Source organism: Mycolicibacterium elephantis DSM 44368 (assembly GCF_004014805.1).
In the GTDB taxonomy this organism is placed as follows: Bacteria; Actinomycetota; Actinomycetes; order Mycobacteriales; family Mycobacteriaceae; genus Mycobacterium; species Mycobacterium elephantis.
Window position 1 is genome coordinate 57672 of record NZ_ATDN01000015.1, and the last position, 55324, is coordinate 112995.

54 protein-coding genes and 2 riboswitches (2 of these 56 only partly in view) are annotated in these 55324 nt (G+C 69.0%); of the genes, 26 read left to right on the plus strand and 28 right to left on the minus strand.

From position 1 onward, the window contains the following. Both MELE44368_RS12250 and MELE44368_RS12255 read right to left on the minus strand, forming a co-directional pair. A protein-coding gene (locus tag MELE44368_RS12250; protein WP_128108738.1) for an FHA domain-containing protein crosses the window boundary here: on the minus strand, positions 1 to 1203 show its 5' portion. It extends 1464 nt beyond the left edge of the window; the window shows 1203 of its 2667 coding nt (coding positions 1-1203); it begins with the start codon at positions 1201 to 1203; its stop codon lies off the left edge, out of view. Between the two features lie 21 nt (positions 1204 to 1224). Then, the gene (locus tag MELE44368_RS12255; RefSeq protein WP_128108739.1) at positions 1225 to 1620 is read right to left on the minus strand and encodes a nuclear transport factor 2 family protein; all 396 of its coding nucleotides are present in this window, start codon (positions 1618 to 1620) and stop codon (positions 1225 to 1227) included. Positions 1621 to 1667: 47 nt separating this feature from the next. On the opposite strand from MELE44368_RS12255, the gene MELE44368_RS12260 reads away from it, so the two are divergent. Together MELE44368_RS12260 and MELE44368_RS12265 are read left to right on the plus strand one after the other, a co-directional pair. After that, positions 1668 to 2231, plus strand: coding sequence for a TetR/AcrR family transcriptional regulator (locus tag MELE44368_RS12260; protein WP_128108740.1), 564 nt, complete (start codon positions 1668 to 1670; stop codon positions 2229 to 2231). Positions 2232 to 2286: 55 nt separating this feature from the next. Beyond that, positions 2287 to 2724 carry a hypothetical protein gene (locus tag MELE44368_RS12265; protein WP_128108741.1) on the plus strand — a complete coding sequence of 146 codons (438 nt, stop codon included), beginning with the start codon at positions 2287 to 2289 and terminating at the stop codon, positions 2722 to 2724. A gap of 4 nt (positions 2725 to 2728) precedes the next feature. Here the strand turns inward: MELE44368_RS12265 and MELE44368_RS12270 are convergent, their stop codons facing one another. Further along, positions 2729 to 3949 (minus strand): NADH:flavin oxidoreductase, encoded by a 1221-nt coding sequence (locus MELE44368_RS12270; protein ID WP_128108742.1) that lies wholly within the window; start codon positions 3947 to 3949, stop codon positions 2729 to 2731. Between the two features lie 27 nt (positions 3950 to 3976). On the opposite strand from MELE44368_RS12270, the gene MELE44368_RS12275 reads away from it, so the two are divergent. Together MELE44368_RS12275 and MELE44368_RS12280 are read left to right on the plus strand one after the other, a co-directional pair. Continuing rightward, positions 3977 to 4834 (plus strand): bifunctional methylenetetrahydrofolate dehydrogenase/methenyltetrahydrofolate cyclohydrolase, encoded by an 858-nt coding sequence (locus MELE44368_RS12275; RefSeq protein WP_206613758.1) that lies wholly within the window; start codon positions 3977 to 3979, stop codon positions 4832 to 4834. Beyond that, a complete protein-coding gene (locus MELE44368_RS12280; RefSeq protein WP_046752852.1) occupies positions 4831 to 5124 on the plus strand; it encodes a DUF3017 domain-containing protein in 294 nt (97 codons plus the stop codon). The genes MELE44368_RS12275 and MELE44368_RS12280 overlap by 4 nt, the downstream gene beginning before the upstream one ends. A gap of 73 nt (positions 5125 to 5197) precedes the next feature. On the opposite strand, the gene MELE44368_RS12285 is transcribed toward MELE44368_RS12280, so the two are convergent. The 3 genes from MELE44368_RS12285 to MELE44368_RS12295 are packed head-to-tail and all read right to left on the minus strand — an operon-like array spanning position 5198 to position 8420. Then, complete coding sequence (locus MELE44368_RS12285) at positions 5198 to 5935, minus strand: class I SAM-dependent methyltransferase (RefSeq protein ID WP_128108744.1); 738 nt, start codon at positions 5933 to 5935, stop codon at positions 5198 to 5200. Then, complete coding sequence (metX, locus tag MELE44368_RS12290; RefSeq protein WP_128108745.1) at positions 5932 to 7065, minus strand: homoserine O-acetyltransferase MetX; 1134 nt, start codon at positions 7063 to 7065, stop codon at positions 5932 to 5934. The genes MELE44368_RS12285 and metX overlap by 4 nt, the downstream gene beginning before the upstream one ends. Next, positions 7065 to 8420: a bifunctional o-acetylhomoserine/o-acetylserine sulfhydrylase gene (locus MELE44368_RS12295; protein WP_128108746.1), complete on the minus strand. Its 1356-nt coding sequence runs from the start codon at positions 8418 to 8420 to the stop codon at positions 7065 to 7067. The genes metX and MELE44368_RS12295 overlap by 1 nt, the downstream gene beginning before the upstream one ends. 93 nt (positions 8421 to 8513) lie before the next feature. Continuing rightward, positions 8514 to 8635, minus strand: a riboswitch (SAM riboswitch). A gap of 148 nt (positions 8636 to 8783) precedes the next feature. Between MELE44368_RS12295 and MELE44368_RS12300 the strand changes: the two genes are divergently transcribed. Further along, positions 8784 to 11024 carry an NADP-dependent isocitrate dehydrogenase gene (locus MELE44368_RS12300; RefSeq protein ID WP_128108747.1) on the plus strand — a complete coding sequence of 747 codons (2241 nt, stop codon included), beginning with the start codon at positions 8784 to 8786 and terminating at the stop codon, positions 11022 to 11024. A gap of 48 nt (positions 11025 to 11072) precedes the next feature. Next, a complete protein-coding gene (locus MELE44368_RS12305; RefSeq protein ID WP_128108748.1) occupies positions 11073 to 12290 on the plus strand; it encodes an NADP-dependent isocitrate dehydrogenase in 1218 nt (405 codons plus the stop codon). Between the two features lie 6 nt (positions 12291 to 12296). On the opposite strand, the gene MELE44368_RS12310 is transcribed toward MELE44368_RS12305, so the two are convergent. Next, complete coding sequence (locus MELE44368_RS12310; RefSeq protein WP_128108749.1) at positions 12297 to 13130, minus strand: epoxide hydrolase EphH; 834 nt, start codon at positions 13128 to 13130, stop codon at positions 12297 to 12299. Between the two features lie 60 nt (positions 13131 to 13190). Here MELE44368_RS12310 and MELE44368_RS12315 point away from each other — a divergent pair, with 60 nt between their 5' ends. The 3 genes from MELE44368_RS12315 to yhjD all read left to right on the plus strand — a co-directional run bounded on the left by MELE44368_RS12315 (position 13191) and on the right by yhjD (position 16157). Beyond that, positions 13191 to 13985 (plus strand): exodeoxyribonuclease III, encoded by a 795-nt coding sequence (locus MELE44368_RS12315; protein ID WP_128108750.1) that lies wholly within the window; start codon positions 13191 to 13193, stop codon positions 13983 to 13985. An 89-nt stretch (positions 13986 to 14074) separates the two neighbouring features. Beyond that, a complete protein-coding gene (gene trpS / locus MELE44368_RS12320) occupies positions 14075 to 15103 on the plus strand; it encodes a tryptophan--tRNA ligase (protein ID WP_128108751.1) in 1029 nt (342 codons plus the stop codon). A gap of 13 nt (positions 15104 to 15116) precedes the next feature. Further along, positions 15117 to 16157: an inner membrane protein YhjD gene (gene yhjD / locus MELE44368_RS12325; protein ID WP_128108752.1), complete on the plus strand. Its 1041-nt coding sequence runs from the start codon at positions 15117 to 15119 to the stop codon at positions 16155 to 16157. Here the strand turns inward: yhjD and MELE44368_RS12330 are convergent. The 5 genes from MELE44368_RS12330 to MELE44368_RS12350 all read right to left on the minus strand — a co-directional run bounded on the left by MELE44368_RS12330 (position 16154) and on the right by MELE44368_RS12350 (position 21151). Then, complete coding sequence (locus tag MELE44368_RS12330; protein WP_128108753.1) at positions 16154 to 16471, minus strand: DMT family transporter; 318 nt, start codon at positions 16469 to 16471, stop codon at positions 16154 to 16156. The two genes, yhjD and MELE44368_RS12330, sit on opposite strands and share 4 nt — an antisense overlap. Before the next feature lie 11 nt (positions 16472 to 16482). Next, a riboswitch (guanidine-III (ykkC-III) riboswitch) is annotated at positions 16483 to 16546 on the minus strand. Between the two features lie 5 nt (positions 16547 to 16551). Next, complete coding sequence (locus MELE44368_RS12335; protein WP_128108754.1) at positions 16552 to 17775, minus strand: D-alanyl-D-alanine carboxypeptidase family protein; 1224 nt, start codon at positions 17773 to 17775, stop codon at positions 16552 to 16554. A 92-nt stretch (positions 17776 to 17867) separates the two neighbouring features. Then, positions 17868 to 19160 (minus strand): hemolysin family protein, encoded by a 1293-nt coding sequence (locus MELE44368_RS12340; RefSeq protein WP_128108755.1) that lies wholly within the window; start codon positions 19158 to 19160, stop codon positions 17868 to 17870. Positions 19161 to 19271: 111 nt separating this feature from the next. Continuing rightward, positions 19272 to 20633, minus strand: a complete 1362-nt coding sequence (locus tag MELE44368_RS12345; RefSeq protein ID WP_128108756.1) for an aspartate aminotransferase family protein — start codon at positions 20631 to 20633, stop codon at positions 19272 to 19274. Further along, complete coding sequence (locus MELE44368_RS12350; RefSeq protein ID WP_046752864.1) at positions 20630 to 21151, minus strand: Lrp/AsnC family transcriptional regulator; 522 nt, start codon at positions 21149 to 21151, stop codon at positions 20630 to 20632. The genes MELE44368_RS12345 and MELE44368_RS12350 overlap by 4 nt, the downstream gene beginning before the upstream one ends. 121 nt (positions 21152 to 21272) lie before the next feature. Here MELE44368_RS12350 and MELE44368_RS12355 point away from each other — a divergent pair, with 121 nt between their 5' ends. Next, a complete protein-coding gene (locus MELE44368_RS12355) occupies positions 21273 to 22748 on the plus strand; it encodes a gamma-aminobutyraldehyde dehydrogenase (protein ID WP_128108757.1) in 1476 nt (491 codons plus the stop codon). Positions 22749 to 22765: 17 nt separating this feature from the next. Continuing rightward, the gene (locus tag MELE44368_RS12360; RefSeq protein WP_128108758.1) at positions 22766 to 23734 is read left to right on the plus strand and encodes a sigma-70 family RNA polymerase sigma factor; all 969 of its coding nucleotides are present in this window, start codon (positions 22766 to 22768) and stop codon (positions 23732 to 23734) included. On the opposite strand, the gene MELE44368_RS12365 is transcribed toward MELE44368_RS12360, so the two are convergent. The 5 genes from MELE44368_RS12365 to sdhC form a co-directional block, all read right to left on the minus strand. Further along, positions 23655 to 24281 (minus strand): carboxymuconolactone decarboxylase family protein, encoded by a 627-nt coding sequence (locus tag MELE44368_RS12365; protein ID WP_128108759.1) that lies wholly within the window; start codon positions 24279 to 24281, stop codon positions 23655 to 23657. The two genes, MELE44368_RS12360 and MELE44368_RS12365, sit on opposite strands and share 80 nt — an antisense overlap. 198 nt (positions 24282 to 24479) lie before the next feature. Then, positions 24480 to 25271 (minus strand): succinate dehydrogenase iron-sulfur subunit, encoded by a 792-nt coding sequence (locus MELE44368_RS12370; RefSeq protein WP_128108760.1) that lies wholly within the window; start codon positions 25269 to 25271, stop codon positions 24480 to 24482. Then, complete coding sequence (gene sdhA, locus MELE44368_RS12375; protein ID WP_128108761.1) at positions 25271 to 27025, minus strand: succinate dehydrogenase flavoprotein subunit; 1755 nt, start codon at positions 27023 to 27025, stop codon at positions 25271 to 25273. Before sdhA ends, MELE44368_RS12370 begins: the two co-directional genes overlap by 1 nt. A 3-nt stretch (positions 27026 to 27028) precedes the next feature. After that, positions 27029 to 27511, minus strand: coding sequence for a succinate dehydrogenase hydrophobic membrane anchor subunit (locus MELE44368_RS12380; RefSeq protein WP_128108762.1), 483 nt, complete (start codon positions 27509 to 27511; stop codon positions 27029 to 27031). After that, complete coding sequence (gene sdhC, locus MELE44368_RS12385) at positions 27508 to 27927, minus strand: succinate dehydrogenase, cytochrome b556 subunit (RefSeq protein ID WP_128108763.1); 420 nt, start codon at positions 27925 to 27927, stop codon at positions 27508 to 27510. The genes MELE44368_RS12380 and sdhC overlap by 4 nt, the downstream gene beginning before the upstream one ends. A 246-nt stretch (positions 27928 to 28173) precedes the next feature. Between sdhC and MELE44368_RS12390 the strand changes: the two genes are divergently transcribed. From MELE44368_RS12390 to MELE44368_RS12400, 3 genes are all read left to right on the plus strand, one after another. Continuing rightward, positions 28174 to 28584, plus strand: a complete 411-nt coding sequence (locus tag MELE44368_RS12390; protein WP_128108764.1) for a cytidine deaminase — start codon at positions 28174 to 28176, stop codon at positions 28582 to 28584. A 108-nt stretch (positions 28585 to 28692) separates the two neighbouring features. Continuing rightward, positions 28693 to 29991: a thymidine phosphorylase gene (locus MELE44368_RS12395; protein WP_128108765.1), complete on the plus strand. Its 1299-nt coding sequence runs from the start codon at positions 28693 to 28695 to the stop codon at positions 29989 to 29991. After that, complete coding sequence (locus MELE44368_RS12400) at positions 29988 to 31076, plus strand: adenosine deaminase (RefSeq protein WP_128108766.1); 1089 nt, start codon at positions 29988 to 29990, stop codon at positions 31074 to 31076. The genes MELE44368_RS12395 and MELE44368_RS12400 overlap by 4 nt, the downstream gene beginning before the upstream one ends. On the opposite strand, the gene MELE44368_RS12405 is transcribed toward MELE44368_RS12400, so the two are convergent. Genes MELE44368_RS12405 through MELE44368_RS12420 form a run of 4 tightly spaced genes read right to left on the minus strand, consistent with a single transcriptional unit; the run spans position 31073 to position 34749 of the window. After that, positions 31073 to 32029: an NAD(P)H-dependent flavin oxidoreductase gene (locus MELE44368_RS12405; RefSeq protein WP_206613756.1), complete on the minus strand. Its 957-nt coding sequence runs from the start codon at positions 32027 to 32029 to the stop codon at positions 31073 to 31075. The genes MELE44368_RS12400 and MELE44368_RS12405 overlap by 4 nt on opposite strands. Continuing rightward, the gene (gene satS, locus MELE44368_RS12410; RefSeq protein WP_128108767.1) at positions 32029 to 33312 is read right to left on the minus strand and encodes a protein export chaperone SatS; all 1284 of its coding nucleotides are present in this window, start codon (positions 33310 to 33312) and stop codon (positions 32029 to 32031) included. Before satS ends, MELE44368_RS12405 begins: the two co-directional genes overlap by 1 nt. A 34-nt stretch (positions 33313 to 33346) precedes the next feature. Continuing rightward, positions 33347 to 34414 (minus strand): C40 family peptidase, encoded by a 1068-nt coding sequence (locus tag MELE44368_RS12415; protein ID WP_128108768.1) that lies wholly within the window; start codon positions 34412 to 34414, stop codon positions 33347 to 33349. Between the two features lie 2 nt (positions 34415 to 34416). Next, complete coding sequence (locus tag MELE44368_RS12420) at positions 34417 to 34749, minus strand: hypothetical protein (protein ID WP_241566586.1); 333 nt, start codon at positions 34747 to 34749, stop codon at positions 34417 to 34419. Positions 34750 to 34762: 13 nt separating this feature from the next. Here MELE44368_RS12420 and upp point away from each other — a divergent pair, with 13 nt between their 5' ends. Next, on the plus strand, positions 34763 to 35386 hold the full coding sequence (upp, locus tag MELE44368_RS12425; RefSeq protein WP_128108770.1) for a uracil phosphoribosyltransferase: 624 nt from the start codon (positions 34763 to 34765) through the stop codon (positions 35384 to 35386). A gap of 55 nt (positions 35387 to 35441) precedes the next feature. Here upp and MELE44368_RS12430 read toward each other — a convergent pair whose 3' ends face one another. Together MELE44368_RS12430 and MELE44368_RS12435 are read right to left on the minus strand one after the other, a co-directional pair. Further along, the gene (locus MELE44368_RS12430) at positions 35442 to 37088 is read right to left on the minus strand and encodes a phospho-sugar mutase (protein WP_128108771.1); all 1647 of its coding nucleotides are present in this window, start codon (positions 37086 to 37088) and stop codon (positions 35442 to 35444) included. Between the two features lie 46 nt (positions 37089 to 37134). Beyond that, complete coding sequence (locus MELE44368_RS12435; RefSeq protein WP_128108772.1) at positions 37135 to 37929, minus strand: purine-nucleoside phosphorylase; 795 nt, start codon at positions 37927 to 37929, stop codon at positions 37135 to 37137. 57 nt (positions 37930 to 37986) lie between these two features. Between MELE44368_RS12435 and MELE44368_RS12440 the strand changes: the two genes are divergently transcribed. From MELE44368_RS12440 to MELE44368_RS27085, 4 genes are all read left to right on the plus strand, one after another. Next, positions 37987 to 39168, plus strand: a complete 1182-nt coding sequence (locus MELE44368_RS12440) for a M20 family metallopeptidase (RefSeq protein ID WP_128108773.1) — start codon at positions 37987 to 37989, stop codon at positions 39166 to 39168. Continuing rightward, positions 39165 to 40334: an amidohydrolase gene (locus tag MELE44368_RS12445; RefSeq protein ID WP_128108774.1), complete on the plus strand. Its 1170-nt coding sequence runs from the start codon at positions 39165 to 39167 to the stop codon at positions 40332 to 40334. The genes MELE44368_RS12440 and MELE44368_RS12445 overlap by 4 nt, the downstream gene beginning before the upstream one ends. A gap of 133 nt (positions 40335 to 40467) precedes the next feature. Continuing rightward, positions 40468 to 40923 carry a hypothetical protein gene (locus MELE44368_RS27080; protein ID WP_241566587.1) on the plus strand — a complete coding sequence of 152 codons (456 nt, stop codon included), beginning with the start codon at positions 40468 to 40470 and terminating at the stop codon, positions 40921 to 40923. 35 nt (positions 40924 to 40958) lie between these two features. Continuing rightward, complete coding sequence (locus tag MELE44368_RS27085; RefSeq protein WP_241566588.1) at positions 40959 to 41303, plus strand: hypothetical protein; 345 nt, start codon at positions 40959 to 40961, stop codon at positions 41301 to 41303. Here MELE44368_RS27085 and MELE44368_RS12455 read toward each other — a convergent pair. After that, a complete protein-coding gene (locus MELE44368_RS12455; protein WP_241566589.1) occupies positions 41281 to 42030 on the minus strand; it encodes a TetR/AcrR family transcriptional regulator in 750 nt (249 codons plus the stop codon). The two genes, MELE44368_RS27085 and MELE44368_RS12455, sit on opposite strands and share 23 nt — an antisense overlap. A 73-nt stretch (positions 42031 to 42103) precedes the next feature. On the opposite strand from MELE44368_RS12455, the gene MELE44368_RS12460 reads away from it, so the two are divergent. Continuing rightward, positions 42104 to 43540 (plus strand): NAD(P)/FAD-dependent oxidoreductase, encoded by a 1437-nt coding sequence (locus MELE44368_RS12460; protein ID WP_128108775.1) that lies wholly within the window; start codon positions 42104 to 42106, stop codon positions 43538 to 43540. On the opposite strand, the gene MELE44368_RS12465 is transcribed toward MELE44368_RS12460, so the two are convergent. After that, the gene (locus MELE44368_RS12465) at positions 43437 to 43919 is read right to left on the minus strand and encodes a gamma-glutamylcyclotransferase family protein (protein ID WP_046754469.1); all 483 of its coding nucleotides are present in this window, start codon (positions 43917 to 43919) and stop codon (positions 43437 to 43439) included. The genes MELE44368_RS12460 and MELE44368_RS12465 overlap by 104 nt on opposite strands. Positions 43920 to 43984: 65 nt before the next feature. Here MELE44368_RS12465 and MELE44368_RS12470 point away from each other — a divergent pair, with 65 nt between their 5' ends. From MELE44368_RS12470 to MELE44368_RS12480, 3 genes are read left to right on the plus strand one after another with little or no spacing between them, the layout of a single operon-like run. Then, on the plus strand, positions 43985 to 45388 hold the full coding sequence (locus tag MELE44368_RS12470; protein WP_128108776.1) for an NAD(P)H-quinone dehydrogenase: 1404 nt from the start codon (positions 43985 to 43987) through the stop codon (positions 45386 to 45388). Positions 45389 to 45408: 20 nt separating this feature from the next. Continuing rightward, a complete protein-coding gene (locus tag MELE44368_RS12475) occupies positions 45409 to 47148 on the plus strand; it encodes a glycerol-3-phosphate dehydrogenase/oxidase (RefSeq protein WP_128108777.1) in 1740 nt (579 codons plus the stop codon). After that, positions 47145 to 48062: a pseudouridine synthase gene (locus MELE44368_RS12480; protein ID WP_128108778.1), complete on the plus strand. Its 918-nt coding sequence runs from the start codon at positions 47145 to 47147 to the stop codon at positions 48060 to 48062. The genes MELE44368_RS12475 and MELE44368_RS12480 overlap by 4 nt, the downstream gene beginning before the upstream one ends. Here MELE44368_RS12480 and MELE44368_RS12485 read toward each other — a convergent pair. After that, positions 48013 to 49956: a glycoside hydrolase family 2 protein gene (locus MELE44368_RS12485; RefSeq protein ID WP_128108779.1), complete on the minus strand. Its 1944-nt coding sequence runs from the start codon at positions 49954 to 49956 to the stop codon at positions 48013 to 48015. The genes MELE44368_RS12480 and MELE44368_RS12485 overlap by 50 nt on opposite strands. 476 nt (positions 49957 to 50432) lie before the next feature. Between MELE44368_RS12485 and MELE44368_RS26625 the strand changes: the two genes are divergently transcribed. The 3 genes from MELE44368_RS26625 to MELE44368_RS12500 are packed head-to-tail and all read left to right on the plus strand — an operon-like array spanning position 50433 to position 51964. After that, the gene (locus tag MELE44368_RS26625) at positions 50433 to 50777 is read left to right on the plus strand and encodes an RNA-binding protein (RefSeq protein ID WP_164890099.1); all 345 of its coding nucleotides are present in this window, start codon (positions 50433 to 50435) and stop codon (positions 50775 to 50777) included. 1 nt (position 50778) lies between these two features. Next, positions 50779 to 51159 (plus strand): DUF1330 domain-containing protein, encoded by a 381-nt coding sequence (locus MELE44368_RS12495; RefSeq protein WP_241566590.1) that lies wholly within the window; start codon positions 50779 to 50781, stop codon positions 51157 to 51159. 34 nt (positions 51160 to 51193) lie between these two features. Beyond that, entirely contained in the window at positions 51194 to 51964 is a 771-nt protein-coding gene (locus MELE44368_RS12500; RefSeq protein ID WP_128108780.1) for an SDR family NAD(P)-dependent oxidoreductase, read from the plus strand. A 7-nt stretch (positions 51965 to 51971) separates the two neighbouring features. Here the strand turns inward: MELE44368_RS12500 and MELE44368_RS12505 are convergent, their stop codons facing one another. Together MELE44368_RS12505 and MELE44368_RS12510 are read right to left on the minus strand one after the other, a co-directional pair. Next, a complete protein-coding gene (locus MELE44368_RS12505) occupies positions 51972 to 54335 on the minus strand; it encodes an arylsulfatase (RefSeq protein ID WP_128108792.1) in 2364 nt (787 codons plus the stop codon). Positions 54336 to 54595: 260 nt separating this feature from the next. Then, positions 54596 to 55324: the 3' portion of an enoyl-CoA hydratase/isomerase family protein gene (locus tag MELE44368_RS12510; protein ID WP_128108781.1), read on the minus strand. 36 nt of this gene lie beyond the right edge of the window; the window shows 729 of its 765 coding nt (coding positions 37-765); the start codon falls outside the window, past its right edge — the gene reads right to left on this strand; it ends in the stop codon at positions 54596 to 54598.

Here is a 55324-nt window from a genome sequence, read left to right on the forward strand (position 1 = left end):
GTGGATGTTGTGGCCCTCGAACGTCACCGTGCCCGACGTCGGATGGGTATAGCCGGCCACCAACCGGGCGAACGTCGACTTGCCCGCGCCCGACGGGCCGATCACCGCTGTCAGCGTGCCGGGCCGCGCGGCGATCGAGATGTTGTCCAGCAGCGTCTTGTTGTTCTCGATCGTCCACGTGACGCCGTGCACCTCGAGCCCGCCGGTGCGGGTGGCCGCCTCGGTCTCGCTGCGGCGGACCAGCGTGCCGCCCGTGAACACCAGGTCGATGTTGCCGATCGTGACGGTGTCACCCTCGTGCAGCACCGCCGTCTCGACACGGGCGCCGTTGACGAACGTGCCGTTGATGCTGCGGTTGTCGCGGATCTCGGTGCCCGCCGGGGTGGGCACCAACGTGGCGTGGTGGCGCGACGCGAGCACGTCGGGCACGACGATGTCGTTGTCGGTGGCGCGGCCGATCTTGATGGCTCCCGGCACCCCGGCGTCGGCGGGCCGGCCCGGCCGCAGGATTTTCAGCATGCTCGTGGCGAGGTTGCCCTCGCTGGAGCGGGGCGCCGCCGTCGGGCCCAACGCCGTCACCGACTCCAGCGACGACGAGGACACCGGCGGCGGTGGGGGTGGGGCCGCGTGGCGCGCCGGTTGCGGGGTGCTCGGCGGGTACGTCGTGGGTCCGCCGGTGTGGGCCTGGGGACCGGTGGGATATCGCGGCGGCTGCGGCGCCGTCGGATACATCGGTTGGGGCCGCGACGGGTGCGACGGCTGCGGTCCTGAAGCCTGCGGGCCCGCGGCGGGCCAGGACGCCGAACCGTGGCGCTGCGTGGCGATGGGCACCGCCGTGGTCGGCGTGCGGCCCGCGGCGCCCTGGTGGCGGCCGACCTCGAAGGTCAGCCGCGGGCCGTCGGGGTTGCCGATGTTGACGCTCTGTCCGTCGACGATGTCGACGGTGGGCACCCGCCGGTTGTTGACGAACAACCCGTTGAGGCTGCCGTTGTCGATGGCGACCCACCGGCCCTGATCGAATCGCAGCACCAGGTGCGCCCTGGAGATCAGCGGATGGGCGATGCGCACGTCGGCGCGCAGGTCCCGGCCGACGACGACGTCGTTGCCTGGCGCGAAGGTTCGCGTCGTGCCGTCGTACCGAACGGTCAGCGCGGGAGGGACGGGTCGGCTCGTCGGAGCCGGACGGCCGGCGACATTGGACATCGCGACAACTGTATCGGGTCGCTAGCCCCGCGGAATATTCCACCGCGCGGTGTCGGTGATCTGCTGCAGCGCCGTCATCTGGTCGCCCCGGGTGGTGATGATGTGGGCGAACCGCGCGTCCACGGCGGTGTCGCCGTCGCGGGCCGAACCCCGGTACCGGCCGGTCACCACGACCCGGTTGTCGTCGACGACAAGGAATTCGGCGGGGTCCACGTGCATGTCGTACAGCGCGTCGATGCGGCCCCAGACGTTGACGATCATGTCGGCCGGGCCGCGATGCTCGCCGCCCACCTCGTGCGGCATGCCCGCGCTGACCTCACCGACGAAGTCGTCGGTGAGCAACGCGAAAAGACCGCGGGCGTCGGCTCGGGCGAGCACCTCGTAGAACCGCTGTGCGACATCAACGGCAGTGGCCATGGCGTTCCTCCAGAGTATTAGAGAGTACTCTCTACTATGATAGGGCCATGCCGCGACCCGCGCGATACACCGTCGACGAGCTTCTGGATGCCGCAGCCGCGTTGTTGGCGCAAGGCGGCCCGGCCGCGGTGACGATGTCGGCGGTGGCCCGTGCGGTCGGGGCGCCGAGCGGCTCGCTGTATCACCGCTTTCCGAGCAGGGCAGCGCTGTGCGGGCAGCTGTGGATGCGCACCGAGGAGCGCTTTCTGTCCGGTTTCCTCACCGAGGTCGGCCGGGCGCGCGGTGCGCAGCACAAGTGTGTCGCGGGCGCGCGGTTCACCGTGCAGTGGTGTCGCGACCATCCGCAGCAGGCGCAGGTGTTGCTCGTCGGCGCCGACTCGCTGGGCGAAGCCGAGTGGCCCGAGGACCTCCGGGCCCGGCGACGACGCCTGCACCGTCGACTCCGGCAGGCGCTCACCGACATCCACGCCGACGCCGACCGGGTCACCGCCGCGGTGATCGACATCCCGTACGCGGTGGTGCGTCGCCACCTGCTGGCGCGACACGCGGTTCCCGCCGGCGCCGACGCCATCGTCTCGGACTGCGCGAGGGCGCTGATTCCGCCGACTTGACGGCCGGTGCGGCGCGCCGCCGCGAATTGACGCCGGTTCATGGGGACACTGAGTCATGGTGTCTGTGACGCCTGCGGTGCTGCTCCTCGGAGCGGCGGTGGGCGTGAGCCTGGCGACGACGGTCGCGCCGTCGACGGCCCTCGCGCAGCCGTCGTACCCCACCGACGATCGCGGTTTCATCGGCACGTCCGTGCGTTGCGACGCCCCGCGCTCGGCGGTGAGCTTCGGGCGCACGGCGCAGTCACTCGTCGCGATCTGCCTGGTGCCCGAGGGGCACTACGAGTACCGCGGTGCCCGCCTCGGCGACGACGCGGTGTTGGTCGTCGTCGCCGAACCCACCGTGCCCGGCGAGTTCTTCGCCCAGAAGGACGGCGCCACCTACACCGTCACCGCGAAGGACCTCGTCATCAGGACCGACGAGTGGGTGCGCGCCGAGCCGATGCTGCAGTTCGAGACGCCGCCGATCCTGGCGGTGGAGACGCCGACGCGGTAACGGATCAGCCGGGCGTGCCCACCGAGGAGTAGTGCGGCGAGCCGGTCACCACGCAGCGGGTCTGGCTGTAGATCGTGGCCATGCACTGGTTGCAGTGCGTGCACGCGGAGAACACCGAGTGCTTGTCGCCGTCGGCCTGGATCCGGTTGATCAGGTCGGGTTCGGCCAGCAGCGCGCGTCCCATCGCGACGAAGTCGAACCCTTCGGCCATCGCCAGGTCCATGGTTTCGCGGTTGGTGATGCCGCCGAGCAGGATCAGCGGCATCTTCAGCTCGGCGCGGAACTGCTTGGCGTCGCGCAGCAGATAGGCCTCGCGGTAGGGGTACTCGCGGAAGAACTTGTTGCCCGTCATCCGGATGCCCCAGCGCAGCGGCGGCTTGAAGGCGTTCGCGAACTCCTTGACCGGGGCGCCGCCGCGGAACAGGTACATCGGGTTGACCAGCGAGCTGCCCGCGGTGAGCTCGATGGCGTCCAGGCCGCCGTCCTCCTCGAGCCACTTGGCCGTCTGCAGCGACTCCTCGAGCGAGATGCCGCCACGCACCCCGTCGGCCATGTTCAGCTTGGCGGTGACCGCGATCGGCGTGCCCGCCTTCTCCACCGCGCGGCGCACCGCCAGCACGGTGCCGCGGGCCACCTTGGCGCGGTTCTGCAGCGAGCCGCCGAATTCGTCGGTGCGGCGGTTGATCAGCGGGCTCAGAAACGAGCTGGCGAAGTAGTTGTGGCCGAGGTGGATTTCGACGGCGTCGAACCCGGCCTCGATCGCGAACCGGGCCGCATCGGCGTGGGCGGCCATGATGTCGTCGATGTCCTCGCGGGTGGCCTTCTTGGCGAAGCGCATCGCCAGCGGGTTGAAGAACCGCACCGGCGCATAGGCGGTGGTCTTGTTCGAGCGGGCGTCGGCCACCGGTCCGGCGTGACCGATCTGCGCGCTGATCGCGGCGCCCTCGGCGTGGATCGCGTCGGTGAGCCTGCGCAGCCCGGGAATGGCCTCGGGGCGCCAGTAGATCTGCCTGCCCTCGGTGCGGCCGCCCGGCCTTACCGCCAGATACGCCACCGTCGTCATGCCGACACCCCCGGCGGCGGGCAGCCGGTGGTAGGTGATCAGGTCGTCGGTGACGAGCGCGTTCGGCGTGCACGCCTCGAAGGTCGCCGCCTTGATGATGCGGTTGCGCAGCGTCACCGGGCCCAGCTTGGCCGGGGTGAACACATTCCGGGGAGTGTCCATGGAATGAAGCCTGCCACAATGACCCCTGTGGGTGCGATCACGCTAGACGGTAAGGCCACGCGCGACGAGATCTTCGTCGACCTCTCCGAACGGGTTGCGGCCCTGACCGCGGCCGGGCGCACGCCCGGGCTCGGGACGGTGCTCGTCGGCGACGACCCCGGGTCGCACGCCTATGTCCGCGGCAAGCACTCCGACTGCGCGAAGGTGGGCATCACCTCGATCCGTCGCGACCTGCCCGCCGACATCAGCCAGGCCGAGCTCGACGCGACCATCGACGAGCTCAACGCCAACCCGCAGTGCACCGGCTACATCGTGCAGCTGCCGCTGCCGAAGGGGCTGAACGAGAACGCCGCGCTGGAGCGGATGGATCCGGGCAAGGACGCCGACGGTCTGCACCCGACGAACCTGGGCCGGCTGGTACTCAACGAACCCGCGCCGCTGCCGTGCACCCCGCGTGGCATCGTGCACCTGCTGCGCCGCTACGAGGTGCCGATCGCCGGCGCGCACGTGGTGGTGATCGGGCGCGGGGTCACGGTGGGCAGGCCGCTGGGGCTGTTGCTGACCCGTCGCTCGGAGAACGCCACGGTCACGTTGTGCCACACCGGAACCCGTGACCTGCCCGCGTTGACCCGGCAGGCCGACATCATCGTCGCCGCCGCCGGTGTGCCGCACATGGTGACGGCCGAGATGGTCCGCGCCGGCGCCGCCGTCGTCGACGTGGGCGTCAGCCGCGACGACAACGGCAAGCTCGTCGGCGACGTGCACCCCGACGTGTGGGAGGTCGCCGGGCACGTATCGCCCAATCCCGGCGGCGTCGGACCGCTGACCCGGGCATTCCTGTTGACGAACGTCGTGGAACGCGCGGAAGCCCTTGCCGCGACGTGACCCCGAAGGAGTTCGCGCGCAAGGTGTTCGCCGGGCAGTGGCCGATCTGGTCGGTGGGCCTGGTGTTCGTCGCCGCGTTCGGGCTTGTGATCGCGGGGTATTGGCGGCGCGGCGCGTTGGTCATCGCGATCGGCGTGGGCGCCGCCGCGGCCTTGCGGTTGCTGTTGCCCGACGAGCGGGCGGGCCTGTTGGCGGTGCGCAGCAAGCCGATCGACTTCGTGACGACCGCGACGGTCAGCGCCGCGATGCTCTACATCGCCTGGACGATCGACCCGCTGGGCACCAGCTAGTTCTGCGCCGAAACTGAGCTTGTGCACGCCGCCTCTCGGCGTTTGTGTGCAGAACTTCAGTTTGGGCGAAGAGCTAGCTGGTCGCTAGCTCGGCGCGGATGCACACGGTGACGTAGGGCAGCGCCAACCCCGTCGTGTTGGCCAGCGCCGGATGGGTGGCCAGCAGCTCGCGCACCTGATCGAGCGTCTTCACGCGCACCTTCTCCGGCGAGGTGATGCAGTAGCTGCGCGAGGCGACGAGATCGATGAGGGCCTGCGGCGTCAGGTAATTCGTCCACTCCACCTGATGGCGCGCCACATCGGTGAACGGCTCGGGCAGCGTCACCCGGTTGCTGAACGGGTCGTCCTCGTGGCCGATGATGCGGCCGAGCTCCTTGACCCAGCCCATCCGTTCGTCGCGGGTGTTCCACACCAGCCCGAGCCGACCACCCGGACGCAGCACCCTGGAGACCTCCTTGACCGCGAGCTCCGGGTCGAACCAATGCCAGGCCTGCGCGACCAGCACGGCATCGACGCTGTCGTCGGGCAACGGGATCTCCTCCGCGGTGCCCAGCAGCGCCGGCGTGTCCGGCAGCGAATTACTCAGCAGCTCAAGCATTTCCGGGATGGGGTCGACGGCCACCACGTCCAGGCCGCGTTCCACCAGCCGCGTGGTCAGCTTGCCCGTTCCGGCCCCCAGATCCAGCACGTCGCGCACACCCGCCGGCAGCAGCCAGTCGATGGCCTCCGGCGGGTACGACGGTCTGCCGCGCTCGTATGCCGCGGCTTCCGCGCCGAACGACAGTGACCGCTGCTGATCCGGGCGGGTCACCGCGAGGCCAGCTCCAGCGTCTGGCGGACCAACTTGCCGACCGCCTCCATCTCCACCAGGAAGCCGTCGTGGCCGTAGATCGAATCGACGACGTGCAGCCCGCCACAGTTCGGCAGCAGTTCGGCCAGCTCCTCCTGCAGCCGCAGCGGATACAGCCGGTCCGAGGTGATGCCGCCGACCAGCGCCGGCACCGGACAGTTGCGCAGCGCGGCCTCGACACCGCCGCGGTCGCGGCCGACGTCGTGGCTGGACAGCGATTCGGTGAGCGCCACGTAGGTGCCCGCATCGAAGCGCGCGACCAGCTTGCGGCCCTGGTGCTCGAGGTAGCTCTGCACCGCGTAGCGGCCGCCGGTGCGGGGGTCTTCGCTGCCCTGCGGGTCGTTGCCGAAACGGTTGTCCAGTTCCAGCTCACCCCGATACGTCAGGTGTGCGATGCGCCTGGCGATGCTCATGCCGACGTCGGGTGACGTGCCGGTGCCGTAGTAGTCGCCGCCGTGCCAGTTCGGGTCGGCCTTGATCGCGGCGATCTGGGTGCTCTGGGTGCCGATCTGGTCGGCGGTGGCACGCGCGCCGACCGCGAGCAGCAGCCCCGAGCGCACCTTGTCGGGGTGTCCGACCATCCACTCCAGCGCGCGGGCGCCGCCCAGCGACCCGCCGACCACCGCGGCGACCTCGGTGACGCCCAACGCCTTGAGCGCGGCGATGTCGGCCTCGACCTGGTCGCGCACCGTCACATGGGGAAACCTTGAGCCCCACGGCTTTCCGTCGCGGTGCAGCGAGCTGGGACCCGTCGAGCCGCGGCAACCGCCCAGCACGTTGGTGGCCACCGCGCACCACCGGTCGGTGTCGATCGCGGCACCGGGCCCGGCGATGCCGTCCCACCAGCCCGGCGTTGGGTGGCCGGGTCCGGCGGGGCCGGTGATGTGGGAATCTCCGGTCAGCGCGTGCAGCACCATCACCACGTTGTCGCGCTCGGGCGACAGCTCGCCCCAACGTTGCACGGCGATCTGCACGTCGTCGATGACGGCGCCGCTCTCGAGCGTCAGCGGCCCGATGTCGACAATGCCGATCTCGCCTTCGGCGGGAAGAGTCAAAGCTGGCACATCGGCCTCGAAATCAGTGAGGGTCATCAGAACGCCGCCGTGGTCTTGGGGTCCGTGGGCCCCGCGGTCGAGAACGGCTTGGCCGCGGCGAAGCCGCGCTCGAGGTCGGCCAGGATGTCGTCGATGCCCTCGATCCCGACGGCCAGACGCACCAGTCCCGGGGTGACCCCGGTGGCCAGCTGCTCCTCGGGGGAGAGCTGCGCGTGGGTCGTCGACGCCGGGTGAATCACCAGCGACCGCACGTCGCCGATGTTGGCGACGTGGCTGTGCAGCTTCAGCGCGTTGACGAACGCCTTTCCGGCGTCCACCCCGCCGGCCAACTCGAAGGCCAGCACCGCGCCGGTTCCCTTGGGCAGCAACTTGTTCGCCAGCGCATGCCACGGCGAGCTGGGCAGCCCGGCGTAGTTCACCGAGAGGACGGCGTCGTGCCCGGACAGGTACTCGGCGACGCGTTGGGCGTTGGCGACATGTCGCTCGACGCGCAGGCTCAGCGTCTCCAGTCCCTGGGCGATCAGGAACGCGTTGAACGGGGAGGCGGCCGAGCCGAGGTCGCGCAGCAGCTGCACCCGGGCCTTCAGCGCGAACGCGGGCGGGCCGAGTTCGGCGTACACCACACCGTGGTAGCTGGGATCAGGGGTGGTGAACCCGGGGAACCTGCCGTTGGTCCAGTCGAAGGTGCCGCCGTCGACGATGACACCCGCGATCGCGGTGCCGTGCCCGCCGAGGTACTTGGTGGCCGAGTGCACGACGATGTCGGCGCCGTGGCTGATGGGCTGCAGCAGGTACGGCGTCGCGATGGTGTTGTCGACGATCAGCGGCACCCCGACGTCGTGCGCGACGGCGGCGACGTTGGGGATGTCGAGGACGTCGATCTGCGGGTTGGAGATCGTCTCGGCGAAGAACGCCTTGGTGTTGGGCCGGGCCGCGGCGCGCCAGGACTCCAGGTCGTCGGGGTCCTCCACGAAGCTGACGTCGATACCGATCTTGGGGAACGTGTAGTGGAACAGGTTGTACGTGCCGCCGTAGAGCCGCGGGCTGGACACGATGTGGTCCCCGGTGTGGGCGATGTTGAGGATCGCGAAGTGCGACGCGGCCTGACCGGATGCCAGAAACAGCGCGGCCACCCCGCCCTCCAGGGCCGCGATGCGCTGCTCGACGACGTCCTGGGTCGGGTTCATGATCCGGGTGTAGATGTTGCCGGGCTCGGCCAGCCCGAACAGCGCGGCGGCGTGCTCGGTGCTGTCGAACGTGAAGCTGGTGGTCTGGTAGATGGGCAGGGCCCGCGCGTTCGTCGCGGGATCGGGCGTCTGGCCGGCATGGACCTGCTTGGTCTCAAACGCCCAGTGCGCGGCGGGATCGTCCAGCTGGGTGTCGTTGCTCAATGGTTTCTCCTGTTGTGATGCGGCCGGGGCGGATTTCAGCGACACATGCGCACGCCGGACCTCCACCTGTCTCTCTGGGGGCCCGTCACAACGGACCCGCGCTTGCCGGTACCACTTGTCAGTGGGTACTCAACCTGGTCATCACCCGGGGCACCCCACCGCGGTTGGAGGGTTGCCGGCCAGCAAGCCGGGGCTTGTCGCTGGCGCTCATGACCTGTGGAGAAGCTTATCCCATCGTGGCGACGAAGTGCCAACAGGTGCGCGCCAGGGCGGAGGTGGCCACGCGTAGCGTCGGGGACAACGGAATACTGGTAGGCGACGACGTTTCCCCCGATCCCGATCGTGACGCCCGGAAGAGAGATCATGAGTGCTCAGCAGCCAACCATCATCTACACGCTGACCGACGAGGCGCCGCTGCTTGCGACCTACGCGTTTCTGCCGATCATCCGCACCTTTGCCGAGCCCGCGGGTATCGAGATCAAGACCAGCGACATCTCGGTGGCGGCGCGCATCCTGGCGGAGTTCGGCGACTACCTGACCGAAGAGCAGCGGGTGCCCGACAGCCTCGGCGAGCTGGGCCGGCTGACGCAGCTTCCGGACACCAACATCATCAAGCTGCCCAACATCAGCGCATCGGTGCCGCAGCTGCTGGCGGCCATCAAGGAGTTGCAGGGCAAGGGCTACGCGGTTCCGGACTACCCCGGCGACCCGAAGACCGACGAGGAGAAGAAGCTCAAGGAGCGCTACGCCAAGGTGCTGGGCAGCGCCGTGAACCCCGTTCTACGGGAGGGCAACTCGGACAGGCGCGCGCCGAAGGCGGTCAAGGAGTACGCCCGCAAGAATCCGCACAGCATGGGGGAGTGGTCGCAGGCGTCGCGCACCCACGTGGCCACGATGCGGGGCGGCGACTTCTACGCCGGTGAGAAGTCGATGACGCTGGACCGGCCGCGCAAGGTCCAGATGGTGCTCAACACCAAGGGCGGCGAGACGATCGTGCTCAAGCCCGAGGTCGCGCTGGACGAGGGCGACATCATCGACAGCATGTTCATGAGCCGAAAGGCGCTGTGCGACTTCTACGAAGAGCAGATGCAGGACGCCTACGAGACCGGCGTGATGTTCTCGCTGCACGTCAAGGCCACGATGATGAAGATCAGCCACCCGATCGTGTTCGGCCACGCCGTCAAGATCTTCTACAAGGACGCGTTCGCCAAGCACCGGGAGCTGTTCGACCAGCTCGGCGTCAACGTCAACAACGGGCTCTCGGACCTCTACGAGAAGATCGAATCGCTGCCCGCGTCGCTGCGTGACGAGATCATCGACGACCTGCACCGCTGCCACGAGACCCGCCCGGAGCTGGCGATGGTGGACTCGGCGCGCGGCATCACCAATTTCCACTCGCCGTCCGACGTGATCGTCGACGCCTCGATGCCCGCGATGATCCGCGCCGGCGGCAAGATGTACGGCGCGGACGGCAAGCTCAAGGACACCAAGGCCGTCAACCCCGAGTCGACCTTCTCCCGGATCTACCAGGAGATGATCAACTTCTGTAAGACCCACGGCCAGTTCGACCCGACGACCATGGGCACGGTGCCCAACGTCGGCCTGATGGCGCAGAAGGCCGAGGAGTACGGCAGCCACGACAAGACGTTCGAGATCCCCGAGGACGGCGTCGCCGACATCGTCGACATCGACACCGGCGAGGTGCTGCTCACCCAGAACGTGGAAACCGGTGACATCTGGCGCATGCCGATCGTCAAGGACGCCGCGATCCAGGACTGGGTGAAGCTGGCGGTCACCCGCGCCCGCGCGTCGGGCATGACCGCGCTGTTCTGGCTGGACACCGAGCGTCCGCACGAGGTCGAGTTACGCAAGAAGGTCAAGCAGTACCTCAAGGACCACGACACCGAGGGCCTGCACATCCAGATCATGCCGCAGGTGTGGGCGATGCGGTACACGCTCGAGCGGCTGGTCCGCGGCCAGGACACCATCGCGGTGACCGGCAACATCCTGCGTGACTACCTCACCGACCTGTTCCCGATCCTCGAGTTGGGCACCAGCGCCAAGATGCTGTCGATCGTGCCGCTGATGGCCGGCGGCGGCATGTACGAGACCGGCGCGGGCGGCTCGGCGCCCAAGCACGTCAAGCAGTTGGTGGAAGAGAACCATCTGCGGTGGGATTCGCTCGGCGAGTTCCTCGCGCTCGGCGCGTGTTTCGAGGACCTGGGCCGCAAGACCGACAACAAGACCGCGGCGTTGCTGGGCAGGACGCTGGACTCCGCGATCGGCAAGCTGCTGGACAACAACAAGAGCCCGTCCCGCAAGACCGGTGAACTCGACAACCGCGGCAGCCAGTTCTACCTCGCACTGTACTGGGCCCAGGAGCTGGCCGCGCAGACCGAGAACAAGGACCTCGCCGAGCATTTCGCGACGGTGGCCGAGGAGCTGGCCAAGAACGAGGACACGATCGTCACCGAACTCGCCGAGGTGCAGGGCAATCCGGTCGACATCGGCGGTTACTACTACCCCGACCGGGAGAAGACGACCGCGGTGATGCGGCCGAGCAAGACCTTCAACTCGGCGTTGGAGTCTGTTACTGCTCAGTAGCCCTAGCTGGGCCTTTGCCGGGCGGGGCCGGCTTGTAATGTGGCCGGCATGTCCAAGGTCAAGGTTGAAGGCACGGTAGTCGATATCGACGGCGACGAGATGACGCGCGTCATCTGGAAGCTCATCAAGGACACGTTCATCTACCCGCACCTCGACATCAACCTGGACTACTACGACCTCGGCATCTTGAACCGTGACGCCACCGACGACCGGGTCACCATCGAGGCGGCCGAGGCGATCAAGCGCCACGGGGTCGGGGTGAAATGCGCGACGATCACCCCCGACGAGGCCAGGGTCAAGGAGTTCGGGCTCAAGCAGATGTGGCAGTCGCCCAATGGGACCATCCGGAACATTCTGGGCGGCACCATCTTCCGGGCCCCGATCGTGATCAAGAACGTGCCACGGCTGGTGCCGGGCTGGACCAAGCCGATCATCATCGGCCGCCACGCGTTCGGCGACCAGTACCGCGCCTTCAACACCAAAGTGGACCGGCCGGGCACGTTCACCGTCACGTTCACCCCCGACGACGGCAGCGAGCCGCTGGTTCACGACGTCGTGCACATCCCCGAGGGCGGCGGCGTGATCATGGGCATGTACAACTTCCGCAAGTCCATCCAGGACTTCGCGCGCTCGGCGTTCAATTTCGCGCTGCAGCAGAAGTATCCGGTGTACCTGTCGACGAAGAACACCATCCTCAAGGGCTACGACGGGATGTTCAAGGACGAGTTCCAGCGCATCTTCGACGAGGAGTACAAGGACAAGTTCGACGCCGAAGGGCTGACGTACGAGCACCGGCTGATCGACGACATGGTGGCCGCCAGCCTCAAGTGGGAGGGCGGCTATGTGTGGGCCTGCAAGAACTACGACGGCGATGTGCAATCCGACACGGTCGCACAGGGTTTCGGCTCGCTGGGGCTGATGACGTCGGTGCTGATGACCCCGGACGGCAAGACCATGGAGGCCGAGGCCGCGCACGGCACCGTGACCCGGCACTACCGGCAGTACCAGCAGGGCAAGCCGACGTCGACCAACCCGATCGCCTCGATCTTCGCCTGGACCAGGGGCCTGGCGCACCGCGGCAAGTTGGACAACACCCCGGCGGTGATCGAGTTCGCCGAAACGCTGGAAGAGGTGGTGATCGGCACGGTCGAGGGCGGTCAGATGACCAAGGATCTGGCGCTGCTGATCGGCCCGGAGGAACAGTGGCAGACCACCGAGGTGTTCCTCGAGTCGATCGCCGAGAACCTGGAGAAGGAGCTCGGTTAGCTCCGGCTACAGCACTGCCTTGCGCGGTGGCGGGCTGGCATAGCGGTCGACGAACCCGACGATCGTCTCGGTGACCCGCTCGGGCGCCTCGAACATCGGGATGTGCCCGACGCCGTCGAGGTGGGTGATCTGGGTGTCCTTGGGCAGATGCGCGGTGAAGTGCCGGGTGAACCGCGGATGCGGCAGCACGCGGTCGTTCTCGCAGATCACCAGGTGGGTGGGCGCGGTGCCCTCGGCCAGCTCCCGCAGTCCCGGCAGCAGCAGCGCCTTGAGCAGCAGCTGGAAGTAGGCCGGGCAGTGGGTGACGTCGTCGACGATGACCAACAGGTCCTCGTCGGACAGCCCGTCCGGGCTGGCGCTGACCGGCACGTATGCCAGCTGGCGCGCGAACGGCAGCCGCAGCGCGCGCGGGCCCAGCGCCTTGGCGATCAGCCACACCGGCAGCCCGGCGACGAACTTGAACACGATCTCGAACTTGGCCGGCGTGAAGCGGCGCCAGCCGCCCGCGGGCGCGATACCGGTCAGCGTGCGGGCCCGTCCGCGGCGCTCCAGCTCGAACGCCACCCAGCCGCCCAGGGAGTTACCGACGATGTGGGCGGTGTCCCAGCCCAACTCGTCCATGCGGCGTTCCATGTCGTCGGCGAGCTCGGCGGTGTCGAGGAAGAAGCGGCCCTTCACCCCGCCGTTGTGGCCGGGCATGGTCGGTGCGTAGACCTCGTAGCGCCCGGTGGCGGCGATCTGCGGTGCGACGTCTTTCCACACGCTCTGCGACATCATGAACGGGTGCAGCAGAAGCATCGGCTCACCGGAGCCGAGGTGGATCGCGGGGCGCAAGGTCATCCTGCCGACACTAAAGGCGATACCGCCGGTACCGCAAGCTCCGGGGCTATGGTCTGCTGCGTGATCGTCAGCACCGTCAACGTCAACGGAATCCGCGCCGCGGTCAAGCAGCGTTCGCCGGACAACCTGGGCCTGCTGGCCTGGCTTGCCGACACCGCCGCCGACGTGGTGTGCCTGCAGGAGACCCGGGCCGACGACGACCAGCTGGCCGCGGCGCTGGCGCCCGCGCTGTCCGACGGCTGGCAGCTGGCCTCGGCCGAACCACATATCAAGGGCCGCAGCGGCGTTGCCGTGCTGTCGCGCCGGCCGATCACCGCGGCGCGGCCGCTGGAGTCCGACGAGTTCGCGACGCACGGGCGATACCTCGAGGTCGACGTCGCCGGGGCCACCGTGGCGAGCGTCTACGTGCAGACCGGCGAAGCCGAAACCGACCGCCAGCTGGAGAAGGAGCGCTTCATGACGGCGCTGGCCAAGCGGATGGCCGAACTCGCCGACCGCGACGCGGTGGTGTGCGGCGACTGGAACATCGCGCACACCGAAAACGACATCAAGAACTGGAAGGGCAACCTCAAGAAGTCGGGCTTTCTGCCCAGCGAGCGCCAATGGCTCACCGAGCTGCTGGACTCCGGCTGGGTCGACGTGGTCCGGGCCCTGCATCCAGGGGTGGCCGGACCGTACTCGTGGTGGTCATGGCGCGGGCGGGCCTTCGACAACGACGCCGGCTGGCGCATCGACTACCACTTGGCGACTCGGACGTTGGCCGCGCGGACGGTGTCGGCGCGGGTGGAGCGCGCCGCGGCGTACGCGATGCGGTGGTCCGACCACGCGCCGGTCACCGTCGAATATCGCGGTTAGACACCGCCGAGTGTCAGGTTGTCGCACGCCTCGCGCCGCGGAACGTGTCTCAACCCGACACTCGGCCGGTGTGAAATGATCGGGCCACCATGAGCATCGACCGCGCCGCTGCGCAGAAGAAGACCGTCTTCTCCGGTGTGCAACCCACATCGGACTCCCTGCATCTCGGCAACGCCCTCGGCGCCGTCAAGCAGTGGGTGAATCTGCAGGAGGAATTCGACGCGTTCTTCTGTGTGGTCGACCTGCACGCGATCACCGTGCCGCAGGAGCCCGAGCAGTTGCGCAGGCGCACGCTCGCAGTCGCCGCGCAGTACCTGGCGTTAGGCATCGACCCGGCACGCGCCACGATCTTCGTGCAGAGCCATGTTCCCGCGCACGCCGAACTCGCCTGGGCGCTGGGGTGTTTCACCGGCTTCGGGCAGGCGTCGCGGATGACGCAGTTCAAGGACAAGTCGCAGAAGCAGGGCAGCGAGGCCACCACCGTGGGGCTGTTCACCTATCCGGTGCTGATGGCCGCCGACGTGCTGCTCTACGACACCGACCTGGTGCCGGTCGGCGAGGACCAGCGCCAGCATCTGGAGCTGGCACGCGATGTCGCGCAACGGTTCAACGCGCGCTTCCCCGGCACGTTCGTCATCCCCGACGTGATGATCCAGAAGGCCACCGCCAAGATCTACGACCTGGCCGACCCGACCGCCAAGATGAGCAAGTCCGCGGCCACCGAGGCGGGGTTGATCAACCTGCTCGACGACCCGAAGGTGTCGGCCAAGAAGATCCGCTCTGCGGTCACCGACAGCGAGCGTGAGGTGCGTTACGACCCGGACGCCAAGCCGGGGGTCTCCAACCTGCTCACCATCCAGTCGGCGATCACCGGCACCGACATCGACAAGCTCGTCGAATCGTATGCGGGCCGCGGATACGGCGACCTGAAATCCGACACCGCCGAGGCCGTCGTCGAGTACGTCACCCCGCTCAAGGCCCGCGTCGATGAACTCCTCGCCGACCCGACCGAACTGGAATCGGTGTTGGCGGCCGGCGCACAGCGCGCCCGGGAAGTGTCTGCGAAGACGCTCAAGCGGGTATACGACCGACTGGGCTTTCTGCCGCCACGTTCTTGACCGGGAGACACCGATGGCCGCGCCAGACACGGAGACCGAGCCGGAGAAGCCGGGCATCATCGACCGGATGCGCGCCCGTTATCGCTGGTTCGATCACGTGATGCGGGCCCAGGAGCGCTACAAGGACAGCAAGGGCGACTTCTACGCGGCGGGCATCACCTACTTCACCGTCTTCGCGCTGTTCCCGTTGCTGATGGTGGGATTCGCCGTCGGCGGCTTCATCCTGGTGCGCCAGCCCGACCTGTTGGCCCAGATCGAGGACCGGATCCGTGCGGCGGTGTCGGGCGACGTCGGCAACCAGCTGGTCGACCTGATGGACTCGGCGATCGCGTCGCGCACGTCCGTCGGCATCATCGGCCTGGTCACCGCGGCCTGGGCGGGGCTGGGCTGGATGGCGAACCTGCGTGAGGCGCTCAGCCAGATGTGGGGCCTCGCCCGGCAGGAGTCCAAGGGGTTTCTGCGCACCAAGGCCTCGGACCTGCTGGCGATCCTCGGGCTGTTCCTCGCGATCGCCGTCACCGTTGCGCTGACCGCGCTGGGCAGCGCCGGACCGATGAGGCAAGTGCTCGAATGGGTTGGGCTGGAGGAAGTTCCGGGTGTCGGCCTGGCGTTGCGGGTGGTCTCCATGCTGACCTCGCTGCTGATCAGCTGGCTGTTGTTCACGTGGATCATCGCGCGGCTGCCGAGGGAGTCGGTGAGCTTCCGCAGCGCGATGCGAGCGGGGCTGCTGGCGGCGGTGGCATTCGAGGTGTTCAAACTGGTGGCCGCGCTCTACCTGCGCTCGGTGGTCACCGGCCCGGCGGGCGCGACGTTCGGTCCGGTGCTGGGGTTGATGGTGTTCGCTTACATCACCGCGCGGCTGATCCTGTTCGCGACGGCCTGGGCCGCCACCGCGACCGAGAACATGCTTCCCGCGCCCGTCGAGCCGCCGGGGCGGGCGGTGATCACCCCGCGTGTGCAGGTCCGCGAGGGGGTCGGGTTCGTCGGCGCGTTGACCGCGGCGCTCGTGGGAGCCGTTGGCGCGCTTAGTCTTTCGCGGTGGGTGCGACGCTAGCTGCTGACCAGCTGCAGGCCGACGACACAGCCCACGATGCCCAGCAGCAGAACCACCTTGAGAAGTGATGCGCTCTCGGCCCCGGAGGCCAGCGAGTAGACGACCGTCAGCGCGGCGCCGACGCCCACCCACACCGCGTAGCCGGTGCCGACCGGTAGGTCACGCAGCGCGATGCCCAGACCGCCCATCGAAATGATCAGTGCCACAACGAACACCGCTACGGGCATCGGTCGGCTGAACCCCTCCGACTTACTCAGCGCGACGGCCCACACCGCTTCGAAGGCGCCGGAGACGATGAGAATGAGCCAGGCCATGAAACACCTCCGTGACGCCGTCTTGTCGCTGGCCGGGTACGGCGCCCCTCGTCCGGTGTCGGATGCCGACCAGTGCGAGGTTAGTGCTGCGGGCGGCGATTCAGCGACCGGGCCCCCATGATCAGGCTGAACACGATGACCGCGCCGACGACCGCCACCCCGACGCGCACCGGCATGGCGTCGACGTCGGAGAGCATCGGTGCGGCGTTGACGCCGGCGGCGGTGCCGTCGGCGGCCGGTTTGCGGCCCTGCAGTGAGGGATCCGGTTCGATCAGCGTGCCCACCTTGGTCCCGGGCGGGGTCGCGAAGCCGTAGTCCAGCAGGTGCGCGGCCTGCTCCCACGGCGCGATCGGCTGGCGGGTGCCGCGCAGCAGCACCGCGACCAGGCGGCGGCCGTCCCGGTCGGCGGCGCCGACGAACGTCTGGCCCGCGTCGTCGGTGTATCCCGTCTTGCCGCCCAACGCGCCGGGATAGTTGAGGAGCAGCTTGTTGTCGTTCTCGATCGGATAGCCGACGTCGCCGCGGCCGGGGAAGTCGAAGCTGCGGGTGGCCACGATGTCGGCGAACACCGGGTTCTGCCAGGCATACCGGTAGAACAGGGCGATGTCGTAGGCCGACGTGCTCATCCCCGGGCCGTCGAGGCCCGACGGTGTGGCGACGCGGGTGTCGTGGCCGCCGAGCTTGCGGGCCAGGTCGTTGAGTTTGTGCAGCGCGGCGTCCATCCCGCCAAGCTGGATGGCCAGCGCGTAGGCGGCGTCGTTGCCGGAGTACATCAGCAGGCCGTGCAACAGGTCGTTGATCGAGTAGTGACCGCCGGGCCCGACACCGACCTTGGTGCCTTCCTGCGCGGCGTCCTCCGGGGTGCCCGCCACCACCCGGTGCAGCGGCAGTTCCTTGATGGCCGCCATCGCGGTGAGCACCTTGATGACGCTGGCGGGCCGGTGCCTGCCGTGGGGGTCTTTGGCCGCGATGACGTCGCCGGTGTCCAGGTCGGCGACGAGCCAGGCCTCGGCGGAGACGTCGTTGGGCAGCGGCGGGGTGCCGGGCGCGGTGATCACCCCGCACCCCGACAGCGCGTCACCGCCCAGCGGGGTGGCGGGCACCGGAAGCGGCGCGGGCGGGGCCTGGCCGGGTTTGGGAACCTCGGACGCGTCGACGGCCGGTGGCGTCGTCTCGCGGTAAGGGCAGGCGGTGGCCTCCGGCGCCGACGGTGGCTGCGCGCTTGCCACCGCCGGGCTGACCATCACGAAAAGGGCCGCTGCCAGGCCGACAGCGCGCCGGGACGCGGTTCGCAGATTCGCCATCGTGTGCGCAGATTAGGCCGTACGGGCCGCGATTGCCCGGAGGCGCGCTGTGACTGTTGTGATTAGAGGTGCTGAAGTGATTGCTGGCCGGTTTATTTTGGCGCCTCGTCGGGCGGCTTGGCGCGGGGGACGAGGCACACCTCGGTGATCGCGTGGTGTCTGGTTCCGGTCACCTGAATACTCCAGTCGGCGAGCTCGACGCGGTCACCGGGCGCGGTCGGGATGCGCCCGAGTTCAGCCAGCACCAACCCGGCGACGGTGGTGTAGTCCCCGTCGGGAGCGTCGCGGAACTCCACGCCGATGTCGGGCAGGTCGTGAATGGGGAATCGACCCGGGAGCACCAGCCGGCCGTCGGGCAGGGCGCGCACCGACTGGATGTCGGTGTCGGCCTCGTCGTAGATCTCGCCGACGATCTCCTCCAGCAGGTCCTCGAGGGTGACGATGCCCTCGGCGCCGCCGTGTTCGTCCACGACGACCGCGAACTGCTCACGGTCGTTCTTGAACCGGCGCAACGCTTCTGAGACCCGCAGGCTCTCGGGGAACCGGACGACGGGCCGGGCGACGTCGCCGACGACCAGACCGTCGCCGAGCAGGTCGCGAAGATGCACCATGCCTGTCACATTGTCGAGGTTGGCGGTCTGGACGACGGGGGCGCGGGTGTGCCCGCTGTCGGCGAGCACGGCGCGGGCCTCCTCGGTCGGCATGTCGACCGACAGCATCACCACCGCGCGGCGGGGGACCAGGACTTCACGCAGGGCACGCTCGTCGATCTCGAGTGCGCCGGTGATGATCATCCGTTGTTCGACGGTCAGACCGCGGTGACCCGCCACGAGGTCGCGCAACTCCTCCGGGGTGGGCGGCTGTTGTCCGATCTTGGGATCGCCGCCGAACAGCCGCACGACGAGGTTCGTCGCCCTGCTCAGCAGCCACACCGCCGGGCGTGACACCGTGGCCATCGCATCCAGCGGCCGGGCGATGAGCATGGCCCACGGCTGCGCGTGCTGCATGGCCAGCCGTTTCGGCGCCAGTTCACCGAACACCAGGGTGACGAACGCCAGCGCGATCGTCACCAGCGCCACCGTCGTCGGCCGCGCCGCGGCGCCGAGGAACCCGAGCATGGGAACCAGCGGCTGGGCCAACGTGACGGCAGCCGTCGCCGAGGCGAGGTAACCCGACAACGTGATGCCGAGCTGGATGGTCGCCAGGAAACGATTGGGGTCGCGGGCCAGGTCGGCCAGCGTGCGCGCGGTGCGGTTGCCGCGGCGCTCCAGCTGACGCAGTTGCCCCTCACGCAGCGAGATCAGGGCGACCTCGCTGCCCGCGAAGACCGCATTGATCAGCACCAGCGCCGTGATCAGTACCAGGCTCGCCCAGTATTCGCCCATAGAGTGTGCGTACCTGATCGGCGGGCACCGGGTGCTCGAACGTGCGCTTGTGTCCGAAAAATGACTGAAATCTCGCGCACAACTTCACGTTCGGCGGGGAGGACCCCTCGGCTACAGCAAGCGGCCGGCTTGGTCGAGCACGCCGCGCAGGATCTCGTAGATTGCGTCGAACTCCTTCTGCCCGCTGATCAGCGGCGGCGCCAGCTGCACCACCGGGTCGCCGCGGTCGTCGGCGCGGCAGTACAGGCCGGCTTCGAACACCGCCGGGGTGAGGAAGCCGCGCAGCAGGCGCTCGCATTCCTCGTCGTTGAACGTCTCCCTGGTGGCCTTGTCTTTGACCAGCTCGATGCCGTAGAAGAAGCCCGCGCCACGGATGTCGCCGACGATCGGCAGGTCGTAGAGCTTCTCGAGCGTCGCGCGCAGCGCAGGGGCGTTCCGCTTGACGTGGTCGTTGAGGCCCTCGCGCTCGAAGATGTCGAGGTTGGCCAGCGCCACCGCCGCCGAGACGGGATGCCCGCCGAAGGTGTAGCCGTGCCCGAACACCGTCTTGCCGTCGTCGAACGGCTCGAACAACCGGTCGCTGGCGATCATCGCGCCGATCGGTGAGTAGCCCGAGGTCAAACCCTTCGCGCAGGTGATGATGTCGGGCACATAGCCGAAGTCGTCGCAGGCGAACATCGAGCCGATCCGGCCGAAGGCACAGATCACCTCGTCGGACACCAGCAGTACGTCGTAGGTGTCGCAGATCTCCCGCACGCGCTCGAAATACCCTGGGGGAGGCGGGAAGCACCCACCCGCATTCTGCACCGGCTCCAAGAACACGGCCGCCACGGTGTCGGGCCCTTCGAACTCGATCGCTTCGGCGATGCGGTCGGCGCAGTACTGGCCGAAGGCCTTCTCGTCGTCCTGATACGGCGCGGGCGCACGGTAGAAGTTGGTGTTGGGCACCCGGAACCCGCCGGGGGTCAGCGGCTCGAACGGCTCTTTGAACACCGGCAGGCCGGTGATCGCCAGCGCCCCCTGCGGTGTGCCGTGATAGGCCACGGCCCGCGAAACCACCTTGTGCTTACCGGGTTTGCCGACGAGCTTGAAGTAGTTCTTGGCCAGCTTCCACGCCGACTCGACCGCTTCGCCACCGCCGGTGGTGAAGAAGACCCGGTTCAGATCGCCGGGCGCGTAGTGCGCGATCCGTTCGGCCAGCTCGATCGCGGTGGGGGTGGCATACGACCACAGGGGGAAGAACGCCAACTGCTCGGCCTGCTTGGCCGCGGCCTCGGCCAACTCCTGGCGGCCGTGGCCCACCTGCACGACGAAAAGCCCTGACAGCCCGTCGATGTAGCTCTTGCCGGTGTCGTCCCAGATCGTGACACCCTGACCGCGGGTGATGATCGGCGGTGTGATGCCCGGGCCGTGCCGGGCGAAGTGTCCCCACAGGTGCCGGTTCGCCTTGGCGCCGAGGTCGACAGTTGTCATCTGGTGCCCCAATTGTATTGCTGCTTGACGAGTTTCAAATAGACGAGCGTCTCGGTGGAGCTCACTCCCGGCAGGGCGCGAATCTGCGTGTTGAGCAGATCGAGCAGGTCGTCGTCGTCGGCGCACACGACCTCGACGATCACGTCGAACGAGCCCGCGGTGAGCACCACGTAGTCCACCGCGTCGATGGCCGCCAACTGTTCGGCGACCTTGGTGGTGTCGCCCGTGCAGCGGATGCCGATCATGGCCTGGCGGGCGAACCCCAACTGCATCGGATCGGTGACCGCGACGATCTGCATCACCCCGGCGTCGACCATGCGTTGCACGCGTTGGCGCACCGCGGCCTCCGACAGCCCCACCGCCTTGCCGATGCCGGCATACGAGCGTCGGCCGTCTTGTTGCAGCTTCTCGATGATCTGCTTGGACAGTTCGTCGAGCTGAAACGCCGCACCCGGACGGGATTGCTTGACCCGAAACGACAACGGGCCGACGCCGCGCACGGGACCAGGGCTTGCCATGCATGAATTGTGCACGGAATCCGTCGTCGCAGGCAACCACGGCGATGAAATCACGCGTAATAGCCGGTCTCAGTGCCTGGATTACGTAGCTGACGTCGGCGAGGTCGGTTAGCGTTGGCCCATGACCGTGACCGCGAGCTGGATCGCAGGTGCGTCGGTGGCCGACGGCGCCGAAACGCATCACATCATCGACCCCGCGACCGGCCGGGCGGTCGCCGAGTGCGCGCTGGCATCGCCCGCCGACGTCGACGCGGCGGTGGCGGCCGCGCGTGCCGCCCTACCCGAGTGGGCAGGCGCGACGCCCGCGGAGCGGTCGGCGGTGTTGGCCACGCTCGCGCGGCTGGCCGGCGAACATGCGGAACAGCTGGTGGCGGAGGAGGTCCGCCAGACCGGCAAGCCGGTGCGGTTGGCGGCCGAGTTCGACGTTCCCGGCAGCATCGACAACATCGACTTCTTCGCCGGTGCCGCGCGTCATCTCGAGGGCAAGGCCACCGCGGAGTACTCCGGCGACCACACGTCGAGCATCCGGCGCGAGGCGGTCGGCGTCGTCGCGACGATCACCCCGTGGAACTATCCGCTGCAGATGGCGGTGTGGAAAGTGTTGCCCGCCTTGGCCGCCGGGTGTGCGGTGGTGATCAAGCCGAGTGAGCTGACGCCGTTGACGACGCTGACGCTGGCCCGGCTGGCCCGCGAGGCGGGGCTGCCCGACGGCGCGTTCAACGTGGTGACCGGCGCGGGTCCCGACGTCGGCGCCGCGCTGGCCGGTCACCGCGAGGTCGACATGGTGACGTTCACCGGATCCACCGCCGTCGGGCGCACGGTGATGGCCGCGGCCGCGGCGCAGGGGCACCGGGTGCAGCTGGAACTGGGCGGCAAGGCCCCGTTCGTGGTGTTCGACGACGCCGATCTGGACGCCGCGATCCAGGGCGCGGTCGCGGCCGCGCTGATCAACACGGGCCAGGACTGCACGGCCGCCACGCGCGCGATCGTGGCGACCGACCTCTACGACGACTTCGTCGCCGGGGTCGCCGAGGTGATGGGCAAGGTCGTCGTCGGGGATCCCGACGACCCCGACACCGACCTGGGCCCGCTGATCTCGGCCGCGCACCGGGAGAAGGTGGCGGGCATGGTCGCGCGGGCCCCGGCCGAGGGTGGGCGCGTCGTCACCGGCGGCGTCGCGCCCGAGCGGCCGGGCTGGTTCTATCTGCCGACGCTGATCGCCGACGTCGCCGAGCAGTCGGAGGTCTACCGCGACGAGATCTTCGGCCCGGTGCTGACGGTGCGTGCCTTCACCGACGACGACGATGCCCTGCGCCAAGCCAACGACACCGAATACGGGCTGGCCGCATCGGCGTGGACCCGTGATGTTTATCGCGCGCAGCGCGCGTCACGGGAGATCAAGGCCGGCTGTGTGTGGATCAACGACCACATCCCGATCATCAGCGAGATGCCCCACGGCGGTGTGGGTGCGTCGGGTTTCGGCAAGGACATGAGCGACTACTCGCTCGAGGAGTACCTGACCGTCAAGCATGTGATGAGCGACATCACCGGGGTGGCCGACAAAGCCTGGCATCGAACTGTTTTCGCCAAGCGCTGAGCGCCTAGACTCGAACCATGACCGCGAGCACGCGGATCGACGAGTTCGAGGAGCTACGGCCGCACCTGATGGCCGTGGCATACCGGCTCACCGGCACTGTCGCCGACGCCGAGGATGTCGTCCAGGATGCGTGGCTGCGCTGGAACCGTGCCGAATCCGACGTCGATGATCTGCGGGCCTGGCTGACCACCGTGGTCAGCAGGCTCAGTCTGGACCGGTTGCGCTCGGCCGCGCACCGCCGCGAGATGTACTTCGGCGAGTGGCTTCCCGAGCCCGTGGTGACCCCGTTGGAGGGGTCGGATCCGTTGTCGGCCGTGGTGGCGGACGAGGACGCCCGGTTCGCGGCGATGGTGGTGCTGGAACGCCTGACCCCTGATCAGCGGGTGGCGTTCGTGTTGCACGACGGCTTCGACGTGCCGTTCACTGAGATCGCCGACGTGCTCGGCGTCAGCCCTGCCTCCGCACGCCAACTCGCGTCGCGGGCGCGGCGGGCGGTGGCGGGCGCGCCCGCTCCGGTCGGCGACGATACGCACAACGAGGTGGCCGCGGCGCTGATGGCCGCGCTGGCCGCCGGTGACATGGAAGCCGTTGTGCGACTGCTCCATCCGGAGGTCACCTTCACGGGCGACTCCAACCGCAGCGCGCCGACGGCCCCGCGCGTCATCCACGGGCCCGAGAAGGTGGCGCGGTTCCTGTTCGGGCTGGCGCGGCGGTACGGGCCGAACTGGCTGGCGGGCAATCAGCTGGCGCTGGTCAACGGCCAGCTGGGCGCCTACACCGCAGGAGCACCGCCGGTCGAGAACCATCCCGAGCTGATGCCGCGGGTGACGGCGATGACCGTGCGCGACGGAAAGGTCTGCGCGATCTGGGATATCGCCAACCCCGACAAGTTCACGGGGTCGCCGCTCAGGTCGGATTCTGCTCGCGCAAGCGCTCGTCCGAGTCGTCGGTCAACCACGGCACCCGGCACGCGTCACCAGAGTTGAAGCCCTGCTCGGTGATGCCGAGTGCGGAATACATCCGCGCGCGCATGTTCTCCACGCCGATCTGATAGGTCAGCTCGATCACGCCGGCCTCGCCGAACCGGCGCTTGAGGTCCTCGACCTGTTCGTCGGTGATGGTGTGCGGATCGGTGGTCATGGCGTCGGCGTAGGCGATCGCGGCCCGTTCGTCGTCGCTGAACAACGGTGAGGTCGCGTAGTCGTCGATGTGCTTGAGCCGGTCGACGTCGAGGCCGTCGAGGCGTTGCAGCATCGCGCCGAAGTCGACGCACCATGAGCAGCCGATGGTGCGGGCGGTCCAGAACACCGCGAGCTCGCGCACGCTCGCGGGCAGCTTCTTGGAGCCCGACTGCAGCATGCCCTCGTGCACCACGTTGGCCAGCATCAGCCGCGGGTGATGGGCGGCGACGGCGAACGGCTCGGGCACCTCGCCGAAGCGCCGCTTGGCGACTCGGTACAAGAGCCTGGTCAGCAGCGAGGCCTGCTCGGGGGCGACGGGTTGGATCCGGGTCTTCTGTGTTTTCTCGGTCATACCCCTTAGACGAGACAGCCCGCCGATGTGTGACGGGTTTTCGCCAGGTTTTCCGCCCAAAGGGACATTTGGCGAGAAAGTGCGAGTGGATTTCGCCAAAGCGTCGGTCTCGGTGCCGGGTCGGTGCGGGGGGCGCACGGCGGTTTCGGCGTGGTTCGTCAACCTCAGCGTGACGAAACACGCCGAAATCGCAAACTTCTAACGCGCAAACATCAACGCGCGCTTGACCTCCTGGATCGCCTGGGTGACCTGGATACCGCGCGGGCAGGATTCGGTGCAGTTGAAGGTGGTGCGGCAGCGCCACACCCCGTCCACCTCGTTGAGGATGTCCAGCCGCTCGGCGGCACCCTCGTCGCGGCTGTCGAAGATGAACCGGTGCGCGTTGACGATCGCCGCCGGACCGAAATAGCTGCCCTCCGTCCAGTACACCGGGCAGCTGGTGGTGCAGCACGCGCACAGGATGCACTTGGTGGTGTCGTCGTAGCGGGCACGGTCGGTCTGGCTTTGAATGCGTTCCCGCGTCGGCGGATTGCCGCTGGTCATCAGGTAGGGCTTGATGGCGCGGTAGGCGTCGAAGAACGGCTCCATGTCCACCACGAGGTCCTTCTCCACCGGCAGGCCGCGGATCGGCTCGATCGTGATGGTCAGCTGCTTCTTGAGGTTCTTCGGCAGCATGTCACGCATCAGCACCTTGCACGCGAGACGGTTCACGCCGTTGACGCGCATGGCATCTGAGCCGCACACCCCGTGGGCGCATGACCGCCGGAACGTCAGCGTGCCGTCGAGATACCACTTGACGTAGTGCAGCAGGTTCAGCAGCCGGTCGGTCGGCAGGCACGGCACCCGGTAGCTCTGCCAGCCCCCGGAGTCGGCGAAGGCGTCGGGATCCTCCGGGTTGAACCGGGCGATCTTCAATGTCACCATCACCGCGCCCTCCGGCACGGGCGGCAGGCCGGGATCCTTGGTCTGCACGTCAGGGCTGACGGTCATCAGTACTTCCGTTCCATCGGTTCATATCGCGTCTGGACCACGGGCTTGTAGTCCAACCTGATGTCGGACAGCAGCTCGGTGCCCTGCTTGTAGGCCATCGTGTGACGCATGTAGTTGGTGTCGTCGCGGTTGGGGTAGTCCTCGCGGGCATGGCCGCCCCGGGACTCCTTGCGGTTCAACGCACCCACGACGGTCACCTCGGCCAGCTCCAGCAGGAAGCCCAGCTCGATCGCCTCGAGCAGATCGCTGTTGTAACGCTTGCCCTTGTCGTGCACCGTGATTCGGCTGTAGCGCTCCTTGAGGGCGTGGACGTCGGTCAGGGCTTGCTTGAGCGTCTCCTCGGTGCGGAACACCGCGGCGTTGTTGTCCATCGACTGCTGCAGCGCGGTGCGGATGTCGGCGACGCGCTCGCTGCCGTGCTCGGAGAGGATGTTGCCGATCCAGCCGACGACCATGTCCGCCGGATCCGACGGCAGGTCGACGTGGTCGTGGCCCAGTGCGTAATTTGCCGCGGCGATGCCGGCGCGGCGGCCGAACACGTTGATGTCCAGCAGCGAATTGGTGCCCAGCCGGTTGGCGCCGTGCACCGACACGCATGCGCATTCGCCCGCGGCGTACAGCCCGGGCACGATCGTCGTGTTGTCGCGCAGCACCTGACCATTGACCGTCGTCGGGATGCCGCCCATCAGGTAGTGACAGGTCGGATAGACCGGCACCAGTTCGTTGACCGGGTCCACACCCAGATAGGTGCGGGCGAACTCGGTGATGTCGGGCAGCTTGGCCTCGAGCACGTCGGCGCCGAGGTGGCGCACGTCGATATAGACGTAGTCCTTGTTCGGCCCGGCGCCGCGGCCCTCGAGCACCTCGAGCACCATCGACCGGGCGACGATGTCGCGCGGAGCCAGGTCGACGATCGTCGGCGCGTAACGCTCCATGAACCGTTCGCCCTCACCGTTGAGCAGCCGGCCACCCTCCCCGCGCACCGCCTCGGAGATCAGGATGCCCAGCCCGGCAAGGCCCGTCGGATGGAACTGGTGAAACTCCATGTCCTCCAACGGAAGTCCCTTGCGGAACACGATGCCGAGCCCGTCACCGGTCAGCGTGTGGGCGTTGGAGGTGGTCTTGTACATCCGGCCCGAGCCGCCGGTGGCGAACACGATCGCCTTGGCGTGGAAGACGTGGATGTCGCCGGTGGCCAGCTCGTAGGCGACGACGCCGGTGGCCACCGGGCCCGACTGCGTCTCGGTGATCGCGATGTCCAGCGCGTAGAACTCGTTGAAGAACTCGACGTCGTGCTTGACGCAGTTCTGGTACAGCGTCTGCAGGATCATGTGGCCGGTGCGGTCGGCGGCGTAACAGGCCCGGCGCACCGGCGCCTTGCCGTGATCGCGGGTGTGCCCGCCGAACCGGCGCTGGTCGATGCGGCCCTCGCGGGTGCGGTTGAACGGCATCCCCATCTTCTCCAGGTCCAGCACCGCGTCGATGGCTTCCCTGCACATGATCTCGACGGCGTCCTGGTCGGCCAGGTAGTCACCGCCTTTGACGGTGTCGAAGGTGTGCCACTCCCAGTTGTCCTCTTCGACGTTGGCCAGCGCCGCGCACATGCCGCCCTGGGCCGCGCCGGTATGGCTGCGGGTGGGATACAGCTTGGTCAGAACCGCGGTGCGGGCGCGCGGGCCGGCCTCCACGGCGGCGCGCATACCCGCTCCGCCTGCGCCGACGATGACGACGTCGTAGCGATGTTCCAGAATCATCGATCAAACCCCGATGTTCGCGTCGAAGGTGACCAGAACGTACGTGCCCAGCACCAACGTGAACCCGGTGGCCAGCAACAACAGCGAGTTCAGATAGAACTTGGTGACGTTCTTGCGTGAGTAGTCGCCGATGATGGTGCGCATGCCGTTCGCGCCGTGCAACATGGCCAGCCACAGCAGCGCCATGTCCCAGATCTGCCAGAACGGCGACGCCCAGCGCTCGGCGACGTAGTTGAAGTCGATGCGGTACACGCCGTCCTGCCACATCAGCATGACGAACAGATGGCCGACCGCGAGAAACACCAACGCCACCCCGGAGAAGCGCATGAACAGCCAGGCGTACTTCTCGAAGTAGGGGATCCCCCTGGCCCGTCGGGGCGCGCGGGGATGGTCCAGCCCGGCCGGACGGTCGTACTCCTTCTCTATCACCGGGGCGATGCGGCCCTCGCGGTGATGGGGCGTCCACTTCTCGGTCGGCGCGCTCACAGGAACCGCTCCGCCATGTGCATGCCGATCACCCCGACCGCGGGGATGAAGACGGCGAGGAACAGCGCGACGACCGCCCACAGCATCTGCCGTTGATAGCGCGGTCCGTGCTGCCAGAAGTCGATGAGGATGACCCTGATCCCGTTGAGAGCGTGGTAGAGCACGGCGACGACCAGCCCGATCTCCATCAGCCCGACGATCGGTGTCTTGTAGGTCTCGATCACCGAGTTGTAGGCCTGCGGGCTGACCCGCACCAGCGCGGTGTCGAGCACATGCACGAACAAGAAGAAGAAGATCGTCGCGCCGGTGATGCGGTGCAGCACCCACGACCACATGCCCGGATCGCCCCGGTAGAGGGTGCGTCTGCGCGACCGCTTCGGTCGTGCCACCGCCGCGCCCCCGGTCTGAGTACTCATCTGGCCTCCAACGCCTTCGGTGAACGCTTGGGCGCAGAGGCGCACGCACGCCGAACCTGGGTGATCATTCGGCCCGGTTCGCCTCGCCCAAACCTCGGGGCGACTCTAAACCCAGTCGCACTACCAAACGAACTACGGTTTAGCCGTCGATGCACCGGAAAATGCGAAATTGGGGTTACCTATTTCACAGCTGCCGCGGCGGCGAAACCATCGGAACCCATTCAGAAGCGGGCTCGTGGAGGTGGCATGAAGATCGATGTCAACTGGAAGATGTTGCGCGCCAAGGCAACTGATGCCGCAACCCACGCGTATGCGCCGTATTCGAGGTTCGCCGTGGGTGCGGCCGCGCTGGTCGACGACGGTCGGGTGGTGACGGGCTGCAATGTGGAAAATGTCTCATATGGTCTCGGTCTCTGCGCCGAGTGCGCGGTGGTCTGCGCACTGCATTCGGGCGGCGGAGGACGCCTGATCGCGCTGTCGTGCGTCGATGCCGCGGGCGAGTTGTTGATGCCGTGCGGGCGGTGCCGGCAGGTGCTGCACGAGCACGGCGGCCCCGAGATGCTGATCGAGCACCCGCTCGGCCCGCGAGCGCTGGGCGACTTGCTGCCCGACGCGTTCGGCCCGCACGATCTGGCCCGCCGCGAGGAAACCCCGTGACACAGCCCAAGTTTGACGCCCGACCGCCGAACGTGGGTTACCGGCACGCGTCGGGCGCGAAAGCGTGTCACAACCCCACACTCGGCGACAAGAAGACAGGGGGGTGCGATGTCGCAGTCGTTTGACGCGCCGACGGTCATCCGGACCAAACGCGACGGCGGGGAGCTGTCGGACGAGGCGATCGACTGGGTGATCGACGCCTACACGCACGGGCGGATCGCCGACGAGCAGATGTCGGCGCTGCTGATGGCGATCTTCCTGCGCGGGATGACGAGCGCCGAGATCGCCCGCTGGACGGTGGCGATGGTGGCCTCCGGGGACCGGCTGGACTTCTCCGACCTGCGCCGCGACGGTAAGCCGCTGGCGCTGGTCGACAAGCATTCCACCGGCGGGGTGGGCGACAAGATCACGCTCGTGCTGGTGCCGGTGGTGATGGCCTGCGGCGGGGCGGTGCCGCAGGCCGCCGGACGCGGGCTCGGCCACACCGGCGGCACACTCGACAAGCTGGAGTCCATCCCCGGCTTCACCGCCGAGATCTCCACAGCCCAGGTCCGCCAACAACTTTGCGACCTGGGCGCGGCAATTTTCGCCGCCGGTGAGTTGGCCCCCGCCGACCGCAAGATCTATGCCCTGCGCGACATCACCGCCACCACCGAGTCGCTGCCGCTGATCGCCAGCTCGGTGATGAGCAAGAAGATCGCCGAAGGCACCCGCGCGCTGGTGCTCGACACCAAGGTGGGCTCCGGCGCGTTTCTGAAAACCGAGGCCGAAGCCCGCGAGCTCGCCCGCACGATGGTCGATCTGGGCACGGCCGCGGGGCTGGTGACCCGCGCGCTGCTGACCGACATGTCGACGCCGCTGGGCCGTGCGGTCGGCAACGCGGTCGAGGTCGCCGAATCCCTGGAGGTGCTGTCCGGCGGTGGCCCGCCCGACGTCGTGGAGCTGACGCTGGCGCTGGCCGCCGAGATGCTCGACGCCGCCGGGCTCGACGGGGTGGACCCGGCCGAGACGCTGCGCGACGGCTCGGCGATGGACCGGTTCCGTCGCCTGGTCGCCGCCCAAGGCGGGGATGCGACGCGAAAACTGCCGTTCGGCGCGCATATCGAGACGGTGACGGCGCCCCGGGGTGGCACCATGGGAAACATCGACGCGATGGCAGTGGGACTTGCGGTGTGGCGGCTCGGGGCGGGCCGCTCGGCCCCGGGTGAGCGGGTGCAGCCCGGCGCCGGGCTGCGCATCCACCGCCGCCCCGGCGAGCCCGTCGCCGCCGGTGAGACGCTGTTCACCCTCTACACCGACACGCCGGAGCGGTTCGCCGGCGCGCTCGCCGAGCTGGACGGCGGCTGGACCGTCGCCGACGACGTGCCCCCGCAACGTTCGCTGATCATCGATCGGATTCCGTCATGACGACGCCGCTGACCCCGGAGAACATCCGGCGCGCCCCCAAGGCGCTGCTGCACGACCACCTCGACGGCGGCCTGCGCCCGGCCACCGTCGTCGAGCTGGCCGACGCGGCCGGCTACACCGATCTGCCTTCCACCGACGCCGACGAGCTCGCGAAGATCTTCCGGACCGCCACGCACAGCGGGTCTCTGGGGCGCTACCTGCAGCCGTTCGCCCACACCGTCGGGGTGATGCAGACCCCGGAGGCGCTGCACCGGGTGGCCTACGAGTGCGTCGAGGACCTCGCCGAGGACAACGTCGTCTACGCCGAGGTCCGCTTCGCGCCGGAACTGCACATCGACGGCGGGATGTCGCTGGACGCGGTCGTCGACGCGGTGCTGGCCGGCTTCGTCGACGGGGAGAAGGCCGCCGCCGCGGAGGGTCGTGCCATCACGGTGCGCTGCCTGGTGACCGCGATGCGCCATGCCGCCCGTTCGCTGGAGATCGCGAAGCTGGCGATCCGGTTCCGCGACAAGGGCGTCGTCGGCTTCGACATCGCCGGCGCCGAGGCCGGATATCCGCCCACCCGGCACCTCGACGCGTTCGAGTACATGCGAAGCAACAACGCGCGCTTCACGATTCACGCCGGCGAGGCGTTCGGCCTGCCGTCCATCCACGAGGCGATCGCCTTCTGTGGTGCCGACCGGTTGGGCCACGGGGTGCGCATCGTCGACGACATCACCGTCGCGGAGGACGGCACCGCGAAACTGGGCAGGCTGGCGTCGCTGCTGCGCGACAAGCGAATTCCGTTCGAGCTGTGCCCGAGCAGCAACGTGCAGACCGGCGCGGTCGCCAGCATCGCCGAGCATCCCTTCGACCTGTTGGCGCGGCTGCGGTTCCGCGTCACCGTCAACACCGACAACCGGCTGATGAGCGACACCTCGATGAGCCAGGAGATGCTGCGGCTGGTGGAGGCGTTCGGTTACGGCTGGACCGATCTGCAGTGGTTCACCATCAACGCGATGAAGTCGGCGTTCATCTCGTTCGACGAACGGCTCGCGCTCATCGACGACGTGATCAAGCCCAGCTACGCCGTTCTGATCGGCTAACGCGTTTCGCCCCACCGGCCGAGCAGCCGCTCCGCCTCGGCGCCCAACCGCCCGATCACGTCCGCCGCGGATTCGACGGTGTCCAGCACCCCGACACCCTGACCCGCGTTGATCGGCGCCAGCCGGTGGTCCTCGGCGGCGACGGCGGCGGCCAGCGCGTCGCGCTCGGCGTCGGTCAGCTCGGCTTCCCTGCCGTCCCACGTGTCGGTGAAAGCGTTGCGCAGCACCCGTTCCGGCAGGGTCGCCGGCCACGGGTAGCCCTGTGCGACGTCGAAGACCCGGGTGGTGACGGTGTCGGTGTCGCGTGCGGCGAGCAACCGCGTGCGCACGGCGAGGGAGACCGACGCCTCGAGGCAGGCGCTGAACGCGGTGCCGACCCACGCGCCCGCCGCGCCCGCCGCCAGCACGGCGGCCACGCCGCGGCCCGAGGAGATTCCGCCCGCGGCGAGCACGGGCACCGAGTAGCGGTCGAGCACCGAGGTGAGCAGCGGCAGCGTGCCGATCAGGGGTGCGCCGTGGCCGCCGCCCTCGGCGCCGCGCGCGATCAGCACGTCGACCCCGGCGTCGACCGCGCGCTGCGCCGCGGCGAGATCCCCTACCTGCGTCGCGGTGGGCACCCCCGCGTCGCGCGCGGGCGCCACCCAGGAGAAGTCGTCACCGAAACCCACCGACAGCAGCGCCGGACGCGCCGCGATGGCGGCGTCGAGCAGCCCGGGCTCGGCGGCCGCCACCCAGTCCACGAGCCCGATACCGAACGGCGACTTCAGTTCCGAGAGCTCACGCAGCCCGGTCTCGAGCTGCGACAGGGACGCCGAACTGCCGAGCCCGAGCATGCCGAGCCCACCGGCGCGCGACACCGCGGCGGCCAGCGCACCGCCGGCGACCCCGCCCATCGGCGCGTTGACGATCGGCACGGTGAGACCCATCCGGGCCGACCAGTCGGTCGCGACCATCAGCCGTAGGCTTGCTCCGGACGCAGCCGCGACTCCACGAACGCCTCCAGCGCCTCCCACTGCTCGACGGCCTTGGCGTAGGGCGCGTTGGGGCGGTTCACGCTCTTGGGATCCAGCACGTGGGCGACCAGCCGGCCCAGCGGCTGATCGGCGTCGAGGCTCTGCTCCACGATGGGGTCCTCGGCGTAATCACCGATGTCCCTGAGCAGTTCGACGGCCAGATCCAGCTGGTCGCGGTCCAGCGCGTCGGGTCCCTCGGCCATGTCGTCGACGATGCCGGTCAGCACGTAGACGTTCTCGTCGCCGACCTCGATCTGCAGCGACCCGTCGGTGGCCGCGGTGCGGATGTCGTCGTAGGTGGCCAGATCCGACAGGTCGTGGTCGTGTTCGTCGGCCAGATACCGCGCGAGCGCACGCTCGGAGCCGAACACGCTGATCCTTCCGTTGCGGCCCAAGAAGACCGGCTGATCGTCCAGGTAGCAGCGCAACGTGTAGTAGGTGTTGGCGCCGGCCATGATCCGCACCGGGTCGATGCCGACCTTGATCCAGAAGTCCTCGTCGCTGCCCAGCACCAGGCTGGTCGCCTGGGTTTCGAGCGCGTCGGACTCTGCGTCGGCGGTCTCGTCGGCCTGGGTGTCGGCGGCGAGCTCTTCGATCGGATCCTCGTCGACGTCGGGCTCTGGGGCGGGTTCGGCCAGCTCCGCCTCGGCCTTCTCCGCGGCGGCCGCGTCGACGTCGGGGATGGTGACCAGCTCGTCGAGCGCGTCGATGACGTTGTCCCAGCCGCGGTTGACGACCGCGAGGATCTCGCCCCACCGCTTGCGCCCGCTGCGGCCGCGGAACGCCTCGATGCCGCCGCCCAGCGTGGCGAGCACCGGGTTGCCGTTGAAGAACTTGGTGATCGGCGGCAGCTCACATACCGAGCCGATGGCCGAGACCACCGCCATTGTGCGGTGCACCTGGGTCACCGACTCCTCGGTGGGCTTCTCGGCGACCAGTTCGGCCACGCCGATCACGTCGAACTGGCGGTCCTCCGAAGGATCGAACCGGTGCGCGTTGGCCTCGGTCAGCTTCTCCCACGCCGGGTGGTCGTCGAGGTCGTTGTCGTTGTTCGTCCTGACGAACGCCACCATGTCGGCCACGGTTTCGAACGCGTAGAGGTCGTCGCCCTTGCCGAGGAACGCCTCCCACTCGTCGCCCGCGTCGCGCCAGCGTGGCGCCCACAACGTGTACAGGTCACCCTTGGTCAGCCCGAGCCGGATCGGCACGATGTCAGCAGCCATGGCGCACAGCCTAACCACCTGACCTGGCAGTGCCTCACGCCGTCGGTCGCCAGAAGCCCTGGAACCCCTGCCCGGCGTTCTCGGTGCGGATCGGCGACAGCTTGACCGGATCGCCCGCCTCGATCATCGTGCCGTTGCCGACGATCATCGCGACGTGGCCGTCCCACACCGCCAGGTCGCCAGGGCGCAGCGAGCCGGCGTCGACGGCGGCGCCGATGTCCTGCTCCTGCGCCAGCCGGGGAATGTTCAGCCCCGCCTCGCGATAGGCCCACTGGGTGAGGCCGCTGCAGTCCAGGCCGACGCCCGGGGTGGTGCCACCCCACTGGTACGGCACCCCGAGCTGGGTCAGCGCATGACGCACCGCGCTGGCGGCCACGGCGTTGGGCGCCGTCGCGACGCTGCCGTCGGGCAGCCGGACCGCGACGCCGTCGCCGAACGTCGCCGCATCGGGCACCGGCGTCGCGGGCTCGCGCGCCAGCGACGCCAGCTCACCCAGGGCGCCGCCGAGCCCGGAACCCGCCGGTGCGCTGCCCAAACCGCCCGAGCCGCCCGAGGTGGGCATCGCGGGCATGGCCGGGGGTGCCGTCGACGCGGGCGCCGACGACGGCGACGCGGGTGCGCGCACCGCCGCGACGTGCCCGTCCAGTTCGGCCTCGAGTTCCTCGACGGCCCCGACGGCCTCCCGCAGCGAGCGGCGTGCCTCGGCCAGCAGCTTCTCGGCCACCCCCGGCGAGTCGAGGTAGGGCTCCAGCGCGGCGGCGCGGGCCTCGAAGTCCTCGACGATCGCCTGCAACCGGGCACGGACCCGCGCGACCGAATCCGACGCGGCGCGCGCCGACACGCCGAGCCGGTCGGCGTGCTCGGCGAGTTCGTCGATGGCCGCGAACGTCCTCGCCATGAAGCCCGCCGCGCCCTCCGCGCCGCGCCCGGACCACGACATGCCCGCCTGCAACCAGGCCCGCCGGGCCCCCGCGGCGACGTCGGCGAGCGCGTCGCGGGCCCGGTCCAGCGCCGCGGCGGGATCGTCCGGCCGGCCCGGCCCGACCATCGACGCCACCTCGCGGATGGGCGCCGCCAACGCCGCGACCAGGGCGCTGGGCACGGCTACACCCCGGTGATGCGATCGCGGGCACCGGCATCGGCGTCGTCGTAGGCCGCCGCGGCGGCGTATGCGGTGGTGTGCGCCGCCGCGAGCCGCTCGCTCACCGCGGTGACGGCGCGGGCGCCCTCAGCGGCCGCCTCGTTGAACGCGGCCACGAACCGGGCGCCGACGGGGCCCAGGTTCGGCGGCGGCAACGACGCCAGCAGCGCGGCGACGTCGGCGAGGTCAGCGGCGTGCGCGGCGCTGGCGGAGCCCAGGGTGCGGATCGCGTCGGTATCGGCGAAGGTATCGGCGAGCATGCGGTTAGGACGCACGGCGAGGGCGGTCGGTTCCATTAAGGTTCGGCGCATGGATGTGCGCGTCGTCGACCACCCGCTGGCCGCCGCGCGGCTGACCACGCTGCGCAACGAGGCCACCGGCAACGCGGCCTTCCGCGCGGCGCTGCGCGACCTGACGCTGATGCTGGTGTACGAGGCCACCCGCGACTTGCCCGTCGAGCCGGTGGCGGTGCACACCCCGATCGCCGACACCACCGGGTGCAAGCTGGCCAACCCGCCGCTTCTCGTCCCGGTGCTGCGGGCGGGCCTGGGCATGGTCGACCAGGCGCATGCGCTGATCCCCGAGGCGCTGGTCGGCTTCGTCGGCGTCGCCCGCAACGAGCAAACCCTCGTGCCCACACCGTATCTGGAGTCGCTGCCCGGCGATCTGAGCGCACAGCCCGTGATGGTGCTGGATCCCATGCTCGCGACCGGAGGTTCGATGGCCCACACCATCGAGCTGTTGCATTCGCGCAATGCCGTAGACATCACCGCGATCTGCGTGGTGGCCGCTCCGGAAGGCCTTGCGAAGCTGGAGAAGGTGGCCCCGGAGTTGCGGCTGTTCACCGCCGCGATCGACCAGGGGCTCAACGAGATCGCCTACATCGTGCCGGGCCTCGGCGATGCCGGGGACCGCCAGTTCGGCCCGCGTTGATCTTTCCCGGCGAGCAGACGCGAAAACCCCCTGAACTGGGGGATTTTGGGGGTTTTTACGTCTGCTCGCGCCCGAAGAAATCAGCGGCCACCTCGTCCTGCAGGCGCTGCGCCCGGGCCCGCGCCGTATCGAGGTCACCGTTCTCGCTGCAGCGAACTTCGATGTAGGCCTTGACCTTTGGCTCGGTACCCGACGGCCGCACCACCAGCCGCACCGAGGTCTCCCCGTCGCCTCCGGACAGGATCAACGCGTCGGTGCGCAGCGGGCCGTCCGCGTCGAGCAGGTCGGTGACGGTGACGTCGAAGCCGGCAAGCCGATCGGGCGGGTTCCGGCGTAACCGGTCCAGCACGGCCGCCGCCTGACGCACGTCTTCGACCGGCCGCGACACCGCGGTGGTGGTGTGCACACCGTGGCGGCGGGCCAGGTCGTCGAGCGCGTCGAGCAGGGTGTGGCCGCGGTGCTGCATCGCGACGACCAGATCGCAGGCCAGCACGGCCGCACTGATGCCGTCCTTGTCCCGCACCGCGGCCGGGTCGACGCAATGGCCGATCGCCTCCTCGTAGGCGTACACCAGCGTGCTGCCGGGAAGCTTTTCGTCGGCGCGCACGAGCCACTTGAACCCGGTGAGGGTTTCGACGTGTTGCGCGCCGTGCTCGGCGGCGATCGCGGCCAGCATCCGCGACGACACCACCGTGCTGGCCACCACCGAGGCCTCGGTGACCGGACCCGGCTCGATCTGCGAGAGGATGTAATCGCCCAGCAGCCAACCTGTTTCGTCACCGGTGAGCATCCGCCAGCCGTCGGGGGTGGGAACGCCGATCGCGCACCGGTCGGCGTCGGGGTCCAGCGCGACGGCGACGTCGGCGTCGACGTCGGCGGCCAGCTTCAACAGCGCCTCGGTCGCGGCGGGGTCCTCGGGGTTGGGCGACGACACGGTGGGGAAGTCCGGGTCGGGCGCGAACTGCTCGTCGACGACGTGCACGTCGGAGAACCCGGCAGCCACCAGCGCGTCGAGCACGAACTCCCCGCCGACGCCGTGCAGCGGCGTGACCGCCACCCGCGCCGAGCCGTGCGTGTGCCTCACCTGCGCCGCGCGCTCGACGAACCGCTGTACCTCGTCGACGCCGGAGGGTTCGACGGCGGCGCGCCGGATCTCGTCGGCGTGGGGGGCCTTGGCCATCGCCTGCTCGATGTCGCGGTCGGTCGGCGGCACGATCGGGTAGCCGCCCTCGAAGTAGACCTTGTACCCGTTGTCGGTGGGCGGATTGTGCGACGCGGTGATCATGATCCCCGCGACGGCCGACTGGCGGCGCACGGCGAACGGCACCACCGGGGTCGGTACCGACGTGAACATCAGCGTGACGGTAAAGCCCTCGGCGGCAAGGACTTCGGCGGCGGCCAATGCGAACTCGTCGGAGCCGTGCCGGGCGTCGCGGCCGACCACGACGTTCTGGCCGGACAACCCGCGGTCGTGCAACACCTTTGCCACCGCCCACGTCGCGCGCAGCACGACGGCGAGGTTCATCCCGTTCGGTCCGCCGCGCAGCGGACCGCGCAGCCCCGCCGTGCCGAACGTCAGCGGGTGGGCGAACCGCTCGGCGAGCTCCTCCTCCGAGAGCGCTTTGAGCTCGGCGGCGGTGCGGGGATCGGGGTCGTGGGCAATCCACTCCTGCGCGGTGGTCGAGGTCCGCGACAACGTCATGCGGCTAGTGTGCCCACTTTGTCGGCGGCATATGCGGGCTCTGCGCTCAGAGCCGCGCGATGACCCCGGCCAGCAGGGCGCCCATCCGTGTCGCCGACCGGCGGCCGGCTTCCAGTACCTCTTCGTGGTTCAGCGGCTGCCCCGTCATTCCGGCCGCCAGGTTGGTCACCAACGACATGGCCAGCACCTCGGCGCCGGCCGCGCGCGCGGCGATCGTCTCGTGCACGGTCGACATGCCGACCAGGTCGGCGCCCAGCGTGCGCAGCATGCGGATCTCGGCGGGCGTCTCGTACTGCGGTCCGGGCAGGCCGGCATAGACGCCCTCGGCCAGCGAGGGTTCGATCTCGCGGGCGACGGCGCGCAACCGCGGCGAGTAGGCGTCCACCATGTCGACGAACCGCGGGCCGACCAGCGGCGAGCGCCCGGTCAGGTTGAGGTGGTCGCTGATCAGCACGGGCTGGCGCACCGAGAAGTCGGCGCGCAGGCCGCCCGCGGCGTTGGTCAGCACCATCGTGTGCACGCCGCCGGCGCAGGCGGCCCGCACCGGGTGCACCACATGGCGCAGGTCGTGGCCCTCGTAGGCGTGGATCCTGCCGACGAACACGATCACCCGCCGCTCGCCGATACGCGTCGACAGCAGCCGCCCGCCGTGCCCCTGCGCGGTGGGCGGGGTGAACCCGGGAAGCTCGGCCACGGGCAGCACCGCCACTGGATCACCGAACTGCTCGGCGGCGGGCGCCCACCCCGAGCCGAGCACCACGGCGACGTCGTGCCGCTCGACGCCGGTGCGGTCGGCGATGGCGGCCGCCGCGTCTCGCGCCAGCGCGTCCGGGCTCGTCACGCTGCGCAGCTTAGCCGCCGCAAACGGGCACCATCCGAGCAGTGAGATACTTCCAAGATGCCCACCTCCACCGCGTCGAGCCGCGTCGAAGACGCCGTCACCCGACGCCGTGGCGACCTGGTGGAGCTGTCCCACGCCATCCACGCCGAGCCCGAACTCGCCTTCGCCGAGCACCTCAGTTGCGCCAAGACCCAGGCGCTGGCGGCCGAGCACGGCTTCGCGGTCACGGCCGCGCCGGCCGGGCTGGACACCGCGTTTCGCGCCGAGTACGGCAGCGGGCCGCTGGTGATCGGCGTGTGCGCCGAGTACGACGCGCTGCCTGGCATCGGGCACGCCTGCGGGCACAACATCATCGCCGCCTCGGCCGTCGGCACCGCGCTGGCGCTGGCCGAGGTGGCCGACGACCTCGGTCTGACCGTGGTGCTGCTGGGCACGCCCGCAGAGGAAGCCGGCGGCGGCAAGGTGCTGATGCTCGAGGCGGGGGTCTTCGACGACATCGCCGCGACGGTGATGCTGCACCCCGGGCCGCAGGACATCGCCGCCGCGCATTCGCTGGCGCTGTCGCAGGTGGCGGTGCGCTACGACGGCAGGGAGGCCCATGCGGCCGTCGCGCCCTATCGCGGTGTCAACGCCGTCGACGCGGTCACGGTCGCGCAGGTGGCCATCGGCCTGCTGCGCCAGCAACTGGAGCCCGGCCAGATGGTGCACGGCATCGTCACCGACGGCGGTCAAGCCGCCAACGTGATCCCGGCGCGCGCGGAGATGCAGTACACGATGCGGGCCAACGACGCGGCCTCGCTGCGCGGGCTCGAGCAGCGGATGGCCGACTGCTTCCTCGCCGGCGCGGTGGCCACGGGTTGCGATTACCGGGTGACCGAGACCGAGCCGGCCTACCTCGAACTCGCCCCCGACCGATGGCTCGCCGAGACCTTCCGCGCCGAGATGGTGCGGGTCGGGCGCAACCCGTTGCCGCCCGAGGTGGAGGCGTCCTCGCCGCTGGGCAGCACCGACATGGGCAATGTCACCCAGGTCATGCCCGGCATCCACCCGATCGTCGGCATCGATGCCGACGGCGCCTCGGTGCACCAGCCGGAGTTCGCGGCCGCGGCGGCCGGGCCCAGCGCCGACAGGGCCGTCGTCGAGGGCGCGATCATGTTGGCGCGCACCGTGGTACGGCTGGCCGAGACGCCCGCCGAACGCGACCGGGTGCTCGACCTGCAGGCAAGGCGGGCGGCATGAGCCTCGCCGATGCGACCGAACGCTGGCTGGACGCCCACCACGCCGACCTGGTGGGCTGGCGCAGGCATTTTCACGCCCATCCGGAGCTGGGCCGCCAGGAGTTCGGCACCACCCAGTTCGTCGCATCGCGGCTGGCCGACGCGGGCCTGAACCCGAAGGTGCTGCCCGGGGGCACCGGCCTGACGTGTGACATCGGCCCCGAACACGGGGCCAGGATCGCGCTGCGGGCCGACATGGACGCGCTGCCGATGGCCGACCGCACCGGTAAGCCGTTCGCGTCGGTGGTGCCCAACGTCGCGCACGCCTGCGGGCACGACGCTCACACCGCGATGCTGCTGGCGGCGGCGCTGGCGCTGACGTCGGTGCCCGAACTGCCGGTTGGGGTGCGGCTGATCTTCCAGGCCGCCGAGGAGTTGATGCCCGGCGGCGCGCTCGACGCGATCGCCGCGGGCGCGTTGGTGGGGGTGTCGCGGATCTTCGCGTTGCACTGCGACCCGCGGTTGGCGGTCGGCCGGGTCGCGGTGCGGGCGGGGCCGATCACCTCGGCGGCCGATCAGCTCGAGGTGACGCTGAACTCGCCCGGCGGGCACACCTCGCGGCCGCATCTGACCGGCGACCTCGTCTACGGGCTGGGCACGTTGATCACCGGTGTGCCCGGCGTGCTCTCGCGCCGCATCGATCCGCGCAACAGCACGGTGATGGTGTGGGGCGCGGTCAACGCGGGGGTGGCCGCCAACGCGATTCCGCAGACCGGCACGCTGGCCGGCACCATCCGCACCGCCAGCCGTGACGCCTGGGAGATGCTGGAAGCGATTGTGCGAGAAACGGTTTCGGCGCTGTTGGCGCCGCTGGGCCTGGAGCACAGCCTGCAGTACCGGCGGGGGGTGCCGCCCGTGGTGAACGAGGAGATCTCCACGCGCATCCTCACCCACGCGATCGAGGCGATCGGCCCCGACGTGCTCGCCGACACCCGCCAGTCCGGCGGCGGCGAGGACTTCTCGTGGTATCTCGAGGAGGTGCCGGGCGCGATGGCGCGGCTGGGTGTGTGGTCGGGCCGCGGTCCGCAGCTGGACCTGCATCAGCCCACGTTCGACATCGACGAGCGCGCGCTGGCGGTCGGGGTGCGGGTGCTGGTCAACGTCGTCGAGCAGGCGGCCCGGTTCTAGGGTCTGGTAGACCTACGAAATGGGTGCTACGGGCGAGATTGCAGCCAGGGCTGCTGTCGAGAATCCACAGCCCTGACTGCACTCTCGGCCCTAGCGCTCAAATCGTGTCAGATGGTCAGGTCAGCATCACTGCATGGAAGATGTCTTCATCGGCAGTGAGGCATTGGCCGACGGCGTGCTCACCCGCGGGCAGCTGCGGTGGAACTACCGAGCCATCTACCCGGACGTGTACGTCCCCGCGCAGGCGACGCCGTCACTGCTGCAGCGCGCTGTCGGCGCCTGGCTGTGGTCACGCCGCCGCGGGGTGGTCGCGGGTCTCGCCGCAGCTGCGCTGCACGGCGCGCGCTGGATCGAGGCCGACGCCGATGTCGAACTGATCCGGCATAACGGCCGCCCTCCTTCGGGAATCGTCGTCAGAAACAACCGAATACGTCCCGATGAAATCATCGAGCTCGCCGGGTTGCCCGTCACGACAGCGGAGCGGACGGCCTTCGACCTTGCCCGGCACCGCCCACGCGACGAGGCCGCTTTCGGTTGGATGCGCTTGCCTCGGCGACGGGCATCACGGCCGCCGACGTGCAGTCCCTGACCGATCGGTATCGCGGGGCACGGCACTGGTGGCGGGTGTTCGACGCGGTGGCCCTGATGGACGGCAAAGCGCAGTCGCCGCGGGAATCCATGGTCCGCCTTGCTCTTCTCGACGCCGGCTTTCCCAAGCCGAGGACGCAGTTCACGGTTACGGACGGAGACTCGACGGCGACTCTCGCGATGGGGTACGAGGCGCCGATGGTCACGGTCCAATTCACCTCCACGACACCGGAATTCATCGAGCGAATCGGCTGGCGGACGATCAGTGCCGCAGATTCGAGGAACCCGCTGGTTGTCGCGGGCCTGGTGCGATTCGCGGTGATCGAGCGCGGCTACCCGCTGTGGAAGTTGCGCAGGCTCAACTTTGCTGCGGCGACCTGATCCGGGGCAGCGGAATCCGTTCGCCCACTTCGCCGTTGGCGTCGCGCAGCGCGGAAGCGGCGAGCCCTTCCCGCAGCAGCCAACGCGCCAGCTCGAGCGTCTCGGCGATCTCCTCGTCGGAGATCCGCAGCCCGTCGGGCTGCTGACGCAACGCGATCACGCCGTTCCACGCGCCCCACAGGTAGTGGGTCAGCCGCAGCGAGTCCACGGGCCGGGCCTCCCCGGCCGCGACCGCGTTGTCGATCTGTGCGGCGAACCGGCGAAGCAGCAGCCCCACCCGGTCACGGATGCGCGCCTCGGTCTCGTCGTCCCCGGACAGCGGCTGGGCGCCCGGGCTGCGGTACGCCAGGAAGTGGAACGCGCCGGGATGGTCGAGGTGGAACCGCAGATACGCGTCGCCGCCGGCCAGCACCCGCTGCAGCGGGCTCAGCGCGGGGTCCTCGCTGCGCTCCATGTACTGGGTGAACAGCCCGAGCGCACGGTCGACGAGCTGCAGATACATCCCGCGTTTGCCGTCGAAATGGCTGTAGATGGAGCCCACGGACACGTCGGCGAGCTCGGCGATCTCCTCGATGCGCGCACCGTCGTAGCCCTCGCGGCTGAACACCACCTCGGCCGCGTCCAGGATGGCCGCCCGGGTCCGCGCCCGGCGGCGGCCCGCACGGGCCGCGGCCATCGTCGGCGCGGGGTCGAGCGGCTCGGCGGACACCAGCCAAGGATAGGCCACAGCGGTGAATTGTAATCAAATTCATAAAATGAAAACACTTATAAAACGGGGGTTGAGCTGGCAGTCTGACGACATGACTGAGCACACTGACGTCGTCATCGTCGGCGGTCGCTGCGCTGGTTCGGCGGCCGCGATCGCACTCGCCCGCCGGGGCCGCAGCGTGGTCGTACTCGACAGCTCGTCGTTCCCCTCCGACACGCTGTCCACGCATCTGTTCTTCACCCACCACTGGGCCGAGCTCGAGCGGCTCGGCGCCCGCGACCGGGTGATGAAGCTCGGCGCCCCGCTGCACACCAGGGCCGGGCTCGGCGCGCCGGGCGTCGAGGTCGTCGGCCCGTCCAGCGTGTACGAGGGCCTGGCCGCGGGCGGCTGCGTGCGGCGGCCGGGCGTGGACCTCGCGCTGGTCGAGACCGCGCGCGAGGCCGGCGCCGACGTGCGGGAGCACGTCCGCGTCACCGACCTGGTCAGCGACCACTCCGGCCGCGCATCGGGGGTGCGGTTCCGGCTGCGCGACGGCTCGACGGGAACGATCTCGGCGAAACTGGTGATCGGGGCCGACGGGCGCCGGTCGACCGTCGCGCGCCTCGTCGGCGCCCGCGCACACCACCTCTGGCCGAACCAGCGCATGATGGCCTACGCCTACTACGAGGACGTGCACGCCGATCGGCGCGACGTGGCCATGCAGTGGCGCCAGCACGACGATCTGGTCACCGTGTTCCCGTGCGACGGAGAGCAGTTGGTGGCGCTGCAGATGCCGCCGGTGCGCCGCGCCGACGACTACCGCGCCGACCCCGTCGCGACGTTCGACGCCACGATCGCCTGCATCCCGCCCTACGCGGAGCGGCTGCGCGGCTGCCGGCGGGTCAGCAAGATCCGGATGTCGTACTCCCACCCCTCCTACTTCAGGCACTCCCAGGGCCCCGGGTGGGCGCTGGCCGGCGACTCCGGCCACTTCAAGGACCCGGTCACCGCGCAGGGCATGCGCGACGCGTGGCGGTTCGGGCGGCTGCTCGGCGAGGCCGTCGCGCCCCATCTCGATGACCCGGACCGACTCGACCGCGCGCTGGTGGCCTGGGAACTCGACCGTGACGCGCAGTGCCTGCCGATGTATCAGTGGGCCAACCTGCTCGGCCGCGACGACGCGATATCGCCGATCGAGTTCGCCGCCTACCGGTGGTTCGCCGCCCGGCCCAACGGGTTCACCGAGCTCGCCGACGTCTTCAACCGGGTGAGGTCGCCGCAGCAGGTCTTCTCGCCGGCGCGCGTGCTGCGCTGGGCCGCGGCGGCCGCCCGCGATCCCGGGGTTGATCGCCGCGAGCTGTGGCAGACGATCCGCCGAGACGTGCGCCGCGAAGCCGAACGCATCGTCGAGATGCAGATGTTCGAGCGCCGCCGCGCGGTGTCGGCTAGGACCCCAGCGCCCCCGGACCGATGTTCCGAGCCGGACGGGTGCGCAGATCGTGCACGTACTCCGGTGGTGCACCCGCGATCTCGGCCGCATCGGCCATGACGCCGAGGTAGCGCGCCGAGGGCAGACCGCCCTCCCAGGCGTCGACGACGTAGAGCCAGGCCAACACCGGGTCGGTGGTGGTGTCCGACGACGTCCGCTCCACCCGACATCGGATCTTCTTGTGAAACCCCAGCTCCGAGCCCTCCCAGCGGTCCAGGTTGGCCTCGTCGTCCTTGGTCATGTCGTAGAGCACGACGAACACCTTGGAGGTCGGGTCCTCCACCAGGGTGGCCAGCGCGCCCTCCCAACCGATGTCCTCGCCGGCGAACGTCAGCCTCCACCCATGCAGCCACCCCGTTCCGGCCATCGGCGAATGGGGCGCGCGCTGCAACATCTGCTCCGGATGCATGTTGGATCCGTAAGCGGCATAGAGCGGCACGGAGAAAGACTAAGCGTTCGTGCGTCGGCTGGGTGATCAACCTCCCGCTTCGTTAGGTTGGGGGCGTGCCAACCCGCATCGTCATCATCGGCGGCGGCCCCGCCGGCTATGAAGCGGCGCTGGTTGCCGCCCCGCGCGCCGAGGTCACAGTCGTCGACCGCGACGGCATCGGAGGGGCCTGCGTGCTGTGGGACTGCGTGCCGTCCAAGACGTTCATCGCCTCCACCGGCGTGCGCACCGAGCTGCGCCGGGCCCCCGACCTCGGCTACGACCTCGAGTTCGACGACGCCAAGATCTCGCTGCCGCAGATCAACAAGCGGGTCAAGGCGCTGGCCGCCGCGCAGTCCGCCGACATCGAGGCGCGGCTGCGCAAACAGGGCGTTCAGGTGATCGCCGGCCGCGGCGAGCTGGTCGACGACCGGCCGGGCATGGCCGCGCACACCGTCAAGATCACCGCCCACGACGGCACGGAGAGCAGGCTCACCGCCGACGTCGTGCTGATCGCCACCGGCGGCAGCCCGCGCGTGCTGCCCGGCGCACAGCCCGACGGCGAACGCATCTTGAACTGGCGCCAGCTCTACGACCTCGACAAGCTGCCCGAACACCTCGTCGTGGTGGGGTCCGGCGTGACCGGCGCCGAGTTCGTCAACGCCTACACCGAACTCGGGGTCAAGGTCACCGTGGTGGCCAGCCGCGACCAGATCCTGCCGCACGAGGACTCCGACGCCGCGGGGGTGCTCGAGGAGGTGTTCGCATCGCGCGGCGTGACCCTGGTCAAGAACGCCCGCGCCGAGTCGGTCACCCGCACCGGCACCGGCGTGAAGGTGTCGATGACCGACGGCCGCACCGTCGAAGGCAGCCACGCGCTGATGACCGTCGGCTCGGTGCCCAACACCAGCGGGCTGGGCCTGGAGCACGTCGGCATCGAGCTCGACCCCGGCGACTACCTCAAGGTCGACCGGGTGTCGCGCACCACCGTGCCGGGCATCTACGCCGCGGGCGACTGCACCGGGCTGATGCTGCTGGCCTCGGTGGCCGCCATGCAGGGCCGGATCGCGATGTACCACGCGCTGGGCGAGGCGCTGGAACCGATCCGGTTGCGCACGGTGGCCGCCGCGGTGTTCACCCGCCCGGAGATCGCGGCGGTCGGCGTGCCGCAGTCGCTCATCGACAACGGATCGGTGCCCGCCCGCATGATCATGCTGCCGTTGCACACCAACGCCCGCGCCAAGATGTCGAGCCTGCGCCGCGGCTTCGTCAAGATCTTCTGCCGGCCGGCCACCGGGGTGGTGATCGGCGGGGTGGTGCTCGCCCCGATCGCCTCCGAGCTGATCCTGCCGATCGCGTTGGCGGTGCAGAACGGCAACAACGTGAAGGATCTCGCGCACACGTTCTCCGTCTATCCCTCGCTGTCGGGATCGATCACCGAGGCCGGCCGACAGCTCATGAGGCACGACGATCTGGACTGATCACACGTAACCTGGGGACGATGAGTGACCCGATCCCCGCCAACGGACAGACGCTTCTGGGGCCCGAACAGCGGGCGACGGCGTGGGAACGACTCGGCAGCGAGCAGTTCGACGTGGTGGTGATCGGCGGGGGAGTGGTCGGCGCCGGGGCGGCGCTGGACGCGGCGACGCGGGGGCTGAAGGTCGCGCTCGTCGAGGCGCGCGACTTCGCGTCGGGCACGTCGAGCCGGTCGTCGAAGATGTTCCACGGCGGGCTGCGCTATCTCGAGCAGCTCGAGTTCGGGTTGGTGCGCGAGGCGCTCTACGAACGCGAGCTGTCGCTGACGACCCTGGCCCCGCATCTCGTCAAACCGCTGCCGTTCCTGTTCCCGCTGACCAAGCGGTGGTGGGAACGGCCCTACGTCGCGGCGGGCATCTTCCTCTACGACCAGCTCGGTGGCGCGAAATCGGTGCCCCCACAGAAGCATCTGACCCGCGCCGGCGCGCTCCGGTTGTCGCCGGGGCTCAAGCGGACCTCACTGATCGGCGGAATCCGCTACTACGACACCGTCGTCGACGACGCCCGCCACACCCTGACCGTGGTGCGCACGGCCGCCCACTACGGTGCCGTGGTGCGCTCGTCGACGCAGGTGGTGGCGTTGCTGCGGGAGGGCGACCGGGTCATCGGCGTGCAGGTGCGCGATTCGGAGAACGGCGCGACCACCGACGTGCGCGGGCACGTGGTGGTCAACGCCACCGGCGTGTGGACCGACGAGATCCAGGCGCTGTCCAAGCAGCGTGGCCGGTTTCGGGTGCGGGCGTCCAAGGGGGTGCACGTGGTGGTCCCGCGCGACCGGATCGTCAGCGAGGTGGCCATCATCCTGCGCACCGAGAAGTCGGTGCTGTTCGTGATCCCGTGGGGCACACACTGGATCATCGGCACCACCGACACCGACTGGAACCTCGATCTGGCCCATCCCGCCGCGACCAAGGCCGACATCGACTACATCCTCGGCGAGGTGAACAAGGTGCTGGCGACGCCGTTGACCCACGACGACATCGACGGCGTGTACGCGGGCCTGCGTCCGCTGCTGGCCGGCGAAAGCGAAGAGACGTCGAAGCTGTCGCGGGAGCACGCCGTCGCGGTGCCCGCACCCGGCCTGGTGGCGATCGCGGGCGGCAAGTACACCACCTACCGGGTGATGGGCAAGGACGCGATCGACGCGGCCGCGGAGTTCATCCCGGCCCGGGTGGCGCCGTCGATCACCGAGAAGGTCCCGTTGATGGGTGCCGACGGCTACTTCGCGCTGATCAACCAGACCGAAAGCGTCGGCGCGCACTACGACCTGCACCCCTACCGGGTCCGTCATCTGCTGGACCGCTACGGCTCGATGATCGGCGAAGTGCTGCAGATGGCCGAAGGCCGACCGGAGCTGCTGGATCCGATCACCGAGGCGCCGGTCTATCTCAAGGTGGAGGCGTACTACGCCGCCGCGGCCGAAGGTGCGCTGCACCTGGAGGACATCCTGGCGCGCCGGATGCGGATCTCCATCGAATATCCGCACCGCGGGGTGGACTGCGCCCGCGAGGTCGCCGAAATCGTTGCCCCGGTGCTGGGTTGGACCGCCGAGGACGTGGACCGCGAGGTCGCCACCTACTGCGCGCGCGTCGACGCCGAAGTGCGCTCGCAGCAGCAGCCCGACGACGAATCCGCCGACGCGCTGCGAGCCGCCGCGCCCGAGGCGCGCGCCGAGATCCTCGAACCCGTTCCGCTGAGTTGAGGAGGGCGGCGCCGCTTCCGGTGCGCGACGGCCTCGGGCCCGCGCGGGTGCGGCTGTTCGGCGGGCCGGTGCTGGCCGAACTCCAGGCGCGGTTCGGGGCGGCAGCGCGCGCCAAGGTGCGCGCGGGCGAGGTGGTCGACGCCGACGGCGTCGTGGTCACCGAGACCACGGTGTTGCCCGCCGGTGCCCACGTCTACCTCTACCGCGAACTGCGCGACGAGGTGCCGGTGCCGTTCGACATGCCGGTGCTGCACCGCGACGACGACATCGTCGTGGTGGACAAACCGCACTTCCTGGCGACGATGCCGCGCGGGCGCCACGTCGCGCAGACGGCGCTGGTGCGGCTGCGCCGCGAACTCGACCTGCCCGAGCTGTCCCCGGCGCACCGGCTGGACCGGCTGACCGCGGGGGTGCTGGTGTTCACGACGCGACGCGAGGTGCGCGGGGCGTATCAGTCGCTGTTCGCCGCCGGGGCGGTGCGCAAGACGTATGTGGCGCGCGCCGCCGTCGACCCGGGCCTGGCGCTGCCCACGGTGGTGCGCAGCCGGATCGTCAAACGCCGCGGTCACTTACAGGCGGTCGAGGAGCCCGGCGAGCCGAACGCCGAGACGCTCGTCGAGCACTGCGGCGACGGGCTGTACCGGCTGACACCGTCGACCGGGCGCACTCACCAGCTGCGGGTGCACATGGCGGCGCTGGGCGTGCCGATCTTCGGGGACCCGTTGTATCCCGAGGTGATCGACGTCGCGCCCGACGACTTCTCACGGCCGCTGCAGCTGCTGGCCCTGCGGCTCGAGTTCGACGATCCGGTGACCGGGCGCCGGCGCGAGTTCGTCAGCGACCGCAGGTTGCAGGACGGCTGCGTCAGCGACGCTCCTCGGGCGGCTCTCCCGGGTTCGCGCCCGCGACGATGACCGCGCGGTTGCGTTCGGCGACGGTGCGCAACACCACCTTGACCAGCCACCGGTCGTAGCTGAGGAATCCGTTCACCTCGTTCTCGACGTCGGTGGTCTGGGTGTAGATCGCCCCCGACAGCCCGCCCCTGCGCACGATCTCTTCGAGGTCGCGGCTCACCTCGACGTAGCGCTCGGTCAGCCGGGCCTGGCTGTCGGTCATCTCGTAGGCCTCCGGCCGGCCCGGCCACCGGTTCCCGGCGAGCACCAGCCCGAGGCCGCCGTACTCACCGTTGACCACGACGCGGTGCTCGGGCGGCGCCGCGGGCGCGGCGAGCTTCCTGGCCTCCTCATGCACCACGGGCCGGCCCGGCCCGACGTAGGTGTGGTCGTCGTAGACGTCGCCGGCGCGGCTGTCGGGCCGCGATTTGCAACAGTTCACGCCGCTGTTGGCGTTGACCATGCGGGTGGGGTCCTGCGCCTTCACCTGGTGAGCGATCCGCGCGGTGTCGAACTCGCCCCAGCCCTCGTTGAACGGCACCCAGCCGATGATCGAGGTGACGCTGCGCAGCTGGTCCACCATCGCGGCGAGCTCTGCCTCGAAGTTCGCCTTGGCCTGCGGGCTGGGCTCCGGCGCCGGGCCGGTCGGCGGGTCGAGCGAGACGTCCAGCGACGGCATGTCCTGCCACACCATCAGCCCCAGCTTGTCGGCCCAGTAGTACCAGCGCGCCGGCTCGACCTTGGCGTGCTTGCGGACGAAGTTCATGCCCAACGCCTTGGTGCGTTCCAGGTCGAACCGCAACGCGTCGTCGGTGGGCGCGGTGTAGATCCCGTCGGGCCAGTACCCCTGGTCGAGGGGCCCGTGCAGGAAGGTGATCCTGTCGTTCAACGCGATTCGCGGCCGCCCCCCGGCGTCGGGCACGGTGCCGACGGTGCGCAAGCCGGCGTAGCTGCCGACGTCGTCGGACACCTTCCCGGACGGCGCGACCAGCCGCACCTTCAGGTCATACAGGTACGGATCATCCGGGCTCCACAACCGCGGCTCCGGCACCGGGACCCGCAGGCTCTGACCCGCGTCGCCGGACATCCGCGCCACCTCCGCGCCGTCGGCCTCGTACACCACCACCTCGGCGAGCCCGTCGGCGGCGGCCTCCGAGACCCGGGGCGTGACGGTGAAACCGGTGAGATCCGAAATGATGTCGAGCTTTTCGATGTGCGCGGCGCGCACCGGCTCCATCCACACCGTCTGCCAGATTCCCGAGGCGCCCGTGTAGAACAGCCCGCCGGGCCGGTTGCGCTGCTTGCCCACCGGAAACGCGTTGGCCTCGTTGCGGTCCTCGACACGCACCGTCAACTCCTGGGCGCCCGACCATCGCAGCGCGTCGGTGATGTCCGCGCTGAACGCGGTGTATCCGCCTTCATGGTGGGCGACATGCTGGCCGTTGACCCAGACGGTGGCGATCTGGTCGACGGCGCCGAAGTGCAGCAGCACGCGCTGACCGCGCCAGGTGCCGGGCACCTCGAAAGTCCTGCGGTACCACATCTGGTCGTCGTGGCGCTCGATGCCCGACAGCGCCGACTCGGTGGGGTAGGGCACCAGGATCTTCTCGTCGTACTCGTCGGTCCTCGGCGGGGTCGTCGGGGCGTCGGCGCCGGAGCGGCCCGTGTACCCCCACAGCCCGTTGAGGTTGTGCCAGCGCTCCCGAACCAGCTGTGGGCGTGGGTATTCGGGCAGCGCGTTGTTCGGGCCGACCAGGTGGGTCCACGGCGTGGCCAACGGGGGACGCTTGCGCTGCCATGCCTCCGCGGCGTGCGCGGGCGCGCTGAGCGTCGCGACGACGGTCAGCAGCGCCGAACTCAGCACCACGAAGCGGACGAGCCGCAGGCGAAACGGCGACACCACGTTGGCAGACATGAACTTCCCCACGTTGGGATCCGGCGAAGACCGACGTGGCGGCGCCATGCCCGAAGGTCCCCCGACCGCCGCGGACGTCGCAGCAAACATACCGGGAAGTCGGCGAGGACGCCACCGGCTTCTGGCGTGCAACTTTTCGCTAAACGGATAGACAAGTACGTGATATCCGATGACGCACCGGGCCCACCGGCATCGGGATCGGTTGCGGGCCGGAAGTTGGTTCATTCCAAGGTTGCTGGCACTTCCGGGTGCCGCGGTGTTCACCTACGACCTTCCGAAACGTCGTGCGGAAACGCAAGCCGCCATGACGCGCGGAGGAGTTGCCAGTGCGCCCGCGATCGCCGAAAACCAGGACAGGCGGTCATCAGAGCAAATACAGTGTGAGCGTCAATTTCGGTGGCTCGTTTTCAGGCGTGGCGGTCGCCGGAATCGACCGGTTGTGCGGCACACTGAGGTGGAACCGGTGAGGAGGAAGTGTGCGCAAGGTATTCCTGTGCGCGGCCGCCGCGTTGTTCGTCGGCGGCCTGACGCTGCCCGTCGTGCCCGACGCCGACGCGACGGTGTGCGGCTCCGTCGGCGGCCGGTTCGTCGACGTCACCGGCTGCGCCGACCCGCTGTCCTATCTGAACGACGCGCTTCCCCCACCCCCTCCGCCGCCTCCTCCGCCCCCGCCACCGCCGCCTCCGGGTGAGGAGCCGCCACCTCCGCCGCCTCCTCCGCCACCTCCACCGCCGCCGCCGGCTTATGTGCCGCCGCCTCCACCGAACGTGAGCGTGTGCGCGAGCGTCGGCAGGCGCGTGAGCATCACCGGGTGCACGTGACGTGAGCTCGTCGCTGGAGCCCACCGCGCGCCAGCTCGAGGAGCTGGCGGCCAGGCCCGCCGACGAGCCGGTCGTAATGATCAATCTGCTGCGGTTCGCCGACGGCGGCCGGGAAAGCTACTTGCGCTATGTGCGCGAGACCGGTCCGCACCTGCAACGAGTCGGCGGCACCGTGCGCTATGCCGGTACCGCGCCCGCACAGGTCATCGGCGACGGTGCGAAGCCGTGGTGGGACGCGATACTCGTCGTCGAATATCCGTCGCCCGCGGCGTTTCTCGACATGGTGACCGACGAGGATTACCTCAAGATCCACGAGCACCGGGTGAACGCGCTCGAGCGCGGCGATCTGATCGCCACGTCGACGTGGACCATGGCCGACTAGCGACGGCCTGATCGCGGTCTGCTTGACTGACCGCGTGGACCGCACTTCGTTTGACCGTCTGTTCGACATGACGGACCGCACCGTGATCGTCACCGGCGGCACCAGGGGCATCGGGCTCGCACTGGCCGAGGGCTTCGTCCTCGCAGGCGCCCGCGTCGTGGTGGCCAGCCGCAAACCCGACGCCTGCGAGCAGGCCGCGCAACACCTGCGCGACCTCGGCGGCCAGGCCATCGGGGTGCCGACCCATCTCGGCGACCTCGATTCCCTCGACGCGCTGGTGCAGCGCACGGTGGATGAGTTCGGTGGGATCGACGTCGTGGTCAACAACGCCGCCAACGCGCTGGCCCAACCGCTGGGCCAGATCACGCCGGACGCGTTCGCCAAGTCCCACGAGGTCAACCTGCGTGGCCCGGTGTTCCTCGTGCAGTCGGCGTTGCCACATCTGAAGACCAGCGCCCACGCCGCGGTGATCAATATGGTCTCGGTCGGCGCGTTCACCTTCGCGCCCGCGTTGTCCATCTACGCCGCGGCCAAGGCGGCGCTGATGTCGTTCACCCGGTCGATGGCGGCGGAGTTCGTGCAGTTCGGTATCCGGGTCAACGCCATCGCCCCGGGTCCGGTGGACACCGACATGATGCGGAAGAACCCGCAACAGGCCATTGACTACATGGTCGGCGGCACGTTGATGAAGCGCCTGGCCACGCCGGATGAAATGGTCGGCGCCGCACTGTTGTTGGCCTCCGACGCCGGCAGCTACATCACCGGACAGGTGATCATTGTCGACGGCGGCGGAACGCCTCGCTGAGAGTTGGCTATTGGCGCGCCATTGCGACGCGGAGCGCGTCCTCGGGCGCTACTTTGTGGTCCTCGGTTTCCGCAGCCTCCGCGATGGCCAGCTGCACGCCCTTGACGCGACCGTTGAACGCGTTCCGTCCTGGCGAATAGTCGGGTGACACCGACGAGCCGCCGTCCAAGCCGACATCGCACCCGTCGTCAGCAGAGAAGATGATGGGCAGTGTTGCCTCGACTGTGCCCTGACCCACCTCCTCGCCATCGACAAACAGCGTTACCTCGCCGCCCTTTCCCAGGCCACCTCCGGCGTAGTTGAACTCCATGCGGACTTGATGCGCGCCTGGAGGAACTGCGTTGGCCGACTCAGCGAAGAAGTGCTTGATCCCACCCAGGTTGTAGCAGTACTTCAATTTGCCGTCCTTGGCGTAAAGGCTCCAGCCGCCAATGTTGGCTCCCTGGGCGATGATTACGCCTTCTGCGCCGCCGTCGGGCACCTCGATCTCAGCGGTCACCGAGTGTGACTTGTTCTTCAAATTGAGCACGCAGTTCTCCGACAGATGGCCCATTCCGGGGAAAAGTAGCTCTGTGTTGCCCTTGATCAGCACCGGTCGACCGGCCAAATCGGAATTCATCCGGCTTGCCGTGTCGTCATCCAGCGGCAACACGTTGTAGCGGGTGGCCTCGATGAGCCACAGCCGCTGCAGCTCGTGCAGCTTCTCCGGCATCTCCTTCGAGAGATCCGTGGCCTGAGTCCAGTCCTTGCTGGTGTCATACAGCTCCCACACGTCGTCGTCAAACGCCGGTTTCTGCCGCCCAACCAACTGCCAGGGCGTGCCATGCTTAGTCACCGCCGTCCACCCCTTGTGGTAAATGCCGCGGTTTCCAAGCATCTCGAAATACTGGGTCTCGTGCCGGTCGGGGGCTTGGCCGTCATCGAAGGAATACACCATGCTGACCCCTTCGAGGGGATGCTGCTGCACCCCGTTGACGAACAGCGGCTCCGGCAGCCCCGCCGCCTCCAAGATCGTTGGCGCTACATCGATGACGTGATGAAACTGCCAACGCATCTCGGCCTTGCTGTTGATTCGTTTAGGCCAGTGGACGATCGTGCCGTTACGCGTGCCGCCCCAATGCGATGCAACCTGCTTGGTCCATTGGTAAGGAGTGTCCATCGCATGCGCCCATCCCACCGCATAGTGGTTGTAGGACTCCGGCCCGCCGAATTTGTCAATCCGCTCGCGCATGAACTCCGGTGTTTCGATTTCCTCCATACCGTTGAAGGGCAACATCTCGTTGAATGTGCCATGCAGAGTGCCCTCGGCAGAGGCGCCGTTGTCACCGATGATGTAGTAGACCAGCGTGTCCTCTAGAACGCCCAGTCGCTCCAGCGTGTCGAGGAGCCTGCCGACGTGATGATCGGTGTATTCGAGATAACCGGCATAAACCTCCATCTGGCGCCGCAACACCGGTTTGAGATCGTCCGGCATGTCGTCCCATGCTGGAATTTCGGCATGCCGGGCGGTGAGCTGACTTTCCGGCGGGATGACACCGAGTTTCTTCTGGCGGGCGAACGTCTGCTCGCGAAGGTCATCCCAGCCCCCGTCGAACTTGCCCGCGTACCTGTCGGCCCACTCCTTCGGCACGTGGTGTGGCGCATGGGTGGCGCCTGGAGCGAAGTAAACGAAGAACGGCTTGTCGGGCGCGAGGGCTTTCTGCTGACCGATCCAGCCGATCGCCTTATCGGTCATGTCCTGCATGAAGTGGTAGCCCTCTTCAGGGGTGCGGTTCACCTCGACCGGCGTTGTGCCTTCATAAAGGCTTGGATACCACTGGTTGGCCTCACCGCCGATGAACCCGTAGAAGTACTCGAAGCCGCCGCCGGCGCTGGGCCAGGAGTCAAACGGGCCCACCGGGCCGGTCTCCCATACCGGCACCTCGTGACACTTGCCGAACTGTGCCGTGTTGTACCCGTTGAGTTTCAGCGTTCGGGCGATCGGCGACATCGTGTTGGGCAGCACGGAGCTGTAACCTGGTGCGCCGGTGGCGATCTCGGTGATTCCGCCCATACCGGCCGAGTGATGGTTCCGACCGGTCAGCAGCGCCTGCCGTGTTGGCGAACACAGCGCCGTGGTGTGAAACCTGTTGTAGCGCAGGCCACCAGCCGCCAGGCGCTCAGCGACCGGCGTCTGGCATGGGCCGCCGAAGGCACTCGCCGCGCCGAACCCCACATCATCGAGCAAGATCAGCAGCACGTTCGGCGCGCCGTCAGGGGGGCGTACCTGTTCGATCGGCGGGTAAGTGCTGTCGGGGTCCTTCGCGTCGTAGGTGATCAACCCGGTACGGGGTGCACTGGGAATCGGCAGATGCGTCCTTGACTCCTGCATGGCTCCTCTTTCGATTCGCGCGTCACACCGCTGCGGCACTGCGACCTGGCTTTCAATCAGTGCAGACCCGGCGTCCACATCCGGCAGGATGACTCTAAGACCCGTCGATCGCCTGGGGGAGCAATAGCGGGGAACATGCCGCCGCCCGATTGCGAAAAGTGTTAGGCGCTCCAGCTAGGGTGCCCGTGCGATGTCAGTCGCGCATGTTGGCGAACGGGCACACTGCGCGCGAAGACATCGGCACCGAAGTGCCGTTCTGGTCATCTCTTGGCGAAGCTCACATCCCCACTGGTCGACGACAGGATCTGGCTGCGATTCTCCAGATGCAGCGCCGCCTCCAGGCTGGTGGCTTCGAGGTTGGCCCACAGCACCTGTTTGGTCGACTCCACACCGAACTTGCCGTACCCACAGAGCGTTTCGGCGATGGACATCGCGGTGTCGAGCACCTCATCGTCGGCGGTGACCCGCGAGACCATCCCGAGCCGCAGGGCCTCGTCGGCGTCGACGGCGCGCGCGGTGAGGATCAGGTCGAACGCCGGGCCCGCCCCGACGATCCGCGGCAGCGTGTAGCTGACCCCGATGTCGCAGCCACCGAGACCGAGCTTGATGAACTGGGTGCAGAACCGCGCCGACTGCGCGGCGATCCGGATGTCGCAGGCCAGCGCGATGCCCATGCCGCCGCCGTAGGCGACGCCGTTGACCGCGGCGATCACCGGTTGCCGCAGCCGGTGCAGCCGGGCGGTCAGGTCGGCGATGCGTTCCTGCCAGCGCATGCCCGATCGGGGGAACTCGACGCCGCCTTTCGCCTTCTCGGGGCTCGGATCGGTCAGGTCGAGTCCGGAGCAGAAGCCCCGCCCGGCGCCGGTGAGCACGACAACGCGGCACTCGTTGTCGGCGTTGAGTTCGGCGAGGCCGGCGTGCAGGTCCTCGACGAGGTCGTAGTTGAGCGCGTTGAGCTTCTCCGGGCGGTTCAGCGTCAGCACGGCGAT

What these genes read in the sequence shown, in the direction of transcription:
- MELE44368_RS12255 (WP_128108739.1), bottom strand. Translation starts at nt 1,620, where the DNA reads ATGGCCACTGCCGTTGATGTCGCACAGCGGTTCTACGAGGTGCTCGCC.
- MELE44368_RS12260 (WP_128108740.1), top strand. Translation starts at nt 1,668, where the DNA reads ATGCCGCGACCCGCGCGATACACCGTCGACGAGCTTCTGGATGCCGCA.
- MELE44368_RS12265 (WP_128108741.1), top strand. Translation starts at nt 2,287, where the DNA reads ATGGTGTCTGTGACGCCTGCGGTGCTGCTCCTCGGAGCGGCGGTGGGC.
- MELE44368_RS12270 (WP_128108742.1), bottom strand. Translation starts at nt 3,949, where the DNA reads ATGGACACTCCCCGGAATGTGTTCACCCCGGCCAAGCTGGGCCCGGTG.
- metX (WP_128108745.1), bottom strand. Translation starts at nt 7,065, where the DNA reads ATGACCCTCACTGATTTCGAGGCCGATGTGCCAGCTTTGACTCTTCCC.
- MELE44368_RS12300 (WP_128108747.1), top strand. Translation starts at nt 8,784, where the DNA reads ATGAGTGCTCAGCAGCCAACCATCATCTACACGCTGACCGACGAGGCG.
- MELE44368_RS12305 (WP_128108748.1), top strand. Translation starts at nt 11,073, where the DNA reads ATGTCCAAGGTCAAGGTTGAAGGCACGGTAGTCGATATCGACGGCGAC.
- MELE44368_RS12310 (WP_128108749.1), bottom strand. Translation starts at nt 13,130, where the DNA reads ATGACCTTGCGCCCCGCGATCCACCTCGGCTCCGGTGAGCCGATGCTT.
- trpS (WP_128108751.1), top strand. Translation starts at nt 14,075, where the DNA reads ATGAGCATCGACCGCGCCGCTGCGCAGAAGAAGACCGTCTTCTCCGGT.
- yhjD (WP_128108752.1), top strand. Translation starts at nt 15,117, where the DNA reads ATGGCCGCGCCAGACACGGAGACCGAGCCGGAGAAGCCGGGCATCATC.
- MELE44368_RS12330 (WP_128108753.1), bottom strand. Translation starts at nt 16,471, where the DNA reads ATGGCCTGGCTCATTCTCATCGTCTCCGGCGCCTTCGAAGCGGTGTGG.
- MELE44368_RS12335 (WP_128108754.1), bottom strand. Translation starts at nt 17,775, where the DNA reads ATGGCGAATCTGCGAACCGCGTCCCGGCGCGCTGTCGGCCTGGCAGCG.
- MELE44368_RS12340 (WP_128108755.1), bottom strand. Translation starts at nt 19,160, where the DNA reads ATGGGCGAATACTGGGCGAGCCTGGTACTGATCACGGCGCTGGTGCTG.
- MELE44368_RS12345 (WP_128108756.1), bottom strand. Translation starts at nt 20,633, where the DNA reads ATGACAACTGTCGACCTCGGCGCCAAGGCGAACCGGCACCTGTGGGGA.
- MELE44368_RS12350 (WP_046752864.1), bottom strand. Translation starts at nt 21,151, where the DNA reads ATGGCAAGCCCTGGTCCCGTGCGCGGCGTCGGCCCGTTGTCGTTTCGG.
- MELE44368_RS12355 (WP_128108757.1), top strand. Translation starts at nt 21,273, where the DNA reads ATGACCGTGACCGCGAGCTGGATCGCAGGTGCGTCGGTGGCCGACGGC.
- MELE44368_RS12360 (WP_128108758.1), top strand. Translation starts at nt 22,766, where the DNA reads ATGACCGCGAGCACGCGGATCGACGAGTTCGAGGAGCTACGGCCGCAC.
- MELE44368_RS12365 (WP_128108759.1), bottom strand. Translation starts at nt 24,281, where the DNA reads ATGACCGAGAAAACACAGAAGACCCGGATCCAACCCGTCGCCCCCGAG.
- MELE44368_RS12370 (WP_128108760.1), bottom strand. Translation starts at nt 25,271, where the DNA reads ATGACCGTCAGCCCTGACGTGCAGACCAAGGATCCCGGCCTGCCGCCC.
- sdhA (WP_128108761.1), bottom strand. Translation starts at nt 27,025, where the DNA reads ATGATTCTGGAACATCGCTACGACGTCGTCATCGTCGGCGCAGGCGGA.
- sdhC (WP_128108763.1), bottom strand. Translation starts at nt 27,927, where the DNA reads ATGAGTACTCAGACCGGGGGCGCGGCGGTGGCACGACCGAAGCGGTCG.
- MELE44368_RS12390 (WP_128108764.1), top strand. Translation starts at nt 28,174, where the DNA reads ATGAAGATCGATGTCAACTGGAAGATGTTGCGCGCCAAGGCAACTGAT.
- MELE44368_RS12395 (WP_128108765.1), top strand. Translation starts at nt 28,693, where the DNA reads ATGTCGCAGTCGTTTGACGCGCCGACGGTCATCCGGACCAAACGCGAC.
- MELE44368_RS12400 (WP_128108766.1), top strand. Translation starts at nt 29,988, where the DNA reads ATGACGACGCCGCTGACCCCGGAGAACATCCGGCGCGCCCCCAAGGCG.
- MELE44368_RS12405 (WP_206613756.1), bottom strand. Translation starts at nt 32,029, where the DNA reads ATGGTCGCGACCGACTGGTCGGCCCGGATGGGTCTCACCGTGCCGATC.
- satS (WP_128108767.1), bottom strand. Translation starts at nt 33,312, where the DNA reads ATGGCTGCTGACATCGTGCCGATCCGGCTCGGGCTGACCAAGGGTGAC.
- MELE44368_RS12420 (WP_241566586.1), bottom strand. Translation starts at nt 34,749, where the DNA reads ATGGAACCGACCGCCCTCGCCGTGCGTCCTAACCGCATGCTCGCCGAT.
- upp (WP_128108770.1), top strand. Translation starts at nt 34,763, where the DNA reads ATGGATGTGCGCGTCGTCGACCACCCGCTGGCCGCCGCGCGGCTGACC.
- MELE44368_RS12430 (WP_128108771.1), bottom strand. Translation starts at nt 37,088, where the DNA reads ATGACGTTGTCGCGGACCTCGACCACCGCGCAGGAGTGGATTGCCCAC.
- MELE44368_RS12440 (WP_128108773.1), top strand. Translation starts at nt 37,987, where the DNA reads ATGCCCACCTCCACCGCGTCGAGCCGCGTCGAAGACGCCGTCACCCGA.
- MELE44368_RS12445 (WP_128108774.1), top strand. Translation starts at nt 39,165, where the DNA reads ATGAGCCTCGCCGATGCGACCGAACGCTGGCTGGACGCCCACCACGCC.
- MELE44368_RS27080 (WP_241566587.1), top strand. Translation starts at nt 40,468, where the DNA reads ATGGAAGATGTCTTCATCGGCAGTGAGGCATTGGCCGACGGCGTGCTC.
- MELE44368_RS12460 (WP_128108775.1), top strand. Translation starts at nt 42,104, where the DNA reads ATGACTGAGCACACTGACGTCGTCATCGTCGGCGGTCGCTGCGCTGGT.
- MELE44368_RS12475 (WP_128108777.1), top strand. Translation starts at nt 45,409, where the DNA reads ATGAGTGACCCGATCCCCGCCAACGGACAGACGCTTCTGGGGCCCGAA.
- MELE44368_RS12485 (WP_128108779.1), bottom strand. Translation starts at nt 49,956, where the DNA reads ATGTCTGCCAACGTGGTGTCGCCGTTTCGCCTGCGGCTCGTCCGCTTC.
- MELE44368_RS12505 (WP_128108792.1), bottom strand. Translation starts at nt 54,335, where the DNA reads ATGCAGGAGTCAAGGACGCATCTGCCGATTCCCAGTGCACCCCGTACC.